Consider the following 56154-nt stretch of genomic DNA (forward strand, 5'->3'; position numbering starts at 1 on the left):
CGCCTACGAGCGCAGCGGCCCCGAGCGGGTGCTGTCGACGTTCCAGCTGCTGGCGGCGGCCGCGCAGGCGATGGACGACGGGCGCCTGCCCACCGACCCCGGGCTCGGGCGCCACGTCGCGCGCGTCGCCGCCCTGCACCACATGTCGTTCGCGGTCTCCACTGCGCTCGAGGCCCACCAGGACGCCGACACCGCGGCCGCCGTCGTCAAGGTGCTCGGCACCACCGAGGAGGGCGACATCGCCGACTACGTCGACACGCTCACCGCCTCGGGCTGGGCCATCCACGACGAGCTCGACACGCTGCTGCACGCCGCGATCCTCCAACGGCCGGGCTTCACGCTGCGCGGTGGCACCAACGAGATCCTGCGCGGCGTCATCGCCCGCGGGCTGGGGATGCGCTGATGACCGACCGCTCCCAGACATCGCAGCCGTCCGAGCCGACCGAGCCGTCCGAGCTCGCCGCCGCCACGACGCCCGACCCCGACCTCGTCGCGGTGCTCGACGATCTCTTCATCGACTACCGCGCGACCCGGGCCACGCCCACCGCCGTCGTCGACCTCGACCGCGACCTGTGGCAGCGGCTCGAGGAGCTCGGCCTGACGCGCCTCACCGGCAGCGAGGCGGCGGGCGGCAGCGGGGGCGGCTGGGTCGACGCCGCAGCGCTGCTCGGTCTCGCCGCTGCCGCGGCCGCGCCCGTGCCCCTCGCGGAGCACGACGTGCTCGGCGGCTGGCTCCTCGAGTCGGCCGGGCTGCCCAACGACGGGGGCATCCGCACCGTATGCCGTCCCGACCCGTCCGGGGTCGCCCTCAACGTCACGTGGGCCCGCGACGCCAGCCGCATCGTGGCCCTGTGGGAGGACCGCGACCAGTGGCGCGTCGCCGACGTGCCGACCTCGCGCGTGGCCGTCGAGGAGCGCCGCAACCTCGCCGGCGAGCCCTGCGACACCGTCGAGTTCGACCTCGACGACCTCGAGGCCGGCACCGTCGTCCCGCACGAGATCGGCGAGCAGTTCCACCTGCGCGGCGCGCTGGCGCGTTGCGCGCAGGTCACCGGTGCGATGGAGCGGATCGTCGAGGTCGTGCTGGCCCACGTGCGGGAGCGGCAGCAGTTCGGCCGCCCGATCGGGCGGTTCCAGGCCGTGCAGCACCTCGTGGCCGACCTCGCCTCCGAGACGGCGCTGGCCCGCACCGCCACCGACGCCGCCGTCGCCCGCGCCGCCGCCTCCGACTGGCACGATCCCGGCATGCTCTTCGCCGTCGGCGTCGCCAAGTCGTGCGTCGGGCACGCCGCCTCGGTCGTCGTCCGTGGCTCCCACCAGGCGCTCGGCGCCATCGGGACCACGCTGGAACACGAGCTGCACACCCTCACCAAGCCGATCCTGGCCCGGCGCAGCGAGTACGGCTCGCTGCAGGACTGGGACGAGACCCTCACCGCGCTGGCCGCCTCGGCCGGCCACGACCGGCTCTGGACGCTCATCACGACCGGCCGCGCCAAACCGGCGAAGGAGACCCACGCATGACCGAGATCCGCTACGAGGTGACCGACGGGGTCGCCGTCGTCACGCTCGATGCGCCCGAGCGCCGAAACGCCCTGTCGGTCGAGATGTCGCGGGAGCTCATCGACGCCGCCCGCACGGCCGAGGCGGACGACGCCGTCGGGGCGGTCGTCGTCACCGGCGGCGCCCACTTCTGCGCCGGGGCGGTGCGCAGTGTCCTGGCCGACACCGGCTGCGACCCGGTCGAGGACGAGGCCTACCGCAACCTCGAGACGGTCTACGCCGCGTTCACCACCATCGGGTCCATCGCCGTGCCCACCGTGGCCGCCGTGCGTGGCGCGGCCGTCGGGGCGGGCCTCAACCTCGCGCTGGCCACCGACCTGCGCATCGTCTCGCGCACGGCCCGGCTGCTGCCCGGCTTCGCCCAGATCGGCATCCACCCGGGTGGCGGCCACTTCACCCTCATCGACCGCGTCGCCGGCCGTGAGGCCGCAGCAGCGCTCGGCCTCTTCGGCGACGAGGTCGACGGGGAGCGGGCGGTCGCGCTCGGACTGGCCTGGGCGGCATACGACGACGGTGACGTCCACGACCGCGCCCTCGAGGTGGCCGGACGGGTCGCGAAGGACCCCGCGCTCGCGCGCCGGATGGTGGCCAGCTTCCGCCGCGAGACGGCCCCCGGCGGCGTCCCGTGGGACGTCGCGGTCGAGCTCGAGCGATCCCCGCAGATGTGGTCGCTGCGGCGCAGGCACGGCGCCTGACTCAACCCGGATCCAGGCCTCGATCCAGGCCTCGATCCAGGCCTCGATCGGGGGCGGAATCGCGAACCCGGCATTTCGTCCGGGTGGGGGGCGGAGTGTAAGGATGGGGAGGTTGCCCGTCCCCGACCGAGAAGGAGCTCCCGTGCTGGCGTCCTACCGACCTCTCTTCGAGGTGCCGGGGGCGCGCGTGTTCATCGCGGGGGGAATGATCGCGCGCACCGCAGGCTCGATGTTCGCCGTCTCGGTGGTCGCCATGGTCGCCGCCCGCACCGGCTCGTACGCCCTGGCCGGCGCAGTCGTGGCCGTCGGCATGGTGTCGCTGGCGCTGTGTGCGCCGTTCCTCGGCCGGCTCGTCGACCGCTACGGCCAGCGCCGCGTCGCGATCCCGTTCTTCCTGTGGTCCGGCTTCTGGGTCGTCATGACCCTGCTCGTCTCGTGGCGAGGGTGGCCGTCCTGGCTGCTCTTCATCACCTTCCCGCTGTGCGGGGCGATCCCGAACCTCGGCACCATGGCCCGCGCCCGGTGGTCGCACATCTTCGCGACCGACCCCAAGAACCTGCACGCGGCGATGTCGTTCGAGCAGGTCATGGAGGAGGTCACCTTCGTCATCGGCCCCGTGCTCGCGATCTGGCTCTCGACGACGCTCTTCCCCGAGGCGGGGTTCCTCTTCGCGGCGCTCGCCTACACCGTCGGCGTGCTCGTCTTCATCTCGGCGCGGTCCACCGAGCCGCCTGTCGTGCCGCACCACGAGCGTCCCACCCAGCACGCCTACACCGTGCCGGGGCTCGTCCCGCTCGCCTTCATCATGGTCATGACCGGCGCCATCTTCGGCGTCAACGAGGTCGTCACCCTGGCTGTCTCCCAGGACTTCGGCGCCCCGAGCGCCGCCGGCGCCATCCTCGCGCTGTATGCCGTCGGGTCCGCCTCCGCGGGGCTCGTCTTCGGGCACGTCTCGCACGGGCGCAGCCTCGTCAAGCTGCTCGTCGCCGGCACGTTCGGCATGGCGGTGCTCGAGATGCCGGTGCTCCTCGCGCCCAACCTCTGGGCCCTCGCCGTGCTCATGCTCGTCGCCGGCATGGCGACCGCGCCGACCCTGATCACGACGATGAACCTCATCGAGCGCATCACGCCCAAGGCCCAGCTCAACGAGGGCATGACGATCGTGCTGACCGGGATCATCGTCGGTGTCGCGGCCGGCTCCGCCGTCTCCGGCGTCGTCGTCGACCACGTCGGTGCCCAGCACGGCTACTGGGTCGCCATCATCGCCGGGGGCTTCGCCTTCGTGATGGCCCTCGGCACCCGCGCCTTCCTCACCCGCCGCGAGCTCCACACCCTCCGCTGACCCCCCACCCCCTCAACCGTCGAGAGGCCACGTGTGGCCGCGCCGGCCACGTCGAGAGGCCACGTGTGGCCGCCCCTCACCGTCGAGAGGCCACGTCTGGCCGCGCCGGCCACGTCGAGAGGCCACGTCTGGCCGCGCCTCACCGTCGAGAGGCCACGTCTGGCCGCGCCGGCCACGTCGAGAGGCGACGCGGGGACCGCACCACACGGCATACGCCCGCGGTTCGAACCCTTGAGAGGCCCGGACCCTGCGGGTCCTGACACGTCGAAAGGCCACTTCTCGTGACGAGAAGTGGCCTTTCGACTGCTCTCACCGGGCCACATGTGGCCTCTCGACGGTGGAGCGGGGTGAAGCGGGGGTGGCGCGGGGCGTCAGTGGCCGGCGGCAACCGCCACGGTCTCGTCCTCCGGCGCGGTCGCCGCACCCGGCTTGGGGCCGAGGTCGACGTGCGGCAGGAAGAGCGAGGCGATGAAGGCCAGCACCAGCACGCCCGCCGCGACGAGGAAGACGACCGACATCGCGTCGGAGAACCCGACGAGGAAGGGCCGGGCCAGGCGCGGGTCGAGCTGGTTGATGAACGAGCTGTCCGACAGTGCCGAGCTGCCCGCCCCACCCGTGCCGCCTGCCTGCTGGGAGGCCTGCAGTGACTGGATGAATCCCTTGTTCGTGGCGGGGTCGCCGCCGCTCGGGTTGCGAACGGCTGCCTGGAAGGCCGGGGTCGGCGCGATGCTCTTGAAGGCCTCGCCGATCTTGGTGCCGGCCTGCGAGAACAGGATCGACAGGAAGACGGCCGTGCCCAGCGTGCCGCCGATCTGGCGGGTGAAGGTCGCCGACGAGGTGGCCACGCCGATGTCGCGCCGGTCGACGGCGTTCTGCACGGCGAGCGTCAGCGGCTGGAAGTTGAAGCCGAGGCCGATGCCGAAGAAGAACATGCCGATCATCGTCTTCCACAGCGGGGTGTCGGCCGTGACGTAGTGGAAGCCGAAGAGGGACAGCACGAGGATCGCGGAACCGATGATCGGGAAGTGCCGGTAGCGACCGGTGCGCGAGATCATCTGGCCCGAGAAGACCGAGCCCGCCATGATGCCGAGGGTCATCGGCAGCAGCTGGAGGCCCGCCTCCGTCGGGGTCGAGCCCTTGACGATCTGCAGGTAGAGCGGGAGGGCCGCGAGGCCACCGAACATGCCCATGCCGATGAAGACCGAGCTCACCGAGGCGGCCGCGATGGTGCGGTTGGTGAACAGGCGCAGCGGGATCAGCGCCTCCTCGCCCATCGCGCGCTCGACGGCGAAGAACGCCACGAGACCGGCGAGGCCGACGGTGTAGCAGAAGATCGAGCGGCCCGAGTCCCAGCCCCAGATGCGGCCCTGCTCGGCCACGATGAGCAGCGGGACGAGGGCGACCGAGAGGCTGAGCGCGCCCCAGTAGTCGACGCGGTGGTCGCGACGGGTGTGGCGCAGGTGCAGCGTGCGGGTGACGACGATCAGGGCCGCGATGGCGATCGGCACGTTGACGAGGAAGACCCAGCGCCAGCCGGTGACACCGAGGAGGGTCGACTGGCCGGCGAAGAAGCCGCCGATGACCGGGCCGAGCACGCTCGAGGTGCCGAAGACGGCGAGGAAGTAGCCCTGGTACTTGGCGCGCTCACGCGGCGGGACGATGTCGCCGATGATCGCCAGGGCCAGCGAGAAGAGACCGCCGGCGCCGATGCCCTGCACCGCGCGGAACGCCGCGAGGGAGGGGATGGACCAGGCGAGCGTGCAGAGCATCGAGCCGATCGTGAAGATCGAGATCGCGAAGATGAACAGCTTCTTGCGGCCGTAGATGTCGCCGAGCTTGCCGTAGAGCGGCGTCGCGATGGTGCTGGTGATCAGGTAGGCCGTCGTGACCCACGCCTGCCCGGCGAGGTCGTTGAGGTCGTCGGCGATGACGCGCATGGCGCTCGCGACGATGGTCTGGTCGAGCGCGGCGAGGAACATCCCCAGCATCAGACCGATGAGGATGGTGATGATCTCCCGGTGCGAGAGCGCCGGCGCGCCCGCCCGGGCGTCGGCTTGCGACGGTTCGGCGGTGGTGTCGGACATGTCAGTCCTCTTTCTGCTTCTGGACCTTGGTGGCGGAATAGGGCATGGGAGGCGTCGTTGCACCCCGGGCCCGGAGGTTGGCGTCGAGCGCGTCGCCGAGCTCACGCAGGCGGGTGACGAACTCCGTGGTGGCGGGCCCGTCCCAGTGGCGGAGCAGCCCCTGGAACCAGGTGGCGCGGCCGTCCTGGATGCGGCCGAGCACCTCGTGGCCGGTGTCGGTGAGCGACACGACCCAGGCACGACCGTCGTTGGGGTCGGCGCTCTTCTCCAGCAGGCCGCTCGTGACGAGCGCGCTGACCTGGCGGCTCACCGTGGAGACGTCGTTGTGCAGCGTCGCCGCGAGCTCGGAGATGCGTACGGTCCCCGCACCGGCGACGACGAACAGCACGGGGTATGCCGTGACGTCGACGCCGTCCTCGAGCCGAGGAGCGCTGTGCTTGGCGGCGACCAGCAGCTTCTGGACGCGCAGCAGCCCGAGGAAGACCTCGTTCGCCTCGTCCTTGCTGACTCCCACGCGCATGCTCCTGTCGGTGTGGTGGTTCTCGGCGAGTTATTTGTTTGCAGCATGCAAGTATTCGGTCCGCCGTGGACGTCTGTCAACTCGTATGTATAACCTTTGTCAAAGGTGTTGTGCAGTCCCCGCCGGCCCGTATGGTTCTCCGTGCTCGCACCATCGGGGAGGTGCGAGGATTGCCGACGTGCCTGACCCGTCCAACAGAGCGCGGAGCCAGGGAGCCAGATCTGCAGGAGTGCCATGACGAGCGACGGTCCGGTCGACCCGACGATCAACGACGCCTTCCGACGGATGTCGGCGCTGATCTATGCCGGTGCCGACTCGGGCTCGATCCACCAGTCGCTCGTCGACTGTGCTGCGCACCTGGTCGAGGGTTGCAACCGCGCCTCGCTGCTCCTGCGCACCCGCGACCGGTTCGTCACGGCCGCGAGCACCGACGAGATCGCCCGCCGCATCGACCAGATCGAGCTCGAGGTCGGAGAGGGGCCCTGTGTCGACGCGATCGTGTCGGAGGCCTACCAGCACGACGCCGACCTCACCACCGCGAGCACGCCCTGGCCCCGCTTCACCCAGCGCATCCTCGCCGAGACGCCAGTCCGGTCGGCCATCGGCTACCGCCTGCTGCTCGAGGGCGACAAGGTCGGCGCCCTCAACCTCTTCTCCGACACCCCTGGCGGGCTGACGTCCAAGTCGGCCGACACCGGTGCGGTGATCGCCTCGTTCGCGTCGGTCGCGCTCATGGCGATCCGCGCCCGCGAGGAGGCGGCCACCCTGCGTCACGGCCTGCAGAGCAACCGCGAGATCGGCAAGGCGGTCGGCCTGCTCATGGCGGCGCACCACATCTCCGGCGAGGAGGCCTTCGAGCTGCTGCGGAGCACCTCCCAGGAGCTCAACATGAAGCTGGCCAAGCTCGCCTCGCAGATCATCGAGGGGCAGGAGTCGCAGTTCGGCCATGCCGAGGGCACCGCGCCGACGAGCATCTCGGCGGGCGGCGCCGGCTCGGCCGGCTAGGTACCTGTGGCGCTCGGGCTGCTCCGCCGTCGGCCGCTCAGCTCGGAGCCATCCCGTCCGTGGAGAGCTGACCGCGGAGCTCGTCGAGCGTCCGGCGCAGCAGCCGGCTGACCTGCATGGCGCTCAGGCCCATCTCCTCGGCGATCTCGGCCTGGGTCAGGTCGCCGGTGAAGCGCAGCTCGACCAGGCGCCGGTCCCGAGGTGAGAGCCGGTCCAGGGCGGTGCGCACGACGATGCCGTCGTCGAGCCCCGGGTCTGACCCCGTCTCTCCGCGCGCGTCGAGCAGGTCGAGCACGGGCCGCGCGCCGTCCGCGGTGGTGGCGTCGAGCGAGGCGGGCCGCAGGTTGCTCGCCGCCACCTGGGCCTCCTTGACGGAGGCCAGGCTGAGGTGGAGCTCCTCGGCGAGCTCGCCGGCGTCCGGGTCGTGCCCCAGCCGCTGCTCGAGGGTCGACCGGGTGTCGGTGACGAGCTGGCGGCGCTCCTGCAGGTCGCGTGGAGGCCGCACGAGCCAGCCGTGGTCGCGGAAGTGGCGGCGCAGCTCACCGGTGATGGTGGGGGTGGCGTAGGCGCCGAACTCGGTCGGCTTGGAGAGGTCGAAACGCTGGATCGCCTTGAGCAGGGCCAGGAAGGCCACCTGCTCGAGGTCCTCACGGTCGAGGCCCTTGCCCGAGTAGCGGTGGGCCAGGGCACGGGCCAAGGGCATGTGCAACAGCGTCACGGTCTCGAGAGCAGTCGCGCGGGCGGAGCTGGAATCCGTGGTGCGCACCAGCTCGATGAGCGCTCTGGTGCGCGCATCCTTGCGCGGACCCGTGGATGGGTCGGTCATGTCTACTCCGATGATTCGGATCTTGCCGAAGCGGCACTGGCTTGACCGACTTCTCATGACGCTAGGCCGTCAGCCCCCAATACACAAGGTGGACGCGTGGATCAAGCATTTCGGGGCGAATGGTGTACGCGTGTGCGTGGGCGCCGGCGCGAGGAGCTCAGTGCGTGACGACGACGAGGGCGTCGAGGAGCTTGCGGGCGATCGCCTCGTCGCCCGTGACGGTGTAGTGGATCTGGTCGGTCGGGCGGCGGCCGGCTGCCCGGCGCGTCAGGGCGTCGGTCGTGAGCTGGATGGAGGTGACGTCGAGCTGCTCCTCGCCCTCCGGTCGGTCCTGCCCGCTGAAGAGGGCCTCGCCGTGCGGCCGGCCGTCCTCACCGATGCAGATGCGCGCGCCACCGCGAGCCGCGACGGGCCCTGTGACGTCGAGGACGACCGCGTGCCCGGTGCCGATGTCGGCGACGCGGGCGGCGATGCGGGGGAGGGCGGCCAGGATGTCGGCGGTGAAGACGGCGGCGCTGGCCGAGTCGAGGTTGCCGGGACGGTCGAGGGCGGCGCGGATGTCCTGCTCGTGCACCCAGGCATCGACGATCCGGCGGTGGAGGTGCTCGCCGAAGGTCGTGTCGGGGCCGAAGAAGCCGCCGATGACCGTGTCGACGTCTGCCTCGGAGGCCCGCAGCTGGGCCATCCGGCCGGGGTGGAACTCGGCGAGCTCGGCCACGACGTCACGGCCGGTGACGCCCCGGCGGGCCTCGACGTCCACCTCGACGAACCGGGCGAAGTCGTTGCGCAGGTGCGGGTAGTCCGGCACCGTGAGCTGCGGCCGGGGCAGGCCCGAGAAGGACTTCTCGGCGCCGACGATGTGGGCGATCTGGTCCTTGACCGTCCAGCCGGGGCACTCGGTCGCAACGTCGAAGTCATCGTCCCGGCAGGAGTAGCCGAGATCGATGATCGACCGGACGGTGGCGTCGAACGCGTCGATCAGTCCGTTGCGGTCGTCTGGGGCGGCCGGGTGCATGGGCATGTCATCACACTACTTACCCTTGAGGCATGCCAACCCTGCAGCGAGAGGACCTCGTCGGTCCGCGAGGGGGGGACCCTGCCGTCGGCTCGTGGCGTGCCGTGCTGGCCGTGGCCGGGGTCGTGGTCACGGCCCTGATCGCGAGCGTCGTCGCCGCGCGCTTCACCGGAGCCGCGGACCCGCTCCCGGCCGGGTTCAGCGACGCCGGGCCGGTCGTGCGCTGGACGCTGCCGCTCGTCCGGGCCGTCCACGACGTGGCAGCCTCGCTGACCGTCGGCTCGCTCCTGCTCGCAGCCACGATGGTGCCCGGCCGCACCCCCGCCGAGAGCGCCGCCCTCGACGAGCCGCGCCGCGGCGCCGCCCTGCGGGTCGCGACCGCGGCCGCGTTCGTGTGGGCCGTCGCCGGAGCCGTGGGGGTCGTCTTCACCTTCGCCGACGCCGCCGGCATGCCGCTGAGCGCCCCCGGCTTCGGCACCCAGCTGACCGGGTCGCTGTGGTCCATCGAGCCGCTGCGCATCGGGCTCATCAGCACGGTCGTGGCCTTCGTCGTCGCCTCGGTCGCCGCCGTCGCCCGCGGACGGCTGGTGGCCTTCTGGCTCACGGCGCTGTCGGCATTCGGCCTCCTCGTGCTCGGTCTCGCCGGCCACGCCGGTGGGTCTGCCGACCACGAGACGGCCGTCAACGCGCTCGCGGTGCACCTGCTGGCCGCGGCCGTCTGGGTGGGCGGCCTGCTCTCGCTCGTCGTCCTGCGACGCCGGCTCGGCGATGCCCTCGGGGTCGTCGCCCGTCGCTTCTCGAGCGTCGCGCTGTGGTGCTTCGTCGCACTGGGCATCTCGGGTGTCATGACCGCCTCGACCCGGCTCGGCTCGTGGTCGGACCTCACGACTCCCTACGGCGTGCTCGTGCTCGTCAAGACGCTGGCCCTGGTCCTGCTCGGCGTCGCCGGTGCCTGGCACCGCCGGTTCACGCTCGACCGCATCGACGACCTGGACCGCGCCAGTGACGCCCCAGCGAGCCGTGCCGACGCCCCCGGCAGCCGTGCCGGCGAGCGCAGCATCACGGACGCAGCCGCCGCCTCGCGCCCCGGCGGGTCCACCCGCGGACGCCTCTTCGTGCGCCTCGCGATCGCCGAGACCCTGGTCATGGGCGTCGCCTTCGGCGTGGCCACCGCCCTGGCGCGCAGCCAGCCGCCGGTCCCCGAGGCCGAGCCCGACCCCACGGCCGCGATGTCGCTCACCGGCTTCCCGGTGCCGCCCGCCCCGACCGCGCTCTCGTGGCTCACGGCCTGGCGGGTCGAGTGGCTCTTCCTCGCGACGGGAGTGCTCGCCGTCGGCCTCTACCTCGCCGGCGTCGTGCGGCTGCACCGCCGCGGCGACCGGTGGCCGGTCCTGCGCACCCTCAGCTGGGTCGTCGGGTGGCTGCTCTTCGTCTACGCCACCAACGGCGTGCTCGGCATCTACGGCCGGGTCGCCTTCTCCTGGCACATGACGCTGCACATGCTCGAGGCCATGGTGCTGCCCATCTTCCTGGTCCTGGGCGCACCGGTCACCCTGGCGCTGCGCGCCCTCCGGCCGCGGCGCGACGGCACGCTCGGACCGCGCGAGCTGCTCCTGACCGCGGTCCACTCGAAGTTCCTCGCGGTCCTCGGCAACCCTGTCGTCGCAGCCGTCCTCTTCTTCACCAGCCTCGTGGCCTTCTACTGGACGGGCCTGTTCCAACTGGCGCTCGAGACGCACACGGGCCACCTGCTCATGACGGCGCACTTCGTGCTCACCGGCTACCTCTTCGTGTGGAGTCTGGTCGGCATCGACCCGGGCCCGAAGAAGTGGAGCCCGCCGCTGCGCCTGGTCGTGCTCTTCGCGACGATCTCCTTCCACGCGTTCTTCGGCATCGCGATGGTGACCGGCGAGGCGCTCCTGGCCGGTGACTTCTTCCGCGCGGTCGCCATCCCGTGGGTCCCCGACCTGCTCGCCGACCAGCGCTACGGCGGCGGCGTCGCGTGGGCCATCGGCGAGCTGCCGAGCCTCGTCCTCGCGCTGACGGTCGCCATCCAGTGGTTCAGCCGCGACCAGGCCGAGTCGGTGCGCCAGGACCGCCGGGCCGACCGGGACGGCGATGCCGAGCTGACCGCCTACAACGAGCGCCTCGCCGCCCTCGCGAAGCGCGACGCCGGCCCGTCCCGCTGACGCGGCGGTACGCGTACTGACGTAGCGGTACGCGTACGCCTCCTGCGCGCCACGGCGCCCGGGCCGTCCGGCACCCTCTACTACGTCGCGTAGTATGAGTGGTGAGGAGGCCAGATGCCGCAGCGACCAGCCGACCCCAGGTGCCCGATCCGGTTGGGCGAGCCGTGCACCCTGTGCGTGCCGGGGGCGACGGGCCCCCACGACTGCGGCCTCGTCTACCTCGTGAGGAGCGACCCCGACCTGCGCGACGAGCTCGCGGAGCGGCGCCGTGAGCGGCACGCCGCCCGCACCGGCTGAAGCCCGAGGCCGACTCACTCCCGCCGCGCAGGTCGTGTGAGAGTTGGCCCATGAAGGTTGCCCTCATCCAGCTGGCCTACGGCGACGGGGAGTCCGTCGCGGACCGCACGGCGCGCGTCGCCGACCTCGTGCGCGCGCAGGCCGGCCACGACCTCGTCGTGCTGCCCGAGCTGTGGCCCGCCGGCGGGTTCGACTACACCGCCTGGGCCGAGCGGGCAGAGCCCGTCGACGGGCCGGTGGCGCAGGCGCTGGCCGCGGCCGCGAAGGACGCCCGGGTCACCCTGCACGGCGGGTCGATCATCGAGCGCGGTGACCCGGTCAGCGCTGAGGACCGCGGGCTGTGGAACACCAGCCTGGTCTTCTCTCCCGACGGCGAGCTCGTCGCGACCTACCGCAAGATCCACCGCTTCGGCTTCGGCGAGGGGGAGCCGAGCCTGCTCGACGCCGGGGAGCACCTCGTCGTCGTGGACGTGCCCGTCGCCGACGGCGGGAGCGTCCCGGTGGGCCTCTCGACCTGCTACGACCTGCGCTTCCCCGAGCTCTACCGGCGCCTGCTCGATCGCGGCGCCGAGGTCTTCGCGATCCCGGCGGCCTGGCCGCGCAAGCGGGTCGCCCACTGGACGCTGCTCGGGCAGGCCCGCGCGGTCGAGGACCAGTGCGTCGTTCTGCAGTGCAACACCGCGGGCACCCACGCCGGCCACGAGATGGGTGGACACTCGCAGGTCGTCGACGCCACCGGGAAGGTTCTGGCCGCCGCGGGCCTTGACGAAGAGGTGCTGAGCATCGACATCGACACCGCCGCGACGCCGCAGTGGCGCCGCACCTTCCCCGTGCTGCCCGACCGGAGGCTGTCGTGAGCGCCGACGCGTCCCTGCGCTCTCGGGTCAGGGTCCGGGCTCCCGAGCTCGTCGGCCGCGGGTGGCTCAACACCGGCGGCCGCTCCCTGTCGCTCGCCGAGCTCCGCGGCCGCGTGACCGTCCTCGACTTCTGGACCTTCTGCTGCGTCAACTGCCTCCACGTCCTCGACGAGCTGCGCCCGGTGGAGGCACAGTTCCCCGACGCGCTCACGATCATCGGGGTGCACTCGCCGAAGTTCGAGCACGAGGCCGACGCCGACGCCCTCGCCGCCGCCGTCGAGCGGTATGCCGTGCACCACCCGGTGCTCGACGACCCGGAGCTCGTGACGTGGAAGGCGTATGCCGCCCGCGCCTGGCCGACCCTCGTCGTCATCGACCCGGAGGGCTACGTCGTCGCCTCGATGTCGGGCGAGGGCCACGGCCCGGGTCTGGCCGCCCTCGTGGCCGAGCTCATCGAGGAGCACCGCGCGAAGGGCACGCTCCAGCCGGGCGACGACCCCTACGTCGCGCCCGCAGCGCCCGACACGGCACTGCGCTTCCCGGGCAAGGCCGTCGCCCTGCCCGACGGGTCGTTCGTCGTCAGCGACACCGCCAACCACCAGGTCGTCCACCTCGAGGACGACCTCGAGACCGAGCGTGCCCGCTGGGGCGGGGCCGACGTCCTCAACGAGCCGCAGGGGGTGCTGCCGGTGGGCCCCGAGCTCGCCGAGCGGCTCGGTGTCGACCTGCTCGTGGCCGACTCGGTCAACCACCAGCTCAAGGGAATCCGCTTCTCGGACGGGTCGGTCCACGTCCTGGCCGGGACCGGGGCACAGCTGCGCGAGCGCACCGGCGGTGGGCCGGCCCTCGAGCAGCCGCTGTCGACGCCGTGGGACCTCGCGTGGCTCGGCGACCGGGTCATCGTCGCCATGGCAGGCACCCACCAGCTCTGGGCCTGGACCCCCGGCGACACCGTCGCGGAAGGCCGGGTGGAGGTCGTGGCCGGCACGTCCAACGAAGGCCTCGTCGACGGACGAGGGCTCGAGGCGTGGTTCGCCCAGCCGTCGGGCCTGACCACCTCGGCCTCCGGCGACCGCGTCTGGGTGGCGGACTCCGAGACCTCGGCGCTGCGCTCCGTGACGGCTGCCCCCGAGGGCACGCTGGCCGTCGAGACCCACGTCGGCACCGGCCTCTTCGACTTCGGCCACCGCGACGGCGACGCCGCCGAGGCCCTGCTCCAGCACCCCCTCGGCGTGACCGAGCTGCCCGACGGCACGGTGGCGGTCAGCGACACCTACAACGGGGCGCTGCGCCGCTTCGACCCGTCCACGGGCCAGGTCTCCACCCTCGCCCAGGGACTGGCCGAGCCCAGTGACGCCGTCGTCGAGACCGACGTGCAGACCGGTGAGGTCCGTCTCGTCGTGGTCGAGTCCGCGGCCCACCGTCTGACCCGGGTGGCGCTGCCCAGCGACGCGCAGCGCGTCGACGGGCCTGCCCACCGCACCCAGCGCCCGGCCACGCCGTTGCCCGCCGGGGAGGTGTCGCTCGAGGTGACCTTCGTGCCGCCGCCCGGACAGAAGCTCGACCACCGTTGGGGCGACCCGACGCGGCTCGACGTGTCGGCAACCCCGGACGCGCTGCTCGTGTCGGGTGCCGGCCGCGCCGAGGGGCTGACCCGGACGCTCGTGCTGCGCGACGACATCGGCTCCGGCACCCTGCACATCTCGGTGCAGGCCGCCGCCTGCGACGGCGACCCGGTCACGGGGGAGGTGCCGGAGCACGCGGCGTGCCACCTCTTCCAGCAGGACTGGGGCATCCCGGTCGTCCTCGACCCAGCCGCCGATGCCACACTGACCCTTGACCTGCGCGGGGTCCACGCCGGGGACTGATCCGAGCCGATCCCGTCGATCTCGAGCGGACAAGGTGACAGACGTGGCGCGACAGGCATCCGGCGGACGATCCCTCCTCTCAGCGCTCTGCGGGCTGCTCGCCGTGCTCTTGCTCCCGGTCGCGCTCGTGGGCTTCTGGGCCTCGGTGATGCTCACCCGCACCGACGTCTTCGTCGACGAGCTGAAGCCGGTGGTCTCCAAGCCACAGGTGCAGCAGGCGCTCGCCGACGGCATCGTGGGCGGGGTCCTCTCGGCGGTGCAGCTGCAGCCCGCCATCGAGAAGGCCCTCGAGGTGCCGATCCGCGCCGAGGCCGCGAAGCTCGTCGCCAGCCCCGCCGTGGCCACCGCCTGGACCTCGGCCGTGCGGGCCGTGCACACCCAGTTCATCGCCGTCATGCAGGGCCGCGGCAGCACCGAGCTCGACGACCAGGGCCGGGTGGCCATGCGCGTCGCCATCCCCGTCCCGGCGCTCACGTCCATCCTGGAGCAGGCAGGGGTGCCCAACGCCGCGGCGATCGCGCCCGTGGTGACGATCCCCCTCGTCAAGGCCAGCGACCTGCAGACCGCGCAACAGGCATACCGGATCGCCGGCGCGTGGGGGCCGTGGGCGCCGCTCGTGGTCGCCGTGCTCGCGCTGCTCTCGATCGCCCTGGCGCGCCGCTGGCGGATGGCCACGACGCTGGTGGCGCTCGGCTGGGTCGCCACGTCGCTGCTGCTCGCCCTCGTCATCATGGTCGCGCGGGAGCCGCTCGTGCGCCGTGCCGGTGCCGAGGTGGCCCGCACGGTCGCCGACGCTGCCTACGGGCTGGCGGCGCGCAACCTCTACTACGAGATCGCGATCGCCCTCGGGGTGGCTGTCGTCATGCTCCTCGTGTCGGCGCTCAGCCTCGCCTTCGGTCGCCGCCGCCGCTGAGCAGGCAGCCGGAGTCGCAGCGGAGCGCACTGCGGGTATGTGCTCCGCAGGCATGCGACGGTGCATGCCCTCACCAAGGAGGCCTCATGGGTATCGGACTCGGGATCTTTCTGCTCGTCGTCGGTGCCATCTTCTTCTTCACCAACATCGACTCCAGCGTGCTCAACATGAGCAGCAGCACCGGCAACACGATCGGCGTCATCCTCATGATCGCGGGCGCCCTGGCGATCATCCTGGCGCTCGTCATGAACGCCCAGCGCACCCGCACTCAGCACACGCACGTCGTCGAGCGCCGTGGGGCACCGGACGTCGTCGAGGAGGACGTGGTGGAGCGCCGCGTCAACCGCCGCGACGACATCGTCTGACGCAGGGGTCGCCGCCGCCCCGTCCCGGCGCGAGCGGCAGGCCCACGGACGGCGGCCTGAGCAGGAGAACTCATCTGCTCCGGTCGCCGTTCGTGCTTCCATCGAGGTGTGAGCCAGACCCGACCGGCCTCGGTGCCGCCGGCGGCACCCCGCACGGCGTCCGCGATCGAGGCCGCGACCCCGGCCGACCGGGACCGCTGGGTCGACACGCTCCGCGTCGGCTCGCTCCTCGTCGTCATCCTCGGGCACTGGCTCATGGTGGCCATCACTGCTGACGGTCGCATCACCAACGCACTGGCCGTGGTCCCCGCCCTCCAACCGCTGACCTGGTTCCTGCAGGTCATGCCGCTCTTCTTCCTCGTGGGCGGCGTCGCGCACGCGCACAGGCTGGAGTCGCTCGAGCGGCGCCCGCCGGCCGCGCGAGGGCGGTATGCCGCGTTCTTCCGCAGGCGCGCCGCCCGCCTCCTGCGCCCGACGCTCGCCTTCCTGGCCGTCTGGGTCGTCCTCGGCGTGGTCGCCGACCTCTCCGGACTCACCTTTCGCCCGGGTGACGCCGGGCGACTGGCCCGCGACGCGCTCGTCATGGTTCCGCAGCTGCTGTGGTTCGTCGGCATCTACCTGGGAGCCTGCGCCTTCGCGCCCCTGATGCGCCGACTGCACCTGCGCTGGGGACTCGGCGTCGCCGCCGTCCTGGTGGCGTTCGCGGTCACCGTCGACGTCGTGCGCTTCGGCGGCGGGCCTGAGCTCGTCGGCAACCTCAACTTCGCCCTCGTGTGGCTCGCCCTGCACCAGCTCGGGTTCGCCTGGCACGACGGGTTGCTCACGACCCGCAGGGGCTGGGTGATGGTGGTCGCCGGCTTCGGTGCCATGGTCCTCGCCGTCACCGTCGGCCCCTACCCGACGTCGATGGTCGGGCTGCCCGGGGAGGCGGTCTCCAACATGGCTCCGCCGACCGCCGCACTGCTCGCCCAGGGCATCGGCATCTGCGGCCTCGCCGTGGTGCTCCGCCCGGTGATGGCGCGGGTGCTGTCCCGGCCACGGGTGTGGCGTGTGGTGGTCGTCGCCGGACCGTTCGCCATGACGGCCTTCCTCTGGCACCTGACGGCGCTCATGACGGTGCTCCTCGCCGTGCGCGGTCTGGGGATCACGCAACCCGCCATCGCCTCGTGGGCCTGGTGGGCGACCCGACCGGTCCTCTTCGCGGTCCTGGCCGCCGTGACCGCCGTCCTGGTCATGGCCTTCGTGCGCTTCGACCGCGCACCGCGTGCGGAAGCCGGGCCGGGCGACGAGCACCGCCGGTGGGTCGACCCGGTGGCAGCGGTCTCCGCCGGGGTGCTGTTCTTCGGCATCCTCATCGTCTCGATCGTCGGGGTCGACATCCTCGGCAACCGCCCCGTCTTCTTCCTCGTCGGCGAGGTGACGCCGATCGTCGGTTTCGCGGTCCTCGCCGCCGGGCTGCTCCTCCTCCGCGTCACGCGCCCCCGCGGCTCGCGCATCGACTGAGTCCCGCCGCACTCGAGTGAGGTCGCGGTCCCACCGGGAACTGCGCCAGGGCGCGGTTGCAGGCACAGTCCGGTCCCGTGCGCGGCAGCAACTGCACCAGGGCGCGGTGGGGCGTCCGCCCGGCCCTGGACCCGGCTGAAACTCGATGGCATCGCAGGCGGGACCGCGCCTACCGTCGAGACATGGAGGTCAGACGCATCGACGTGCGCGACGACGAGGAGTGCGCCCGCGCGTACGACGTCATCGTCGCCAGCAAGGGGCACGAGCGCCCGTGGGTCGAACCGCCCTCTCTGGCGGAGACGCTCGTCGAGTGGCGGCACGTCGACGAGGCGGAGCCCATGGAGATGTGGGGCGCGTACGACGGGCTGGACCTGGTCGGCGTGGCCACCCTCTGGCTGCCGATGACCGACAACACCACCATGACGTGGGCCGACGTCGAGGTGGCACCGGACCGGCGTCGGCGTGGCGCGGGTGGCGCCCTCGTGGACCGCCTCGTCGAGCGAGCGCGCGAGGAGGGACGCGTCACGCTGCTCGTCGAGTTCCACGTGCCGCCGGACTCGGAGAGCCATGGCTACCGGCGCTTCGCCGAACGGCACGGCTTCACGCTGGGCAGCACCGAGATCGTGCGCCACCTGGAGCTGCCCGTGGACGAGTCCCTGCTCGCCCGTCTCGCCGAGCAGGCCCGTCCACGCTGGGAGGATGCCTACCGCCTCGAGACCCACGTCGACGGTGTGCCCGACCACCTGGTCGAGTCGCTGTGCCAGGTGATGAACCAGCTGGCTGTCGACGCGCCGACGGGCGAGATCGAGTTCGAGGAGGAGTCGCTGACGCCCGCCCGCTACCACGAGCACCTCGACGTCGCGAAGGCGCAGGCACGCGTACGCCTGACCACCGTCGCCGTCCAGCAGGACAGTGGACGCGTGGCCGCCTACACCGACCTCGTGCTGCCGTCGGGCGCGCCCGGAATCGCCTGGCAGTGGGGGACGCTCGTTCAGCGGGAGCACCGCGGACACCGGCTCGGGATGGCGCTCAAGGTCGAGAACCTGCGGCGACTCCAGCGCGACCATCCGGAGCGCCGCCGCGTCGTGACGGGCAACTCCGACACCAACTCGTGGATGGTGTCGATCAACGAGGAGCTGGGCTTCCACGTGGTCGAGCTCTGCGCCGCCTACCAGCGGCGCCTGTGAAGGCCCACTGCGACGACGCTCGGCCGTCAGCAGCGTCCGACCTCAGTCGACCCAGCCGCGGCGCACGGCCGTCACGCCGGCCTCGAAGCGGCTCTCCGCGTGGAGCGCCACCAACGACGCTGACACGAGACGTCGGACGGTCCTCACCGAGACCTGCAGGCGGCGTGCGATCGCCTCGTCCTTCTGGCCCTGGGCCAGCAGCGCAACCACCTGCCTGACGCGGGCGCCGGTGATGTCGTCCGACGTGCCCCCGGCCTCCTGGGCGAGCAGGGGTACTGACGTGCGCCACACGGCGTCGAACAACGCGGCGACGGGAGCGACGAGGTCGGGGCCCTTCAACACCAGTGCTCCACAGGACCCGGCCCGAGGCACGATGGCCAGGGTGTCCTCCACGAGGACGAGACGCTGGGGAGGCGCCACGTGGGATCGGACCTGCACTCCCCGAGCAGCCTGCTCCGTGAGGTGCTCGAACCAGTGCCGGGACTCGAGGGACGTCTCCGACACGATGGCGCGCAGCGTCACGCCACGGCTCAACAGCTCCTCGTCGAGCCTGGCGGAAGGTCCGATCGCCGCGGAGGGGACAGCCTCCCCGGGGAGCATGAAGGAGACCCTGCGCGACCCCGACCGAGCGAGCTGGAAGAGCCTCGACGTGACGACGCCCGGGTCGTCGATCTCCTCGACGAGACCACCGGAGTCGCACCGGGTCCGACTGGCGACGAACGCGTCGACCAGCTCCGCGAGGTCCGCCCGAGCCTGCAGCACGCTGCGTCGACGTTCGGACAGCCTCGCCTCCTCCGCCGTAAGCAGGGCCTCGAGGGCCTGCTCCGGAGGGATGGCGAGGAGCTTCCGGCCCTCGGACCGCATCTCGACCAGCATGAGGCCGGCCAGCAGGTCCAGCTCCCGGCCGACATGCTCCGGCTCGAGGCCCACCAGGCCAGCGAGCTGCTCCGCATCCGCATCGGGGCTGTCGAGCATCGCCCGGTAGACCTGTTCCGTCGACGCTGCGACACCAAACACCTCGAGCATCCGGATCCCTCCCCTGAACGAGTCCGTATGCCGCAGAGGCTAGCGACAGTTCTCGGACATGTCAGACATTCCGGCCATCACGTCCAGCGGACCTGACCGAAAGCGGCCACGTCCGCTTCGTGCCCGAGTCGGTCCGTGCGGTGCCTCCGGACACGCACCACGCTCGACCCGGCGGGGGGCCCACCCGTCCACGAACCCCTCACCAGGAGCAAGGATGACCTCTTCACGTCGTTCCACCCCCGTCGTCGCGCCGACCATGACGCCACGTCGTTCGCCTGCCACTCGACCGGCCGAGCGGGCCTCGACCACCCTGCAGTGGGCATGGCCCGACCTGGTCCTGTGGTGGCCCTTTGCGCGGTTGCAGCCCCGAGCCGTGGCGTCCCTCTGACGGACGGGCAGCGAGCTCTGGTGGGCCTCGGGCGGCCCGAGGCCGGAAGAGGACATGACCAGAGGCGGTCAGGCGCATGTCTTGATGCCGCCGAACCGTCCCTCATACGTTCGCCGTGCGTCGCCAGCCGGCTGACGTCATCGCGATTGCTCGCCCGCGAACAGGGAATTGGCGCCAATGACAAGGGGATTCACATGGTGAGAGTCAAGCGGCTCGGAATGGTCGTGGGCGGGGCTGCTGCGGCCGCCGCGATGCTCGTCGGCACCGGCGGGTCGGCGCAGGCTGCGTCGGCCGACAACTACTGGAACGTGCCCTACGGCCAGCTGTACGTGTCGGCCTACGAGTGCAACACCTACCTCACGTCGTGCAGCTGGTACACGAAGGTGCAGCTGCGCAACAACGGGGGACGCATCATGGACAGGATCACGAACACCACGAAGATCTACGCCAACGGCCTCTCGGCGACGGTGACGATCTCCAAGGACCAGGCCAGCGCCACCATCTCCGGGAACCAGACGAGCATCGGCCAGGTCCGCTGGACGAAGTACGTCTCGAACCTCGTGGAGCTCAGTGGTGAGGCCCGCCCGTCGTGGACGGCCGTCGGCATCACGACGGAGGCCTGTCTCACCGGCGACGGCCCCGCTGGCTACGGCTCGGTCAGCGCCAAGTGCGCCAAGATCGGGCTTTGGTGATCCGAGGCTTCTCGCGAGCAGCCTTCCGGGCATCGCTGGTGCCTGTGGTGCTTGCCGCCTCCGCCGCCTGCACACTGCAGGTCGTCGGGGGCGGCAAGCCCTCCGCCCTGGTGCAGTACGTCGGGGTGAACGGCCTGCTCGCCGACCCCGCCGCTACCGAGCACCGCCCGTCGCTGGGGGTGACCCTCGACCGGCTCTGGGCGGCCAAGCTCGTGGGGGTGCCGACGACGCACCTGCCGTCGACGTCGATGGTGCAGGGGCTTCTCGACGAGGCGGACCCGGTGGAGCGCTCGAGCCTGCAGGTGCGCTGGTCGGAGTACCGCCGCAACGGCAGCGGTGCCCGGCAGGCGGTGGAGGAGCTCAGCAGGTCCTGCGCGACCGCGACGTCGTCACAGACCTGCCCCTCGACCATCGCCTCGGTCGGGGCGTTCCTCCGGGTGACCCGGTCACCGGAGCTGCGGTCCTTCCAGCAGGCCTTTCCCGCCGTCAGGTCACCGGCCTGTCCGCCGGGTCGTTCGACGGTCGTCGACCTGTTCGAGACCGTCGTGTGCGGGAAGGCGGTCCAGGGCGAGCAGCTCGAGGCCGTTCTCGCGGGGCGCGGCGACGACCCGCTCGACAGCGGGGAGCTGTGGGCGTCTGCCGCGGTGGCCAGCGCTTCGGGCGCACCGGTGGAGAGGCTTCGGAAAGAGGCCGAGGACGCCCTCGGCAGGAGTCAGGTGCAGGGCGTGTACTTCGACGAGGTGCCTGCGCAGGGCACCCTCCTGACGACCTGGGCCCTGCTCCACCTGGCTCGCGCGGACCGGGCGGGCCTCGACATCGGCCGGGTGACGACGGCCATCCGGCGGGAGGACACGGGCGGCGCGCCGGACCGGGTGATGCTCGCGCGTGCCGGGCTGGCGTTGCTCCAGGCCGACCACACACCGGCCCGCGCCGGCCGTCTCCGGCTGGAGGACCCGGAAGGTCCCTACAACCCCTTCATCGCGCTGGCTGCGCGGGACGCCGGCGACCTCCCACTCGTGGCAATCGCGTTCAGCGAGAGCAGCGCCCGGCGCACGCCGACCACGCTCGCGTCCTGGGCGATCACCCAACGCATCGTCACCGGCCGGCCGGTCGCGCTCACCGCCGCCGACACCGACCGGATCACCGCGTTGGGGAAGGGGGCCCCGGACGACTCCCCGGTGCGCCTGCTGGCCGCCACCGCGCTCGCCGCGGGCGGTGCGCCCGGCACGCCGCCGGACATGCCCTCCGGTTGTGGAGGCGCAGGGTGGCTGGTATCAACGCGAGGCACGTGTGACATCCGCACGTCCCTGCTCCTCGACCTGTACCGCGAGTTCACCACCAGACAAGGAACGTGATGACTGCAACAGCTGCCGTCTCCCTGCGCGGCGTCAGCGCCGCGCACGGTGCCACCCAGGGGCGACCCATCGACCTGGACGTGGATCCCGGGGCTCGTGTCTGGATCAGTGGTCCGTCCGGCGTGGGCAAGACCTCGCTGCTCTACGTCATCGGCGCCCTGACCCGTGCGGTCCGTGGCACGGTGACGATCGGCGGCTCGACCGTCGGGAGCGCGCGCGACGCCGACGTGGTCCGCCGACACCACGTGGGGTTCGTCCTGCAGGACGCCCAGCTCGTCGAGCACTGGTCGGTCCGCCGCAACCTGGCGACGATGGCCGGGGAGGACCGATACCCGGCCGCCGCCGAGCGCCTGAGCTCCTGGGGCGTCGACGTCGAGGGCCGGCAGCCTCGTTCGCTGTCGGGGGGTGAGCGGCAGCGCGTCGTCACGGCCGGCGCCCTGGCGAAGGGGGCCGCTGTCATCGTCGCCGACGAGCCGACGTCGAGTCTCGACGAGTCAGCGCGCGACTCCGTGATCGCGGCCTTTCTCGAGGCGTCGCGTGCAGGCGCCGCCGTGGTCGTCTCGAGTCACGACTCGGCCTGGGCCGGCTGGGCCACCCAGCACGTCCGGCTCGGAGGCCCCGATGCCTGAGCAGACCGTGGGCAACGCGTGGGCGAACGTCGTCGGACGGCGCGTGGCGTCGCTGACGACCGTCGTCATCGTCTCCAGCCTCATGGCGGCGCTGGTCGCGCTCCTCATCCCCCTGCACGACGTACGGGGCAACCTGCGTGCCCAGTACGACGACCCGACCTGGCGGTCGACCTTCCTCGTCGAGGGCGTGGCCGGGGCGTCCGAGCCGATGGGTCCCACCGAGATCGCTGCGCTGGCAAAGGTGCCCGGCGTCACGTCCGTGACGCCGGTTGAGACGGTGGAGGGGCCGGCCGGCGAGGACGTCGTGCAGCTGCGCACCTACGTGCCGGCGCTCGACGTTCCGATCGTCGAAGGCCGCGAGCCCCGGTCGGGCGCCTGTGAAGCGGTGGTCACCCGGGACGTGGTCGGCGCTCGCCTCAACGCTCCCGTGAAGGTCGGCCTGGAAGGGGGCGGCCAAGCCGTGGCCGCCTCGCTGGAACCAGTCGTGGTCGGGGTGATCGACCGCAGCTACCCACTGGTGAACGGCGCGACGATGCTGACCACCTGCGGGCTACCGCACCAGGACGCGGCCAGCCAGCTCGTGGTCACGACGCGGTCGGGACAGCTGCCGGAGACCTATGTCGCGCAGTCGCTCTCCTCGGCGGCCGCCCAGGCCATGGAGGCCTCGCAGAGCACCGGCATCCTGGGACTCATCGCGCTGCTGATCGCGGTGGTGGCGCTCTTCGTCGTCGCGTCCGTCGCCCGCTGGAGCGTCCGCTCGCGACTGGGCGAGTTCGTGACCCTGCGGGTGTGGGGCCGCTCGCGGCGCACCGTGGTCGCCATGGTCGGCATCGAGCAGTCGATCCTGGCCGTCATCGCGGCGCCGATCGGGGTGGGGCTCGGCACGGTGCTCGCCTGGCTGCTGGTGCGTGCGGGGGGACCGTCGAGCCTCGTCGACCCCGCGGCCGGCATCGCGCTGGCGGCTCCGTCGGCCTGGACCGTGGCCATCGCCTGCGGCGGTTTCCTCCTGGCCCTCGTCGTGCTGACCGCCCTGCCGGTCGTCCGGGTCCTCAACCCGGACGTCGCCGCCCTGCTGCGACGTCGCGGCGAGTGACGCAGACACCACCGAGGACCACCGACGCGTCGAACGGCAGCGGGCCCCGGACGGTTGCATCCGTCAGGAGCCCGCTGCTCGACGCAGTGTCGGAAGGTGGCGTCAGAAGGCGGACTCGGGCACGTCCATGAGGTCGTTGTCGGTGGCCTCGGCGATCGCGCGCTCGGCGGCCAGCCGCGGCAGGACGTTCTTGGCGTAGAACGACGCCGCCGCGACCTTGCCGCGGTAGAAGTCGGCGTCCTTGCCGGCGGCGCCGGCGTCGAGGGCCTTCTGGGCGACCTCGGCCTGGCGCAGCAGCAGCCAGCCGACGACGAGGTCACCGGCCGCGAGGAGCAGGCGCGTCGTGTTCTGGCCGACCTTGTAGAGGTTGGCCGGGTCGCCGCCCGCGCGCGGGTCGCTCTTCATGAGGTCGCCGATCATGTGGCCGACGATGCCCTGGACGTCCTCGAGCGCCTTGCCCAGAAGCTCTCGCTCCCGGTCGAGCGAGCCGCCGAGGTCCTTGGCGAACTCCTGCATCTGGGCGGCGACGAGCTGCAGCGCCTGGCCCTTGTCGCGGACGATCTTGCGGAAGAAGAAGTCCAGGCCCTGGATCGCGGTCGTGCCCTCGTAGAGGGTGTCGATCTTGGCGTCGCGGACGTACTGCTCGACGGGGTAGTCCTGCAGGAACCCCGACCCGCCGTAGGTCTGGAGGGACTCGGTGCCGAGCAGCACCCAGGCGCGCTCGGAGCCCAGGCCCTTGACGAGGGGGAGCAGCAGGTCGCTGACCCGGTTGGCCAGCTCTGCGGGTGAGCCCTTCTCGAGCGGCGCCGCGGGGTTGCCCGCCTGCGCCTGGTTGACGGCGTCCTGCTGGCTGGCGGCGTAGATGACGAGCGCGCGCAGTCCCTCGGCGTACGCCTTCTGCAGCATGAGCGAGCGGCGCACGTCGGGGTGGTGCGTGATGGTCACGCGGGGTGCCGACTTGTCGGTCATCTGGGTCAGGTCGGCGCCCTGGACACGCTCCTTGGCGTACTCGAGGGCGTTGAGGTAGCCGGTCGACAGCGTGGCAATCGCCTTGGTGCCCACGAACATCCGCGCGTTCTCGATGACCTTGAACATCTGCGCGATGCCGTCGTGGACGTCGCCCAGGAGGGTGCCGACCGCGGGCTCGTGCTCCCCGAAGGTGACCTCGCAGGTCGTGGAGACCTTGAGGCCCATCTTGTGCTCCACGTTGGTGACGTGGGCGCCGTTGCGCGCGCCCAGCTCACCGGTCTCGAGGTCGACGTGGTACTTCGGGACGATGAAGAGGGACAGGCCCTTCGTGCCGGGGCCGGCGCCCTCAGGTCGCGCGAGCACGAAGTGCACGACGTTGTCGACCAGGTCGCTCTCGGCGGAGGTGATGAAGCGCTTGACTCCGGTGATGTGCCACGTGCCGTCGGGCTGCTGGACGGCCTTGGTGCGGCCGGCGCCGACGTCGGAGCCCGCGTCGGGCTCGGTGAGGACCATCGTCGTGTGCCAGGCCTTGTCGACGATGTGCTTGGCCAGCTTCTTCTGGTCGTCGTTGCCGAGGTGCCAGAGCAGGTTGGCGAAGGAGTAACTCGCCGTGAACATGTGGACGGCCGGGTTGGCGCCGCAGACCATCTCGGCGACGGACCAGCGCAGCGACGCGGGGACGACCATGCCCCCGAGCTCGGCGGGCACGTCGAGGTTGCCCCAGTCGCCGTCGACGTAGGCCTTGAACGAGCGCTTGAACGACTCGGGCATCGTCACGGTCTGGGTGGCCGCGTCGTAGACGGGTGGGTGGCGGTCGCTGTCGAGGAGGCTGTCGGCCAGCTCGTTCTCGGCGAGGCGCGAGACCTCGTGCAGGATGTCCTTCGCGGCGTCGACGTCGACGTCGGCGTAGATGCCCTGCCCCAGGACCTCCTGGCGGTCGAAGACCTCGAAGAGGTTGAACTCGAGGTCGCGCACGTTGCTCTTGTAGTGGCCCATTCGGGGGACCCTCCGCGTTCTGTCGCTCGTCGTGCGTCCGCGCCGTCGCCGGCGGGCGCGCGAAGTTACTGGCCGGTTACCTTCATGATGCTACCCACCAGTAACGAACGCAAGGGGTCTCAGACACGGCACAGGCGAGCGCGTGCAAGCGAAAGGGCCCGGTCGGTGACCGGGCCCTTCGACTGGAGCAGGCGGCACGAATTGCACGTACGTCTTCCTTCTGGAAGAAGGCTGTTCTGCTACTGAACTACGCCTGCGAGGCGTCGCCTACCGTAGCAACAGCCGGGCCGCCCGCCAAACCCGACCCGCCCGCAGGCCAGCGCCTACGACCCGTCGCGGACCCGGCGGGCGAAGGCCGACGAGCGGGCCCGCAGCTCCTCGACCCGGCGCTCCACGAGCGCCACCGGGTCGAGGCCGCCCTCCATGCTGCTCGGCAGCCGCCGGGCGTGCGCGGAGCAGCTGAAGTCGGTGTGCACGAGCGTGCCGAGGCTGTTGCCCTCCCGACCCGCCGCGCCGGCGCGCCGGGCCGTGAAGAGGGCGACGTCGCTCGTCGCCACGACGTCCTCGCACCAGGCGCACATGGCGCTGGCCTTCCGAGTCCGCTCGGAGGCCCGCAGGAGGAAGCCGACGGGCTCGTCGTCGACGGGCACGACGGCATACGCACGTTGTGCGTTGCTCCGGTCGGTCCAGCCGAGGTAGTCGAGCGTCTCCCAGCGGTCACCGAGCCGCTCGAGGTCGGGCAGGCTCGCGTGCTTCGCCTCACGCCGGCTGGCGTTCACGAAGGACGCGCGGATCTCTTGCTCTGTCAGGGGTTTCACGGTCGTGCTCCTCATCGGTTCAGGGCATGACCGGATGGCCGGTCAGCCGGGGTGGTGGTGGGTCGCGCTGCCTGTCGCTCTGCGGGCCATGGCGGCCACCACCCTCTCCGGACCCGTTCCCGGGCCCACCACGCTGACGAGCTCGCCGCGCCCTGCGCGCGGCGGCGTCCATCCTGCGGGCTGCGGAGGGGTCGGGTCCACCCCTTTTTCGGTGCGTCTGTCGGCTACGCGTATGCCGTTCGCGACGCAAGCGGCCGAGGGCTGCCCGGGTTGGGCACTGTTTGTCCCGGCAACATCTGCCGATATCTGACGACGATCTATGGATCGGGCGCCGGCTCTGCCACCGTCGAAGTGCTCATCGGCCGGGGTCCTCCCCGGCCGGCCCGCGGCACGCCGAGTCCTGTCCGCCGTCGGGGCAGTCGTGCATCACGTGGACAGGATCGGGAGACCCACTTCCGGGCCGGCAAGGACCGGTCCTCGGGGTGAAGCCGCCATGCGCGGCCGGGCTACCTCCGCCCGAACCCGACAGCTCATCTCGAAGGCGTGGGAAGGAACCCGACCATGTCCGCCACTACCCCTGCACGCCCTGAACGCAGTCCCCGACGACTCCGATCGCTCGCCCTGACACCCCTGCTCGCCGCCGCCCTGCTCCTCGGACTGGGCGGCGCTCCTGTGTCCGGCACCGCCGCCTCGACGAGCCCGACCAGCTCGACCGGCTCGACCGGCTCGACCGGCTCCAAGGGCTCCCCGCCGGGAGCCGGCTCCGCATCCGCCGTCACGCTGGGCACCAGGCCGGTCTACGCGGCTCCCGTGCGCCTCCAGGGCCTCTGGCTGACGGCCGCGCAGGTCGGCAAGTGGTACCGCTGGGGCTCTGCCGGGCCCACGTACTTCGACTGCTCCGGCCTCGTCTACTACGTCTACAGCACGCGGCTGCACCGCTACCTGCCGCGAACCGCCAACGCCCAGCGCCTCGCGACCATCCCGATCTCCAAGTCCTACGTCCTCCCCGGTGACCTGATCTTCTTCATGTCGAACGGGTGGGCCTACCACGTCGGCGTCTACGCCGGCTACGGCAAGGTCTGGCACGCGCCGCGTCCCGGCCAGCGGGTCCAGCTCTCGACGCTCTGGACCAGCGCCTGGGTCGCCGGTCGCGTCCGCTGACGACGCACACCCACGTCGCTCACGAACGACGAAGCCGCAGACCCTGCTGAGGGCCTGCGGCTTCGTGTTCCACCAGGTGTGATGTGAGCGAGCGACGGGAATCGAACCCGCGTATCCAGCTTGGGAAGCTGGCGCTCTACCATTGAGCTACGCTCGCCGGGCCGCCGACCGGACCCCCATGAGGGGTACGTGCAAGGCGGCACGCGGCGTCAGTGTAGCCGACGCCGCGACCGTGCAATGACCGCGACCCCGGGGGCCTCCGACCGTCATGGATCTCGCCAAGCAGACCGCCTTGATCGACCACGTCCGCGAACGCGGGGGAGCCAGGGCCCAGGTGGCTGTGACCCTCGAGCAGTTCTTCGACGGCAACGACTGCGAGTGGTGCATCGCCCCCAACCGGCCGGACGACCTGACCCTCGAGACGGTGCGCACGGTCCTCTTCGAGCTGCGTGACCACCCCGAGGTCGACGACGTGCGGGTCGAGCTGGACGTGCTGGAGTTCGCCGAGTTCCCCGATGACGAATGGCCCTACGCCAGTGGGGTCGCCGTCATCACGACGCTCCAGCCGGAGGAGGTCGACGCGCTCACGGCCGCCGCCGACACCGAGCCGAGCGGCGGGCCGGCGGCCGGTGCGGAGTGGCTGGTCGACGCGCCGGCCGTGCCGGACGGCCACCACTACGTCGGGGTCTGGTGGGACTGATGAGACAGGTGCCCGGCATCGTCACCGGAGAGCTCGAGCAGGTCACCGATGCCCTCTGCTACCACGGCGAGGGGCCGGTGTGGTCGCCGTCGTGGGGCGGCCTGCGCTGGGTCGACATGCTCGCCGGTGACGTGATGTCCCTGCGCCCCGACGGGTCCGTCGACCGCATGCACGTCGGCGACGTCGCGGCGTTCGTGCGGCCGCGCACCAACGGCGGCTGGGTGGTCGCGACCGAGCGCGGGCTGGCGCGCGCCGACGAGCCGGACGGCATACCCACGCCGTGGTTCGACCTCTGGGACGACCCGTCGGTCCGGATGAACGAGGGCGGTGTCGACAGCGAGGGCCGCCTCTGGGCGGGGACGATGGGCTACGACCGCGTCCCGGGCAGCGCCACGCTCTACCGCGTCGACTCCGCCGGCGAGGTCACCGTGGTCCTGCCCGACGTGACGATCTCCAACGGCATCGACCTCTCGCCGGACCACCGCCTGGCGTACTACGACGACACCCCCACGGGCCGCACCGACGTCTTCGACGTGGTCGGCGGCGAGCTGGCGAACCGGCGTCCCTTCGTCGGTCACGCCGTCGGCAGTCCCGACGGGCTGACCGTCGACAGCGCAGGCAACGTGTGGGTCGCCCTCAACGGCGCGAGCCGGGTCCGCTGCTACTCCCCTTGGGGTGACGTGCTCGCCGAGGTCGTGCTGCCGGTGCGGCTCGTCACGGCGTGCACCTTCGGCGGCGAGGACCTGCGCGACCTCTACGTCACGACCTCGCGCGAGAACCTCGACGACCCGGAGCCCCAGGCCGGTGCGCTCTTCCGGGTGCGCGTCTCCGTGCCCGGGCAGCAGGTGCGCGCCTTCGCCGGCTGACCCGGCCACCACTCCGGCCGGCCTCCGACACTGTTGCGCGGGACGCGACAGTGGAACGCAACGGTGTCGTCGCAGCCGCGCCGGCGACCGGGCCCGTATGCCGGCCGGCGCGCTTACGCGTCACACCGGCCCGGGGTGCCCCTCGCCGGGGGAGTCGCCGAACATCGCGACGGCGCGACCGGGCCGGTGCGGGAAGCCGCGGGGACCGCTCGCCCGACCGTCGTGGCCGCCGCGTCCGTCGGCCTCCACGCCGAGCAGGCTGCGCGTGAGCCGCTGGGCGTCGGAGAGCAGCTCGTCGAGGGCCAGGCCCAGGTGGTCGTCGGACGGCGGCTCGTCGGCGAGCGCGGCGGCGAGCACCGCCCGGCGCACGAGCTCCTTGGCGAACGACGCCGTCGTCCCCTCGGTCCGGGCCGCCGCGGCCGACATGGCCTCCGCGCCGAAGAGGTGACCGCCGTAGAGCCGGAGCAGCGAGAGCCGTCCCTCCAGGTCCGGGAGCGGGATCTCGGCGGCGAGGTCGACGCGTCCCGGCCGCTGCGCCAGCGCCACCTCGAGGTCCTCGACGCGGTTCGTGGTGAGGACGAACGCGACGTCCGCGTGGGCGTCGAGCCCGTCGAGGGCGTCGAGGACCTCGAACAGCAGGGGCGTGGCGCCCATCGAGAAGGAACGGTCCTCGGCGACCAGGTCGCAGTCCTCGAGCACGACGATCGCGGGCTGGTGCGCCCTGGCGACCTTCGCCGCGTCGTGGATGAACCGCAGGGAGCCGCCGCTCAGCAGCACGGCCGTCGCGCCCGGCGTCGCCGAGAGCAGGTGGCGGACCGTGTGGGTCTTGCCGGTGCCGGGCGGACCGTAGAGGAGGACGCCTCGCTTCAGGTGCTGCCCCTGCGCCCGCAGGCGCTCGCGCTGGACGCCCATGCCGACGACGTGGTCGGCCACGCGCGCCAGCAGGCCGTCGGGCAGCACGACCGCACCGGCGTCGACCGCGGGACGCTCGACGAAGGTGACGCCGGCCATCCCCGGGCCGTAGGGGTCGCCGCCGAACGTCACGACCTGCCCGCGGAGGATGCTCCGCTCGTCCATGAGCGCCTGGACCCGCGCCATGAGCGCGTCCGAGAGGTCGCGTTCGGCCGACATCACCTCGATGCTTCCCGACTCGCGCCCGAACTGGCGGTTCATGCCCTGCTGGCGCACCACCACGGGTCGCCCCCCGAACCGGAAGAGGCGGATGCCCGAGGTCACGACCTGCCGGCGGTCGTCCTTGCCCGGACCGGTCGGCATGCGGTCGTAGTCGACCTGTCCGACCGGAACGCCCACGCCGTACATGCCGCCGGGCCCCTGCACGAGGTCACCGAGCGACATGTGGTGGCGGGCGTCCCCGGCGATGCCGACGAGCGATCGATCCGGGTCGTCCCCGGCCACCTCGGCCAGGGCGATGTCGGCGTCGACCAGTCGGTGCGGCGGCACCTGCGCCGCGACCACCGCCAGCGTGTGCGGCTCGAGGCCGAGGTGCGCGGCCAGCACGTCCACGAGGCGCGGCCCTCCGGTGTCACGGGGCAGCTGCTCCAGCACCGCCCGCACGACACGGTGGAAGTCGTCGAGGAGCGAGTCCATCCCGGCCGCCCCCGCACCACCCGAACCGTTCGTCCCAGGCTCCATGCACAGACCATAGGGCGGCGTCGCCCCGCTCGGAGGGCAAGCGTCCGAGGTGCTTCCCGCGAACGCGTTATAGCCTCGTCCCCGTGCTGCTCTCCGACAAGGACATCCGGGCCGAGATCGCTGCCGAGCGCGTCGTCCTCGACCCGTGGGACCCGCAGATGGTCCAGCCCTCGAGCGTCGACGTCCGGCTCGACAAGTTCTTCCGGCTCTTCGACAACCACAAGTACCCCTACATCGACCCCGCCGCGGAGCAGCCCGACCTGACCAGGCTGGTCGAGGTCGGTCCGGAGGAGGACAGCTTCGTGCTCCACCCGGGGGAGTTCGTCCTCGGTTCCACCCTCGAGACCGTGACGCTGCCCGACGACCTGGCCGCGCGTGTCGAGGGCAAGAGCTCGCTCGGACGCCTGGGCCTGCTGACCCACGCGACCGCCGGCTTCGTCGACCCCGGCTTCTCCGGGCACGTGACGCTCGAGCTGTCCAACGTGGCGACCCTGCCGATCATGCTCTACCCCGGGATGAAGATCGGGCAGCTGTGCTTCTTCCGCCTCAGCTCACCGGCCGAGAACCCTTACGGCTCAGCCACGTACGGCTCGCACTACCAGGGTCAGCGCGGCCCCACTGCGAGCCGCTCCTTCGCGAACTTCCACCGCACCCGGGTGTGAGCGCCGACCCCGCCGCGACCACCCGGCCCGCCGACCCGACGCCCGTGGAGCCGGGGAGCGGCTCTGCCGGCGAGCCGGCGAGCGTCGGTGGCGATCATTCCGGAGTGCCGCTGCCCACCCTGTCGTGGGACGCGCGGCCGGCGGGTGCCACCGTCGTCGCCCTCGTCATGCACGGCGGTGCCGTCGAGGGTCTCGAGGTCAACCGCGCCTGGTCGCACAACGTCGCCCGGCTCGTGCCCTTCGCCCGCGCGCTCAAGCGGGTGCCCGGGCCGATGGCCGTCGCCCGCCTCCGCTTCCGGGTCCGCGGCTGGAACGGGGACGCGATGCCCGTCGAGGACGCGAGATGGGCGCTCGACCAGGTGCGGACGGCATACCCGGGAGTCCCGATCGCGCTCGTCGGCCACTCGATGGGCGGCCGCGTCGCCCTCTTCGTCGGCGCCGACCCGGACGTGCGGCTCGTGGTGGGGCTCGCCCCGTGGGTCGAGCCCGACGACCCGCACCCGGGAGCCGGCACGCGGACGGTCCTGATCCACGGCGACCGCGACGTCATCTGCTCCCTGGCCCGGACCCGAGAGGCCGTCGAGCGGATGCAGGCCGAGGGCCTCGACGCCTCGCTGGTGCGCGTTGCCCGTGCCGACCACGCGATGCTCGTCCGGTCCCGGCTGTGGACAGCACTCGTCACCGAGGTCGTGGCGGCGACCTTCGCCCCGGAGCTCGGTGGGACAGGGGAGCCGCGCTCGGGCCTGATAGGCGCCGTCGTCGCACGTGTCGCGCACTCCGGCGGAGCCACGGTCGACATCTGACGGAGCGCACGGCCGGCGCCGAGGTTGGACGAGCACCGAGGCCGTATCGGTGCTGGCGGGTACCTTGAGCACCATGATCCGCTTCGAGCGTGTGACCAAGCGCTACGAGGGAGCCCCCGGCTCCGAGGGCGACGGGGCGACCGCGGCGGTCGACGACCTCAGCCTCGAGGCTCCCACCGGCAAGATCACCGTCCTCGTCGGGCCGTCCGGCTGCGGCAAGACGACGACCCTGCGCATGGTCAACCGGATGATCACCCCGACGTCCGGCACCATCTCGATCGACGGCCGCGACACCGCCTCCCTCGACGTCGCCGAGCTGCGTCGGGGCATCGGCTACGTGATCCAGGCCGCCGGTCTCTTCCCGCACCGCACCGTCCTCGACAACGTCACGACCGTGCCGCGGCTGCTCGGCACCGACAAGAAGGCGGCCCGCGCGCGCGCCATGGAGCTCATCGAGCGCGTCGGTCTCGACCCGGCCATGGCCGGGCGCTACCCCGCACAGCTCTCGGGTGGCCAGCAGCAGCGGGTCGGCGTGGCCCGGGCGCTCGCGGCCGACCCGCCGGTGATGCTCATGGACGAGCCCTTCTCCGCGGTCGACCCGGTCGTGCGCGAGCAGCTCCAGAACGAGTTCCTGCGCCTGCAGTCCGAGCTGGGCAAGACGATCCTCTTCGTCACCCACGACATCGACGAGGCGGTCAAGCTCGGCGACCAGGTGGCGGTGCTGCGCGTCGGCGGCGTTCTGGCACAGCTGGACTCGCCGGCCAAGCTCCTCGCCGACCCCGTCGACGACTTCGTCGCCGGCTTCGTCGGACGAGACCGCGGCTACCGCGCCCTGTCGTTCGCGGCGGCCCCCGAGCTGTCGCTCACGGAGGAGCCGACGGTGCGGCTGGGCGCGAGCGCGGCCGAGGTGCGGGCCGTCGGTACGCCGTGGGTCCTGTGCGTGGGGGACGCCGGCGAGCCCGTCGGCTGGGTCCGCGCGGCGGCGGTCGAGTCCGAGGTGACGCGCACGCTGCTCCACCGCGGCGGCACTGTCGCCTCGACCTCCGGTTCGCTGCGCGCCCTGCTCGACGCCGCCCTGTCGTCACCCAGCGGTCGCGGCGTCGTGGCCGACGACGACGGCCGGCTCGTGGGGACCATCCGGGCCGCGGAGGTCGTCCCCGCCATCGAGGCCCGCCGCGACGCGGGCGCGCCGGAGGGGGCGACCGCCCGGTGACCTGGGCCCTCGACCACCTCGACCAGATCGCCACGCGGGCGGTCCAGCACGCGTGGCTCGCCGGGCTCCCGCTCGTCATCGGCCTCGTCGTCGCCCTGCCGCTCGGCTGGTTCGCGGTGCGGCGCCCCCGGCTGCGGGCGGTCGTCCTGACGACCACCGGGCTGCTCTACACGATCCCCTCGCTCGCGCTCTTCATCCTGCTGCCGCCGCTGCTCGGCACCAAGATCCTCGACCCGGTCAACGTCATCGTCGCGATGTCGGTCTACACGGTGGCCCTGCTCACCCGCACGGTCGCCGACGGGCTCTCGTCCGTCGACCCGTCCACGCGGCAGGCGGCCATCGCCATGGGCTACGGCTCCTTCGCCCGCTTCCGTGCCGTCGACCTGCCGCTCGCCGTCCCCGTCATCGCCGCGGGACTACGTGTCGCGGCCGTCAGCAACGTCAGCATCGTCAGTGTCGCCTCGCTCATCGGCATCTCGCAGCTCGGCTACTTCCTCACCGACGGCTACGCCCGTTCGTTCCCGACCGAGGTGTGGGTCGGCATCGTCGCCTGCCTCTTGCTCGCGCTCGCCTTCGACGTCGTCATCCAAGTGGTGTCACGAGTACTGACCCCGTGGACGAGGGCGGTGCCGGCATGATCTTCAGCGACGTCGTCGCCTGGTTCACCGACCCGGCCAACTGGCAGGGCACCGACGGGGTGCCCAACCGGGTGCTGCAGCACCTCGTCTACACCGTGATCACCCTGCTCTTCGCCCTCGTCGTCGCCATCCCGCTGGGAGCCTTCGTCGGGCACACCGGCCGGATGCGCTGGCTCGTCACCGGGGCCAACGCCGCACGTGCCGTGCCGAGCCTGGGACTGCTCTTCGCGGTGTCGATGTTCGTGGGCCCGCTCATCCAGAGCGACCTCGCGTTCGTCATCCCGAGCATCGCTGTGCTGGTGCTGCTCGCCATCCCGCCGCTGCTGTCGGGAACGTATGCCGGCATCGACAGCGTCGAGCCCGCCGCCCGTGACGCGGCTCGCGGCATGGGCATGACCGGGTGGCAGGTCTTCGCCCGGGTGGAGGCGCCGTGTGCGCTGCCGCTCTTCCTCAGCGGCCTGCGCAGCGCCACCCTGCAGGTCGTCGCCACCGCCACCATCGCGGCCTCGGTCAGCCTCGGCGGCCTGGGCCGCTACCTCATCGACGGGCTCGCCTCGCAGGACTACACCCAGATGGTCTGCGGCTCGATCCTCGTGGCGCTCCTGGCGCTCGCGGCCGACGGCATCCTCGCCCTCGTGGAGAGGTATGCCGTCTCGCCGGGAATCTCCGGACGTGCCCCACGTGTTGCTCGTTCACGCGCCACCTCCGATCCCATCACCCATCCCGACTCCACCGGCGCCAACCGCCTGGACCCCGACCCGCGGCAGGCCGCGCTCTGGGTCTCCGACAGCACCGGACCCGCGGAGGCGACCGCCGCCACGGGGACCCCATCCGAAAGGGACCGAACATGACACGCACGCGCTTCTTCGCCGCGGGCCTCCTGCTCGCCGCCGTCGTGCCGCTGGCCGCCTGCGGTGGCGGCGGCAACCCGCTCGACACCTCGTCGCCGGCCGCCGGTGGCTCCACCGGCGGCGGCTCGACGGCCGCCGCAGGCTCGGTCAAGGTCGGCTCCGCCGACTTCCCCGAGGCGGCCCTGCTCGGCGAGATCTACGCGCAGGCACTCGAGGCCAAGGGCATGAAGGTCGCCCGGCAGTTCAACATCGGCAGCCGTGAGACCTACCTCAAGGCCATCACCGGCGGCGAGGTCGACGTGCTGCCCGAGTACACCGGCTCGCTGCTCAACTTCTACGACAAGAGCGCCAGCGTCACGAAGCCCGACGAGGTCTACGCCGAGCTGCAGAAGAAGCTGCCGCAGGGCCTGACCGTCCTCGACAAGTCGGCCGCCGAGGACAAGAACTCCCTCGTCGTCACCAAGGACACCGCGGGCCAGTGGTCGCTGAAGGCCATCCCCGACCTGGCCGCGCACCAGGCCGACCTCACCATCGGCGCCCCGCCGGAGTTCAAGACCCGCCAGCAGGGCCTCGTCGGCCTCAAGTCGGTCTACAACATCACGCCCAAGGACTTCCGCCCGCTGCAGAGCCAGGCGACGGTCGAGGCGCTGAAGAACGGCCAGGTCAAGGCCGCCAACATCTTCAGCACCGACCCGTCCATCGCGGCCAACGGCTTCGTCGTCCTCGAGGACCCCAAGAGCCTCTTCGGGTCCGACAACGTCGTGCCGCTCGTCCGCTCGGACAAGGCCGACAGCCTCAAGTCGGTCCTCAACGCCGTGTCGGCGAAACTCGACACGAAGTCCCTCGCCGACATGGTCAAGCAGGTCGTCGTCGACAAGAAGGACGCGAGCGAGGTCGCCAAGGCGTGGCTCGCCAGCGCCGGCGTCTCCTGACCCGCGCTCGTCGCACCGCCTCGTAGCGGTCGGCGGCAACCGTCACGTGCAGAGGCCCCCGCGTCGGATGCGGGGGCCTCTGCCGTGCGCCGACCGCGTCGTCGTGGGTCCCGCTTCCGTCGAGCGGAGGGCACCAGCCGGGCTGACTCGGCTATGGAGGGAATGTAACACTTCCGAGAATGGTTCTCATGTCAGTCGCGAGAATCCGCGACCACGAGACCCGAGGAGCCCTCATGGCCAAGAACACCGAGCTGCGTCCCGTCGTCACCCTGCGCTCGACGGCGGGCACGGGCTACAGCTACGTGACGCGCAAGAACCGGCGCACCAACCCCGACCGGCTGGTGCTGCGCAAGTTCGACCCGGTCGCCCGGGAGCACGTCGACTTCCGCGAGACCCGCTGACGGCCGAGGCCGTCACGGCGCACACAGCAGGTGGCCACGTCCCGTCGGGGACGTGGCCACCGGCATACCCGGGGTCCGGCAGAGGAGCGTGCGTATGCCGTCGGGCTCAGCCGGCGTAGCTGCGGGCCTTGCGCGTGGGCGTCGTCTCGCGAACCGCGGGGTCGCGCACCGGCCACGACACCACGACCGGGTCGGGGACCAGTGGCGAGAAGGCCGCCATGACGTCGATGCCGTCGCGCAGGAGCTTGACCAGGCGCTCCTCCGGGTCGTCGATGCAGGCCCGGGCGATGCCGTCCACCGCCAGGGCCGCCACCTTGGCTGCGTTGGACGGGCGAACCGCCGCGGGGTTGAAGCCCATGCGGGCCAGGTGGACCCGGGCCCAGCGCTCCGCCGCGGGCGAGCTCGTCAGGGCCGCGCGAGAGGCGGCGGAGAGGTGGCCGGGGGAGCGGCCGTCCTGCTCGGCGAGCACGCGCTCGGCGTTGAGGATGGCCAGGGCCATGAGGTTCTGCCGCTCCTGTGCGGCGACCGGCAGGGCGGCTCGCGCGGCGGTCAGCAGCAGGGCCGTCGTCGCGCGCGGGTCGTCCGGGTTGAGGCCGACGACCTCGGGGATCATCGTCACGAGGCGCTGGCGGTGGGCGTCGTCGAGCATGTCGTTGACGCAGCGGGCCAGGGTGGCCAGCACCGGATGGGTGCAGGTCGGGTGGTCGCTCCAGCGCTCGCCGGCGAGGAACGAGGCCATCTCCATGAAGCACGCACCCTTGCGGGGGCTGCGGTGGCGGCCGCGTGACAGCACCGGCACGCCGTCGGGAACGAAGGGGGCTCGTCGTGACATCGTCGCTCCTCGGGCTCTTCCTCACGGATCCTGCGGACGGATCTCTTCATGGTGCGCCTCGATCGGCGAGTTGACCACCCTTTTGGCACACGTTGCAGCGGTCGTATACCCGCCGCCTCCCGGCTCATGCAGTGCGGGCGTCCCGTGCCCTCATCCGCAGTCCGGCCGGTGGGGCATCAGGTGTGGGGGTGGGACGCCGACAGGTCCGGAAATTCGTCACCGCCTACCCCGCCATGCGGACGGTCGAGGGGTGGAGAGTGTCCGCATGTCATCTCGCAACCTCGCCGCGACCGTCGCCGTCGCGGCCACCCTCACCATCGCGGCCACGGCCACGGCCACGGCCACGGCCGCGCCGGCGGCCGGCTCCTCGAGCCCCTGGGACCACACGGCAGCGGGCACGGTCTTCCTGCCCAACCCCGTCCAGGAGCTCGGGAACGAGTCGCTCACCGACGCCAAGGACGCCGACTACGCGGCCCTCGCGCCCGCGTACCACCGCTTCACGCTGGACCACCTCGACGGCTCGGGCACGCTCACCGGGCAGTACGTGCGGGTCAAGAGCTCGACCGGAGCCGCAGCACAGCTGGTGGGCGGCGCATTCCCGGCCTGGCACCGTGACGTCGACCAGTTCGAGCAGGTCATGGGCTACTTCTGGGTGACGACGGCGCAGGAGTACCTCCAGCACCTCGGCTTCGGTGGTGCCCTACGTCCGGTCAACCAGCGCCAGATCGAGCTGCGGGTCGACCAGTACGGCGGGGACAACTCGTTCTTCCGGGACGACAAGGCGAACATCACCGTCGGCAAGGGCGGCGTCGACGACGCCGAGGACGCCGAGGTGGTCGTCCACGAGTACGGCCACTCGGTGCAGGACGGGCAGGTCCCGGGCTTCGGGACGACGCTCGAGTCCGGGGCGATCGGTGAGGCGTTCGGCGACTACCTCGCCGTCGTCGTCACGAGCTGGCGGGCGGGCACGCCCACGAGGACTCCCGAGGCGTGCGTGGCCGACTGGGACTCCACCTCCTACACGACCGACGTCCCGCACTGCCTGCGGCGGCTCGACCGCACGAAGACCTATCCCGCGGACGTCGTCGGTGAGGTGCACGCCGACGGCGAGATCTGGTCGCGCGCCCTGTGGGACATCCGTGGTGCCCTGGGCGACACGAAGGCGTCCACGCTGATCGTCGAGGCGCAGTTCGACTTCGCGCCCGACACGACGTTCCGTGCCGCGGCGCTCGACACCGTCGCTGCAGCGCAGCGGCTCTACGGCTCCTCTGCGGCCAAGGCGGTCACGGCCGCGTTCCACGCGCGCGGCATCCTGTAGGCCGCGGCGCACGGCCGGCTTGCGTGGAGGTTCGCACCCCGCCCGCGGGGTGCGAACCTCCACGACCACGTATGCCGTCGGGTCGGGTCGCTGCGCCCGCTCACGGGTAGTCGACGACCGTCACCGGCACGTCCGGGTTGGCGGCCGTCGAGGAGCCGCCGACGCCGTTGACGACGTGGCGGATGCCGCCCTTGCCGGTGGACGGGTCGAGGAAGATCGTCAGCAGGTCGTGCAGCCGCACTCCCGGCGTCCGGGGAACCTCGAACGCGTTGGCCGCGAAGACGTCGACACCCTGGTTGAAGAAGCTGTACGAGCCCATGCCGGACCCGGCGAAGCGCTTGACTCCGGGGGAGACGAGCAGCGCCGGATAGCCCTCGTGGTCGGGGGCGGACATCCAGGCGGCCTGGCTCGGCGGGTCGTAGGGCAGCTCGTTCTGGAAGAAGGTCACTGCGCCGTCCTCGCCGTTCCAGATGACCTCGCTCTTCTGGTAGTGCTCGACGAAGAGCCCTGTGGCCGTGACGTGGTCGCCGTTGACGACGACTCCGGTGTCGGCGGTGTTGAGGTTCCAGCCGACGCCGTTGCCGTGGTCGGCCCGCCAGGCCCAGATGTCGTCGAGCACGACGTGGTCGCTGTTGACCTCGAGGCTCACCGCGGCCTTGCCGACGTGCGGTCCGCCGATGCGGAAGAACACGTCCTGCAGCCCGGTCGGGTCTGCCGGGTCGCTCCAGCCGGCGCGCTGCGGGCCCTGACCGGCGGACGCGTGCCGCGTACCCACCTGCAGCAGCACCGGCGAGCTGACGGATCCTGCGTCGAAGGTCAGGCCGGCGATGTCGACGCCGGGCACGTCGGCGACGCTCATCGCGACCTGCCCCGTGGTGGGGGTGAGGCTCGCCAGACCGAGGCCGAGCACGACGGTGCCGGCACGCTTGACCTCGATCGTCCGGTCGAGGTCGTAGACGCCCGGGGTCAGCAGCAGGTGCCGGCCGCGGGCGAGCTCTCGGTTGACCGTCTGCGCCGAGTCCGAGGGCCTGGCGACGAAGAAGTCGGTGAGCGGGATCGAGCGGCCCGGCGTGGGACCGGACGCCCAGCTCACGCCCCTGCTTCCGGTCGCCGCGGAGGGCACGAAGACGCGGTAGGCGCCGGAGTCGTCGCGGTAGAGGTAGGGCTTCTCCCGGCTCACCGACGTCTTGTCGACGGTCGTGTAGGGGCCGCCGCACGCGCCCGCGGGGAAGCACTCGGCCGGAGCGCCCTCGACGCCCGAGAAGACCTGGTTCCAGACGCCGTTGGTCCAGCTGCCCACCGTGCTGTTGCGGGTGAAGAACTGCTGCTGCGACCCGTTGATGACGGTTCCGTCGAAGTGGGAGTCGGCGATGAACCCGCCGCTGGCGAAGGAGGGGCCGGTGCAGTAGTCCATCAGCGTCGTCTGGCCCTTGACGTGGACCCGGCGCAGCGGGGCGGCCTGGGAGACGGCCCAGAACTGGCCGCTGTAGCAGCCGAAGCCGGGGGTCGTCACGTTGACCGTGAGGTTGGACATCGAGCGCCAGAAGTTGTTGAGGGCGATGCACCCGGAGGAGCTGCACTGGTTGCGCACGTAGGCCGAGCCGTTGAGGACGACGTCACCGGGGTTCTGCCCCAGGCCCGCCACCTCGGTGTAGTAGCCGACCTGGAAGTTGAGGGGGTGCTCGGCGCTGCCGTAGGTGCCGGGCGCGAAGAGGAGCGCGTAGCGGGCGCTGCCCATCTCGTTGCCCACCTGCCGGGCCGCGACGGCGTCGACCTTCGCCTGGATCTCCGCCTGCGGCATCGAGGGGTCGAAGACGAGCACGTTGGGCCCGAGGTCGGGTGCGGTCGCGTCGGTGGCCGCGGGGCCGGTGGCTGCCGTCTGGGCCGCCGGCGCCGCAGCGGCGCCGGGTCCGGTGAGCGCGACGCCGGGAACGGCGGCGAGGGTGGCCGAGAGGGCCACGAGGGCGAGCCGGCGGAGCACTCGACCGGGCGGATTGTCACGTTCTCTTCGTTGAGTCATGGGGTGACCTTGGTGGCTGCGGAGGCCCCGGTCAAGGGTTTGTGAGAGCGTTCCCACGGATTGGTTCGCCGGTAGCCCTCCAGCCCACCCCGCACGTGGCGGACGCCCCGGCACAGAGCAGAGCCCACGGCATACGTCGCGGTTGGGTATGCCGTGGGCTGCGTCGGAGCGACGCGCTCAGGAGACGGGCGCGGGCTCCGGGTCGGGCTGGGGCTCGGGCTGCTCGGCCTCGGCCGTCCCGCCACCGCCGTCGCTGCGGCGCACGGCGGCGAGCAGCATCTGGGCGACGTCGACGACCTCGACCTCGTCGGTGGCCTTGCCGTCCTGGATGGCGGCGTTGAGGCCGTCGGAGAGCATCACCTTGCAGAACGGGCAGCCGATGGCGATGCGGTCGGCGCCCGTGGCGAGGGCCTCCTCGGTGCGGTTGGTGTTGATCCGCGTGCCGAGCTTCTCCTCCATCCACATGCGCGCACCGCCGGCGCCGCAGCAGAAGGACTTCTCCTTCGACCGCTCCATCTCGGCGTACTCGACGCCGGGCAGGATCTGCAGGAGCTCGCGCGGCGGGGCGTAGACCTGGTTGTGGCGGCCGAGGTAGCAGGGGTCGTGGTAGGTCACCTTGGCCCCGGTGGAGGCCGCGCCGGTCTGGGCGCTCTCGCCCGGGCGGGCGACGGGCGTCAGGCGCTTCTCGCGGACGAGGCGGTTGAGCAGCTGCGTGTGGTGCAGCACCTCGTACTGCCCGCCGAGCTGCGGGTACTCGTTCTTGATCGTGTTGAAGCAGTGCGCGCAGGTGACGACGATCTTCGTCGCGCCGACCTCGTTGAGGGTCTCGACGTTCTGCTGCGCGAGCATCTGGAAGAGGAACTCGTTGCCGGCGCGGCGGGCCGAGTCGCCGGTGCAGGCCTCTCCGTCGCCGAGGACGGCGAAGCTGACGCCGGCGGTGTGCAGCAGCTCGGCGACCGCGCGGGTCGTCTTCTTGGCGCGGTCCTCGTAGGCGCCGGCGCAGCCGACCCAGAAGAGGTAGTCGACCTCGTCCAGGTCCTCGACGTCCTGGCCGACCTGCTTGACCTCGAAGGGCAGGTCCTTGGCCCAGTCCATCCGCAGCCGCGGCGCGAGGCCCCACGGGTTCGAGTTCTTCTCGAGGTTCTTGAACAGGCCGTTGAGCTCGGCCGGGAAGGCGGACTCGATGAGGTTCTTGTAGCGGCGCATGTCGACGATCGCGTCGACGTGCTCGATGTCGACCGGGCACTGCTCGACGCAGGCGCCGCAGGTCGTGCACGACCACAGGACGTCCTCGTCGATCACAGCGTCGGGCCCGTGCGGGTTGTAGGCCTGCAGCGGGTGGCGGATGTCGTAGCCGGTCTCGCCGACGAGCTGCTCGGTCGCGACGGCGGCCTTCGTCTCGTCGCTGACGTCGCCGTCGGCCGCCTCGATGCCCTTGGCGCGGACCTCCTCCGAGGCGAGCAGCCACGGCGCCTTGGCGTGCGCGTGGTCGCGCAGCGTCATGACGAGGAGCTTGGGGGACAGGGGCTTGTCGGTGTTCCATGCCGGGCACTGGCTCTGGCAGCGGCCGCACTCGGTGCAGGTGGTGAAGTCGAGCAGCCCCTTCCACGTGAAGTCCTCGACCTTGCCGACGCCGAGTGCGGCGTCCTCGTCGAGCTCGTCGACGTTCTCGAAGTCCAGCGGCTTGCCGTCGACCTTGATTGGCTGCAGCTCGCCGAGGCTCGTGCGGCCGTCGGCGTGGCGCTTGAAGAAGATGTTGAAGAAGGCGAGGAAGCGGTGCCAGGCGACGCCCATGGTCGGCTGCAGGGCGATGGTGATCATCCACGCGAAGCTGATGAGGATCTTGACCGCCGCGATGACGACGATGAGGTTCTCGATGGCGCCGACCGACAGGCCCGTGAAGAAGTTGCCGATCCAGCCGGTCAGCGGGAAGTGCAGCGCCGTGTCCATGCCGGTGCCGGTCTTGCGGGCGAGGGTCCACTCCAGGGCGCGGAGCAGGCCGATGCACAGGGTGACGCCGAGGATCGTCAGCTCGACGTAGTAGGCCTGCCACCAGGTGGATCCGAAGAACCGGCTGCGGCGGCCGTCCTCGCCGGGGGCCGAGCGCGGGTGGTTCTTCTGCCGGATCACCATCAGGGCGAGGATCGAGATGAAGCCCGCGAAGGCGAAGAAGTCGGTGACCCACTCGTAGAGGAAGAAGTGGCCGATGAGCGGCAGCACGAAGTCGGGCTCGAAGAGCTGGCCGAAGGCGTTGACCAGCGTGAAGAAGAGGATCCCGAAGCTGATCATCGTGAACCAGTGGGCGACCGCCACGACCGGCAGCCGCGACATGCGGGTGTGGCCGAGGAACTCGCGCACCAGGGTGCGGGTGCGGGCGCCCTTGTCGTCGCCACGGTCCTCGGGCTGTCCCAGCCGGAAGGTCGCGAGGAAGTGGTTCACCGCCTTGACGAACAGGGCGACGGCGACGGCGGTGACGCCGAGGCAGACGACGACGGCGACGATCTGGAGGGCACTCATGGCGGCGAGTCTACTGACGGGTTAACAAGCGCCCGGCGAATGTGACGGCCGTCGCGCCGTGACGCTCGTCCCCTTCGTCCCCGGCCGGACGGCATACGCCCTCTGCCGGGTATGCGGCGAACGCGTCGGCGCGACCGCATGGCGGGCGCATGGTTGGCAACCGATAACAGCGTGTTGGAATATGCATAAGCAGGCTCCGGTTGTCGTAGGCGACCGAGTCCATCGACGGTTCGCCGAACCCAAGCCGAAAGGGCATCCGCAATGCCGATTTACGACGACGTGACCAAGCTGGTCGGCAACACGCCGCTCGTGCGCCTCAACAAGGTGACCGACGGGGCGCAGGCGACCGTTGCGGCCAAGCTCGAGTTCTACAACCCCGCCAACTCCGTCAAGGACCGCATCGGTGTCGCGATCGTCGACGCCGCGGAGGCCAGTGGCGAGCTGAAGCCGGGCGGCACCATCGTCGAGGCGACCTCCGGCAACACCGGCATCGCCCTGGCCATGGTCGGCGCGGCCCGTGGCTACGACGTCGTGCTGACGATGCCCGAGTCGATGAGCAAGGAGCGCCGCGCGCTGCTGCGCGCCTTCGGCGCCGAGCTCGTCCTCACCGACCCGTCCACCGGCATGAAGGGCGCCGTCGCCAAGGCCGAGGAGATCGCCGCGGAGCGGGGCGGCGTGCTGGCCCGCCAGTTCGCCAACGCCGCCAACCCCGAGATCCACCGCAAGACCACCGCCGAGGAGATCTGGAAGGACACCGACGGCGAGGTCGACATCGTCGTCGCCGGCATCGGCACCGGCGGCACCATCACCGGTGTCGGCCAGGTGCTCAAGTCCCGCAAGCCCGACGTGAAGATCATCGCCGTCGAGCCTGCCGAGTCGCCGATCCTCAACGGCGGGCAGCCCGGTCCGCACAAGATCCAGGGCCTTGGCGCCAACTTCGTCCCCGAGATCCTCGACACCGAGATCTACGACGAGGTCATCGACATCGACGCCGAGACGTCCGTGAAGTGGGCGCGCCGCGCCGCCACGGAGGAGGGGCTGCTCGTCGGCATCAGCTCCGGCGCCGCGATCGCCGCCGCGGTCCAGGTCGCCCAGCGCGAGGAGAACCAGGGCAAGACGATCGTCGTGATCATCCCCTCCTTCGGCGAGCGCTACCTGTCCACCATCCTCTTCGAGGGCCTCGTCGACTGAGATGAGCACCGCACCGAAGTTCGAGCGCGAACGCCGCCCGGCGGAGAAGCCGCTGACCCTCGTGCGCGGCGACGGCGGCGCCGGGGCCGTGCACGAGGCGGAGCGTTCCGAAGGCCCCGAGCGCACGTATGCCGGCCCGCTCGGCCTCGTGCGCAAGCTGGCCGACCGCGCGCTCGAGGACGTCGACGGCGCGATCGCGCGCGACCCGGCGGCGAGCTCCCGGCTCGAGGTCGTGCTGACCTCGCCCGGGCTGCACGCCATCTGGGCGCACCGCGGGCTGCACGAGCTGTGGAAGCGGCCTGGCGGCCGGCTCCCGGCGCGCGTGCTCGCCACGGTCGCCCGGTCGGTGACCGGGGTGGAGATCCACCCCGCGGCCCGGATCGGGCGCCGCTTCTTCATCGACCACGGCATGGGCGTGGTCATCGGTGAGACGGCGGAGGTCGGCGACGACGTCATGCTCTACCACGGGGTCACGCTCGGCGGTCGGTCGCTCCAGCACGTCATGCGCCACCCCACCGTCGGCAACCGCGTCACCATCGGCGCCGGCGCCCGCGTGCTCGGTGCGATCCAGGTCGGTGACGACGTGCAGATCGGCGCGAACTCCGTTGTCGTCAAAGACGTTCCGTCGGGAGCCGTGGCGACCGGCATACCGGCCGTCGTGCGCTTCCCGAAGCGCGACGCGACCAACCAGTGGCTCGACCCCGCGATGTACATCTGAGCGCTCCCTGAAGAAGGGCCCCGACCGCGATCCGGCCGGGGCCCTTCGCCGTCCGGGCCGACCCGTGCGCCGGTGGGACAGACCGGCCGATCCGGGGACAGCACCCTGCGGCGCGCCCACAATGAGCGGAGAGCGACCGTTCCCCTCACCGGTCGACGTGCCTTCGAGGCGCCGGTCCGGAGCGATCCGCCAACCCCGGTCTGCTCGGAGGTGAGTCATGGACCGACTGCCGGTCGTCTACGTCCGCGGCTATGCCGGCTCGACCTCCGGGATCGATGCCCAGGTCGACGACCCCTTCTACGGGTTCAACGAGGGCGCCACCCACATCCGCGTGGACGGCGACGGGGACCCGGCGTACTACCAGTTCGAGGGGCCGATGCTGCGGCTCATGACCGACGAGAACTACCGGCTGCTGGTGCGCGGCGACCAGCAGCACTACCTCGAGGCGGCCGACGACGGGTCGCTGCCGCAGGAGTCGCTGTGGGTCTACCGCTTCTACGACCAGGCCGCCACGACGTTCGCCGAACCTCCCCAGGAGGGGGTGCTGGCGCGGCTCTGGAGTCGGCTCCACCAGAGCGTCACGGCCGACGGGTTCGACATCGAGGCGGCTGCTGCGGGCCTCTACGACCTGGTGATGCTGGTGCGCGCCAAGACCGGCGCCCCGCAGGTCTTCCTCGTCGCGCACTCGATGGGCGGCCTGGTCTGCCGCAGCATGATCCAGAAGGTCTGCGCCGGACCGGGGCGGCTGCCCGCGAAGGACATCGTGGCCCGCCTCTTCACCTACGGCACGCCGCACGGTGGGATCGCCTTCGACATCGGCGCCCTCGACTGGGTCCAGGAGACGTTCGGCCCGGCCGGCGCCGACATCTTCTCGCCCGCGAAGATGTACGGCTACCTCACGCCCGGGAAGCGGTTCGGCGACCGGCCGCGATCCCGGGACGACTGGGACCCGCAGGCGCTGGACCCTAGGGTCCTGCCTCCCTCACGGGTCTTCTGCCTCATCGGCACCGACCCGAAGGACTACGGGCCCTCCCAGGTGGTGGTCGGGCCCAAGAGCGATGGCCTGGTCACCATCGAGCGCGCCTACGTGCGCGGCGCCCACCGCGCCTACGTCCACCGGTCGCACTCCGGTCGCTACGGCGAGGTCAACTCGGAGGAGGGCTACCAGAGCCTGCGCCGGTTCCTCTTCGGCCGCTGGGGCGCGACGGTCGCGCTCCGCGGCCTGCCGGCATACCCCTCCGACATGGACAGGCGGCCGGAGGCCGACCGGTGGCCCGTGTGGCAGGCCGACATGCGCCTGACGATCCGCGGGCTCCCCGTCGTGCTGAGTGAGCAGCTGGCCGAGCACTGGTGCCCGATCCAGCTCAACGAGGAGCTGGCGCGGCACGTCGACACCGCGGACACCCCGGTGCCGCTGGCCAGCACCTTCCTCATGGACCCTGGGCACGAGGCCGAGCTGGCGGCGGAGCGGAAGGAGGCGGCGCACCCCGCGGCGCACGGTGGCCGGCTGCGCTACGTCCTCACGCTGAAGGTCTTCAAGCTCGTCGTCACGACGAGCGGCTTCCTCTTCAAGGACCACCTCGAGCAGGTCCCGGAGTGGGCCGACACCCTCATCGTCGACGTGGGGCCGAACCCGGACGGCGGTGGCCTGACGGCCTGGGCCGCGTGGAACAGCGAGGTCAGCGGCCCCAACGACCTCAGCGACCCGATCACGGAGGGACTGCCACCCGAACGCCGGGCGGCGCTCAGTTTCGAGCGGGACGCGGACGGCCAGTCGTGCCGGGTGGCGCTGCCTGACGTCGCGAAGACCCTCCAGGTCCTGGGGGAGCAGGCCTACCTCAGGCTCACCGTCACCGACCGGCTGGACGAGACGACGCCGAGGTGAGTGGTGAGGGCGTCGGTGGCGGTGGTGACCGATGCAGATATGACGAGCGGGGTGCCTGTCGCTAGCGTGTCCTCTGACACCCGGGCTCGTGCCGGAGGTCTGGAGGGCTCGCATAGTGGCCGAGTGCGGCGGTCTTGAAAACCGCTATGGGTTCATAGCCCATCGTGGGTTCGAATCCCACGCCCTCCGCCATTGCCGTTCTCGCCGCTTGTCCTCGCGCTGCGACGATGCGCCGTGGCGCGCTTTCCGCCGGTCTGGCGGTGGGATTCCGGCCGCGACTGCGCCGTGGCGCACTTTCCGGCCGGCCGCCTGGAACCGCGGGCATGAAAAAAGGGGCTCCGGAGATCCGGAGTCCCTTTCGCTTTCGAGCGCCGGCCCGACGTGGCGCCAGCGGTCGCACGCGCTCAGAAGAGGCCGAGCCTCTCCTCATACGTCGTGCTGGAGTTGTACTGACCGACCGGCAGTGACCTGGACGGACGGTTCATGGCCGCGAAGAACGACACGATGTACGACATCTCTGTATTCAGTTTCCTTGTGCCAGAGCCTCGGTCGCTGCCGACCGGTGCTCGGTGGTCGACCGTCATTGCGGGACGGTCAGGACCGGCGGACCATCCGCGACCCCGCCGGGAGCGTGGCCGGGTCGCGGATGACGTCTGCAGGGCAATGGTAACAGTTCGGCAACCATGCCCCATACCACCGTTGACCTTTGAGTGGCCGCGTGAGATACGAGGGTGTGAGTAGACGCGGAGGCCACGAGCCGACCCCGGAGACCGCCGAAATCCTGGCTCGGATCGCCCCGGTGGACCTGCCCTCCGCGAGCCCCCTGGTCCTGCGCGGCCGCAGGTTCGACGCCTCGTCCCCTGCCGTCATGGCCATCGTCAACCGCACCCGCGACTCCTTCTTCAGCGGCAATCGCCACGCCGACCTCGAGTCGGCCAAGGCGGCCTTCCTGGTCGCGGTCGAGCAGGGCGCCGACCTCGTCGACGTCGGCGGGGTCCGCGCCGGCCAGGAGGGCGAGGTGGTCGACGCCGACGAGGAGATCCGACGGGTCGTGCCCTTTCTCCAGTGGGCCCGGAGCGAGCACCCCGACGTCGTCCTCAGTCTCGACACGTGGCGCTCGGAGGTGGCCCGCGAGGCGGGTGGCGCGGTCGACCTCGTCAACGACACCTGGGCCGGTCACGACCGCGACCTCGTCCACGTCGCGTCGGCCATCAGCGCCGGCTACGTCATCTCGCACACCGGCGGTCTGCCTCCGCGCACCGACCCGGTCGACGTCAGCTACGGCGACGACCCGCTCGACGTGGTGCGCGACGTCGTGGAGGCCCTCTGGCACGGTGCCCGCGCAGCCGAGCGTGCCGGCATACCGAAGGAGAGGGTCCTCGTCGATCCCACTCTCGACTTCGGCAAGACGACGGCCCACTCGCTCGAGGTCCTACGCCACACGGCTGACGTGGTCGCGCTCGGATACCCTGTGCTGCAAGCGATCTCGCGCAAGGACTTCGTCGGTGAGTCGCTCGCGCTGCCTGCCGAGGAACGGCTCGAGGGATCGCTCGCCGCGACCGCCGTGGCCGCGTGGCTGGGCGCCACGGTGTTCCGGACGCACGACGTGCGAGCCACCCGCCGTGCCCTCGACATGGTCGCCACGATCCGCGGCGACCGCCCCCCTCGGCTCGCCGTTCGGGGTGTGCCACGTGGCCATCGGGCGAACGGATCCTGAACGACGAAACTGTGCTTGCGATCCATCGGGCCGACCGGTCGGTAGTCTGCTAGGTTCGTCGCGGTTGCAGTTGCAGTTCCTCGCAGTCGAGCAGGCGCCCGTCATCCGCAACGATGACGGGATTTTGTTATCGACATCGGTGGGTTCGCCCGTCGAGTGGAGTCAAAGCGGCGACTTGGGATGCGCGAGGTGCGTCGTTCCACACGCTAAAGAAGGAAGAGTTACCCGTATGGCACAGGGCACCGTCAAGTGGTTCAACGCTGAGAAGGGCTTTGGTTTCATCGCCCAGGACGGCGGCGGCCCCGACGTTTTCGTCCACTACTCGGCCATCCAGTCGAACGGCTACCGTTCGCTGGACGAGGCGCAGCGAGTCGAGTTCGAGGTCACGCAGGGCCCCAAGGGCCCGCAGGCCGACGCAGTTCGCCCGCTCTGATCAACTCGAGATCAACGCAACGAGCGACACCCAACCTCAGTCGTTTGTGACAGGACCCCCCGGCTCGTGCCGGGGGGTCCTGTTGTTGTCGGGACGGGTCGTTCCCGGGCCCTGAGGTCGGGGAGGCGCCGACCGAACCGGGAGCAGAAGCCGGAGCGGCGGCCACCCCACCGGGCGGCCGCCGCTTCGACGTCAGCTCAGGCGCACTCGTCGGTGGCGGTTGCCGTGGTGGCGGGGGCGGACGGCGTACGCGTCGGGCTGGGCGTGGGCGTGGGTGTCGAGGGTGCCGGCGTGCTGGTGCCCGTGGGCTTGGGGGCCGGTGCGGGCGGCGGCGTGATGGCCGCCTTGACCAGGGCGCGGATCTTGTCGTAGTTGGGACGTCCCGTGTTGATCCCGTTCTCGGGGGTCAGCGGCACGCTCGTGATGGTGGACTTCTGCACGCGCTCCATGAGGTCGACGAAGGCCATCAGGCTGTCGGACGGGATGTCGGTGTAGATGTTGTCCTTGGCGATCGCGGCCAGCTGGGCGTACTTCCCGAGCATCGCCGCGGGGTTGACCTGGCTGACCACGGCGCGGATGACGCACCGCTGGCGCTGCATCCGGTAGTAGTCGCTGTCGGTGGCCCGGGCCCGGGCGTACCACAGCGCCAGGTGCCCGTTCAGGGGCTGGACGCCGGCCTTGAACCAGCCCTCGTTGCCGACCACCTTCGAGGGGTCGACGTGGCTCTGGTAGCCGCCGATGGGCAGCCGACCGCTCGGACCGAGCTTCACGTTCATGGTGATGCCGCCCATGGCGTCGATGAGCTGCTCGAACCCGTGCAGGTCGACGACGACGGTGTGGTCGATCTTGAGGCCGAGGACCTCGCTGATGACCTCTCGCGTCTCGAAGCGGCCGGGGCTCGGCTGTCCCGGGTACGCGGTGGGGTGGTTCGCCTTGTAGGTGTCGGCCTCGGTCCAGATGGCGTTGAGCATGCACTCGTCGTTGGAGGCCTGGTGCAGGCACGTCGGGCGGCCGTACGCGCCGCTCGGGTAGACGTTGCGCAGCGGGCTGTCCGCCGGCAGCGGGACGCGCTCGAGGTTGCGGGGGAGCGAGATGAGGACGGTCCGCCCCGTCTTGGTGTCGATGCTCGCCACGATCATGGAGTCGGTGCGCGTGCCGGTGCGCCCGACCCCCGAGTCGGAGCCCAGGAGCAGCACGTTGACCCGAGGCGTCTCGGCCCAGGGGTCGTCGCCCGAGACGATCTTGGCGCCCTGTCCGGGCTGGACCGGGCCCGCCTGGAAGACGTCCTTGACGGTGTCCTTGGTGATGGTGGCGAGCTCGGCGACCTTGAAGGAGGAGCCCGCGACGAGGAACACCATGAGCGTCGTGAAGCCCGCGAGGACGCGGCTGCGGCCTCTGTCGAGACGGTTGGGCCGCGCCTGAACGGCTGTCAGGACGATGGAGCCGCACCAGAGGATGCCGCCGACGACGAGGACGACGGCTATCGCCTGCAGCAGGCCGGGTCGCGCGACGACGGACAGAGCGGTGGCGGTCAGACCGGTACGCCAGACGTACATGCCGCCGAGTGCCAGGGCCACCACCGAGAGCGCCACCAGGACCCACCCGACGACGCGGCTGCGGGTCTGGGTGAGCCCGGCCCCCGGGACGACGGTGCCGAGGGCTGTGAGACCGAGCGCGCGCCGGAAACCTGACTTGCGCGCGCGCCGTAACGCGTCGCGGGTCTGTGGCGAGGTGGTACCTCGCGTGCTCGGGTAGCTCATGGAGTCCTCTCTCGCGGTTCGCGCAGGAGCTGTCGGCACATTGTGCCCTGCGAACCTGAAGCGGACCTCATCGTGTCGTGGGTGGATCCTCCCTTAAGTCCGACCCCGGTTTGGGACGATCGCCGACATCCCGGTAGCCTGTGCTGGCCCGTGCATCCGAAGCCGCCTCGGCGGCCCGGTCCAGGGCACGGAGGCGTCGCATAGTGGCCTAGTGCGCCCGCCTGCTAAGCGGGTTGAGGATAAAACCTCTCGCGGGTTCAAATCCCGCCGCCTCCGCACCGTGGAAGTGTCGAACGCCCCCGAGCTCGCTCGGGGGCGTTCAGCATCTCTTCCGTCCAACGCGACTCGCGAAACGTGGCCTCTCGACGGTGGGGAGGCGGCCGGTCGTGGCCTCTCGACGGTGGGGAGGCGGCCGGTCGTGGCCTCTCGACGGTGTCAGGCGGGGGAGGCGCCGCCGGCCTTCTCGCCGGCCTTCTCGACGGCGTCCTCGCGGCGACCCCGGCGGCGCTGCGACAGGGGCAGCAGGACCCACAGGGCGATCCCGAGCAGCGCCAGCACGCCACCGATCCAGAAGGCCGTCGCGCTGTGGAGCAGCACGTCGAGCACCAGGACGACGCCGCCGATCATGCCGGAGCCGAGGAAGAACAGGCCCGTGCCGATGAGCGTGTCCGTGTGGCGCACCACGAAGTCCTTGAGCCCCTCGCGGAACAGCATGCGGTGCATGGCCACCGGGGTCATGAACAGCAGCGTGGCGATGGTCATGCACAGCAGCGTGACGACGTAGATGCTCCGCTGCAGCTGCGAGAGGCTCGTGAACCGTTGCTGGAACGGGATGGTCAGCAGGAAGGCGAAGAGGATCTGCACGCCCGTCTGGACGATGCGCAGCTCCTGCAGCTGCTCGTTGAAGTTGCGGTCGAGCCGCTGCGCCTCGCTCTCGTCGCGGGTGTATCCCTGCTCGTCCTCGCTCATGCCCCTCCTGTACCCGCTGCGTCTGTCCCGCTGCGCCACGCCCCACTGCACGTATGCGGCGTGCCGGGCGACACGGCATACGTCCTCGGGCCGGGGGCGGGGCCCTCGGACCGCCGGGACATGACGGAGGGCCCGGCACCGTGAGGTGCCGGGCCCTGCATCACGTCGTCCCCCGCCCGCGGGCCAGCAGGCCGGGGACCGACCTCTCAGCTGCCGCTGACGCGGGCCTTGAGACCGTCGAACTCGGCCCACAGCTCGGCCGGGAGCTGCTCGCCGAACTTGTCGAACCACTCCTGGATCAGGGGCAGCTCCTTCTCCCAGTCGGCGGCGTCGACCTTGAGGGCCTTGGCCACCTGCTCGCGCGTCATGCCGAGCCCGTCGACGTCGAGCGAGTCCCCGGTCGGCACGAACCCGATCGGGGTCTCGACGGCGTCGGCCTCGCCCTCGAGGCGCTCGACGACCCACTTGAGGACGCGGCTGTTCTCGCCGAATCCCGGCCAGAGGAACGAGCCGTCCTCCTCGTCGCGGCGGAACCAGTTGACCCCGAAGATGCGGGGCAGCTTGGTCGCGTCCGCGCTCTTGCCGATCTCGAGCCAGTGGTTCATGTAGTCGCCGGCGTGGTAGCCGATGAAGGGCAGCATCGCCATCGGGTCGCGCCGCACGACGCCGACCGCGCCGGTCGCCGCCGCCGTCGTCTCGGACGAGAGCGTCGCACCGATGAAGGTGCCGTGCGTCCAGTCCCGCGACTCGTAGACGAGCGGCACGGTCGTCTTGCGGCGGCCGCCGAAGAGGATCGCGTCGATCGGGACGCCGTCGGGGTTGTCGTACTCGGGCGCGATCATCGGGCACTGCTTGGCCGGGGTGCAGAAGCGGCTGTTGGGGTGAGCCGCCTTGGTGCCCGCCTCGCCGTCGGCGGGCGTCCAGTCGTTGCCCAGCCAGTCGGTCAGGTGCGCGGGCGGCTCGTCGGTCATGCCCTCCCACCACACGTCGCCGTCGTCGGTCAGGGCCACGTTGGTGAAGACCGAGTTGCCCCGCTCGATGGTGGCCATCGCGTTGGGGTTGGTGGACTCACCGGTGCCGGGAGCCACCCCGAAGAGGCCGAACTCGGGGTTGACGGCGTAGAGGCGGCCGTCCTCACCGAAGCGCATCCAGGCGATGTCGTCGCCGACCATCTCGGCCTTCCAGCCGGGGATCGTGGGCGTGATCATGGCGAGGTTCGTCTTGCCGCACGCGGAGGGGAACGCCGCAGCGACGTAGTGGACCCGGCCCTTCGGCGACGTCAGCTTGAGGATGAGCATGTGCTCGGCCATCCAGCCCTCGTCGCGAGCCACCGCCGAGGCGATGCGCAGGGCGTAGCACTTCTTGCCCAGCAGAGCGTTGCCGCCGTAGCCGGAGCCGTAGCTCCAGATCGTGCGCTCCTCGGGGAAGTGCACGATGTACTTGGTATCGGAGCACGGCCACGGGACGTCCGCCTGGCCCTCGGCGAGCGGTGCGCCGACCGAGTGGAGCGCCGGCACGAAGGCGGCGTTCGTCGCCTCGATCTTGTGGAGCACCTCGTCGCCGCAGCGGGCCATCACCAGCATGGAGACGACGACGTATGCGGAGTCCGTGATCTCGACTCCGAACATCGGCGCCTTGGCGTCGAGGTGGCCCATGACGAAGGGGATGACGTACATCGTCCGTCCCTGCATGGAGCCCCGGTAGAGCTCGGTCATCCGAGCCTTCATCTCGTCGGGCGCCATCCAGTTGTTGGTGGGGCCCGCGTCCTTCTCGTCGACGGAGCAGATGAAGGTGCGGTCCTCGACGCGCGCGACGTCGGTGGGGTCGCTGGCGCAGTAGAACGAGTTCGGCTTCTTGCTCTCGTCGAGCCGGACGAACGTGCCGGCGTCGACGAGCTGGTCGGTGAGCTCGGTCCACTCCTCACCGGAGCCGGTGATCCAGCGGATGTCGCGCGGCTGCGTCAGCTCGGCGACCTGCTCGACCCACGCGGCCAGGCCCGCGTGCGTCGTGTGTGTCTGTTTCTCGTGGGTCGTGGTCAACTCGGGGCCCATCCCTTCGCGCGCGGTGCCGCCCGGCACCACGTCGTGCCGGTGTGAAGCTGCTCGGCAGGAGGCTTCGAGGATGCCCAGGTCGGGCTCCACGTGTCCACATGCTGAGCAGATGACGTGATGGCTTCAAGGTACGCGTCGCCGCCACGGCCCATCCGCGTCAAGCGGAGGCGAACCGGTGAGACGGCTCACACCGGGGGCGGACCGCAAGGATTTCGACAACGGGCTGTCGGTTTCTTGCGGCCACTTGCAAGTCGCCTCATCGACCGCGCGTCCGGCGCTGCCGGCGAGGGGCCGATTTCGTGGTTGCCGACCCGAGCCGCTAAGGTAACTTTTCGTTCCTCCCGGTGACGGAACGAGCACCCGTAGCTCAACGGATAGAGCATCTGACTACGGATCAGAAGGTTAGGGGTTCGAATCCCTTCGGGTGCACTCTGTGTTGAGACAGAGAAGCAGGAAACAGCCCCGCGCCGCCTCGAGCGGCCGGGGCTGTCTGCGTTCCGGGCCGGATCTCCCCCGCAGGAGGTGATGAGGCCTCCGTCGCGCCCGCCGCATCGTGAAGGGGACGGAGGTCGGGCGCGAGCGGGCTCCCCGACGTGGCGAGGCCTCCCCGGCGGAAGGATCGACGCGATGGCAGACGTCAAGCTGGAGCGCAAGGAGGCCCTCTCCCGGCAGGAGGCGGCCCAGTGGCTCTCGGTGCTCTCGAAGGCGTTCGCCCGAGGTGGAGAGGTGACCCTGCCACTCGGCACGGGCACGGTCGAGCTGCGCCTGCCCGAACGGGTGCGGGCCGAGTTCGAGGTCGAGGTCAGCGGTGACGAGGTCGAGATCGAGCTCGAGTTCAAATGGTCCACGGCTCGGGCGGAAGACGACGGGGCGTCGTCGGTGACGGGCGCCGCCCCTGCACGCGAATGAACGGCAGCGCGCGCCAGGCGTGGTGGGCACGGCTGGCGCTCCTCCTCGTGGCGCTCGGAGTGCTCGGGCTCGCCGTGGCTGCGGCCTCCCGCGACTTCCGGCTGTTCCTCGTGGTGGCCGTGGCCGCCGTAGCGTTCGTGGTCGCCGGCTACTCGTTCCTGGCCTTCCGCGGCTGGCGACGCACCCTCAGCGCCGTGCTGCTCGTGGTGCTACCACTCGGGCTCGTGGTGCTCGTCGCGCTCAACCGCCTCGTGCTCCCGGTGCTGCTGTGCGTCGGCGTGTTCGCCCTCGCCGTGGCTGCGAGCCGCGTCGCCCTGACGCCCGAGGACGCCGATGACGGCATGCCCGAACGGGTCGTCCCCCCGCCGCGCCACCCCTTCGTCATCATGAACCCGCGCTCGGGCGGCGGGAAGGTCGCCCGCTTCGACCTGCGTGCCAAGGCCGAGGCCCTCGGCGCCGAGGTGGCCATGCTCGAGGGCCCCGAGATCATCGACGTCGCCGAGCTGGCGCGCCAGGCCGTGGCCCGGGGGGCCGACCTGCTCGGGGTGGCCGGGGGCGACGGCACGCAGGCCCTCGTCGCCGGCGTCGCCGCAGACCTCGACGTGCCCCTGATGGTCATCAGCGCCGGCACGCGGAACCACTTCGCCCTCGACCTCGGGCTCGACCGGGAGGACCCGTCGACGTGCCTCGCCGCGCTGGGCGAGGACGCCGTCGAGCTCCGCGTCGACCTCGGTGTCATCGCGGGCCGGACCTTCGTCAACAACGCCTCCTTCGGCGCCTATGCCGCGGCGGTGCAGAGCCCCGGCTACCGCGAGGACAAGGCCCGCACCACGCTGGAGGTGCTGCCCGACCTGCTCAGCGGGGCGAAGGGGCCGCAGCTGCGCCTCGACGTCGACGGCGTCGTGGTCGACCACCCGCAGGCGGTGCTCGTCAGCGACAACCCGTACGGCATGGGTGACCTGGCCGGCCTGGGTCGCCGCGCGCGGCTCGACTCCGGGCAGCTCGGCGTCGTGTCCGTCAGTGCCGCGAGCGCGCGCCAGGCGGTCGGCCTGCTGCGCGGCGCCACGCAGCACGGCCTCGTGTCCGTCACGGCCCCCGAGGCCGTCATCTCCTCGGAGGCCCCGGAGATCCCGGTCGGGATCGACGGCGAGTCGGTCATGGTCCCCACGCCGGTCCGCTGCAGCGTCCGACCCAGGGCCCTGCGCGTCCGCGTCCCGCGCGACCGTCCCGGGGTGCCGCCCCGTCGCCCGACTTGGAACTGGGCGCAGCTGTGGCGTCTCGCCTCGTTCTCGCGGCGAAGGGCACGCCGGTGATCTCGGTCCCGCCGCGGCTCCGACAAGCCGGCCGCGAGCTCGTCGAGCTCGACCGCGCCGTCTACGCTGCGGTCCACGCCACTCCCACGCCCCAGATCGACCACGCGCTGGCCCGCGTCTCACGCGCTGCCGACCGCTCCGTGCTCTGGATGGGGGTGGCGGCCGCCATGGCGGCGTCCGGAGGCCGTCGACGCCGGGCCGCGGTGCTCGGCATGATGGCCATCGGCGCCACCTCGGCCACCGTCAACCTGCTGGTCAAGCAGGGCCCGAAGCGCCGTCGCCCCTCCCTCGAGGGCTCGGTCCGCACGCATGGCGTGCGGATGCCGGGCTCGCACTCGTGGCCGTCGGGCCACACCGCCTCGGCGTTCGCGTTCTCCACTGCCGCCGGCGCTACGGCCCCCGAGCTGGAGACGGCGCTTCGCCTCGCGGCAACGGTCGTCGCCTACTCC

General features: G+C 71.4%; 50 protein-coding genes, 5 tRNA genes and 1 riboswitch (2 of these 56 only partly in view). Of the genes, 39 read left to right on the forward strand and 16 right to left on the reverse strand.

Translation table 11 applies throughout. From position 1 onward, the window contains the following. The 4 genes from ABD241_RS17970 to ABD241_RS17985 all read left to right on the forward strand — a co-directional run. Positions 1–403, forward strand: the 3' end of a protein-coding gene (locus ABD241_RS17970; protein ID WP_344065935.1) for an acyl-CoA dehydrogenase family protein. The gene continues 746 nt to the left of window position 1, outside the view; 403 of the gene's 1149 nt are visible here — the last part of the coding sequence; its start codon lies off the left edge, out of view; the stop codon is at positions 401–403. After that, the gene (locus ABD241_RS17975; protein WP_344065938.1) at positions 403–1521 is read left to right on the forward strand and encodes an acyl-CoA dehydrogenase family protein; all 1119 of its coding nucleotides are present in this window, start codon (positions 403–405) and stop codon (positions 1519–1521) included. The genes ABD241_RS17970 and ABD241_RS17975 overlap by 1 nt, the downstream gene beginning before the upstream one ends. Then, the gene (locus ABD241_RS17980) at positions 1518–2255 is read left to right on the forward strand and encodes an enoyl-CoA hydratase-related protein (protein ID WP_344065941.1); all 738 of its coding nucleotides are present in this window, start codon (positions 1518–1520) and stop codon (positions 2253–2255) included. The genes ABD241_RS17975 and ABD241_RS17980 overlap by 4 nt, the downstream gene beginning before the upstream one ends. A gap of 142 nt (positions 2256–2397) precedes the next feature. Next, the gene (locus ABD241_RS17985; protein ID WP_344065944.1) at positions 2398–3597 is read left to right on the forward strand and encodes an MFS transporter; all 1200 of its coding nucleotides are present in this window, start codon (positions 2398–2400) and stop codon (positions 3595–3597) included. A gap of 371 nt (positions 3598–3968) precedes the next feature. On the opposite strand, the gene ABD241_RS17990 is transcribed toward ABD241_RS17985, so the two are convergent. Together ABD241_RS17990 and ABD241_RS17995 are read right to left on the reverse strand one after the other, a co-directional pair. Further along, positions 3969–5681, reverse strand: coding sequence for an MDR family MFS transporter (locus ABD241_RS17990; RefSeq protein WP_344065946.1), 1713 nt, complete (start codon positions 5679–5681; stop codon positions 3969–3971). Between the two features lies 1 nt (position 5682). Continuing rightward, a complete protein-coding gene (locus tag ABD241_RS17995) occupies positions 5683–6195 on the reverse strand; it encodes a MarR family winged helix-turn-helix transcriptional regulator (protein WP_344065949.1) in 513 nt (170 codons plus the stop codon). A 240-nt stretch (positions 6196–6435) separates the two neighbouring features. Between ABD241_RS17995 and ABD241_RS18000 the strand changes: the two genes are divergently transcribed. Continuing rightward, positions 6436–7206 carry an ANTAR domain-containing protein gene (locus tag ABD241_RS18000; RefSeq protein ID WP_344065952.1) on the forward strand — a complete coding sequence of 257 codons (771 nt, stop codon included), beginning with the start codon at positions 6436–6438 and terminating at the stop codon, positions 7204–7206. 37 nt (positions 7207–7243) lie between these two features. On the opposite strand, the gene ABD241_RS18005 is transcribed toward ABD241_RS18000, so the two are convergent. After that, positions 7244–8032, reverse strand: coding sequence for a sigma-70 family RNA polymerase sigma factor (locus tag ABD241_RS18005; protein WP_344065955.1), 789 nt, complete (start codon positions 8030–8032; stop codon positions 7244–7246). 157 nt (positions 8033–8189) lie between these two features. Next, on the reverse strand, positions 8190–9053 hold the full coding sequence (locus ABD241_RS18010) for a maleylpyruvate isomerase family mycothiol-dependent enzyme (RefSeq protein WP_344065958.1): 864 nt from the start codon (positions 9051–9053) through the stop codon (positions 8190–8192). A gap of 26 nt (positions 9054–9079) precedes the next feature. Here ABD241_RS18010 and ABD241_RS18015 point away from each other — a divergent pair, with 26 nt between their 5' ends. The 8 genes from ABD241_RS18015 (at position 9080) to ABD241_RS18050 (ending at position 18226) form a co-directional block, all read left to right on the forward strand. Then, positions 9080–11236 carry a bifunctional copper resistance protein CopD/cytochrome c oxidase assembly protein gene (locus ABD241_RS18015; RefSeq protein ID WP_344065961.1) on the forward strand — a complete coding sequence of 719 codons (2157 nt, stop codon included), beginning with the start codon at positions 9080–9082 and terminating at the stop codon, positions 11234–11236. Positions 11237–11350: 114 nt separating this feature from the next. Beyond that, positions 11351–11533 (forward strand): DUF6767 domain-containing protein, encoded by a 183-nt coding sequence (locus ABD241_RS18020; RefSeq protein WP_344065964.1) that lies wholly within the window; start codon positions 11351–11353, stop codon positions 11531–11533. 50 nt (positions 11534–11583) lie between these two features. Then, a complete protein-coding gene (locus tag ABD241_RS18025; protein WP_344065967.1) occupies positions 11584–12390 on the forward strand; it encodes a carbon-nitrogen family hydrolase in 807 nt (268 codons plus the stop codon). Then, the gene (locus ABD241_RS18030; protein ID WP_344065969.1) at positions 12387–14258 is read left to right on the forward strand and encodes an NHL domain-containing thioredoxin family protein; all 1872 of its coding nucleotides are present in this window, start codon (positions 12387–12389) and stop codon (positions 14256–14258) included. The genes ABD241_RS18025 and ABD241_RS18030 overlap by 4 nt, the downstream gene beginning before the upstream one ends. 43 nt (positions 14259–14301) lie before the next feature. After that, entirely contained in the window at positions 14302–15171 is an 870-nt protein-coding gene (locus tag ABD241_RS18035) for a hypothetical protein (protein WP_344065972.1), read from the forward strand. Positions 15172–15257: 86 nt separating this feature from the next. After that, positions 15258–15536, forward strand: coding sequence for a DUF6458 family protein (locus ABD241_RS18040; protein WP_142181959.1), 279 nt, complete (start codon positions 15258–15260; stop codon positions 15534–15536). Between the two features lie 108 nt (positions 15537–15644). Beyond that, positions 15645–17039, forward strand: coding sequence for an acyltransferase family protein (locus tag ABD241_RS18045; protein WP_344065976.1), 1395 nt, complete (start codon positions 15645–15647; stop codon positions 17037–17039). A 182-nt stretch (positions 17040–17221) separates the two neighbouring features. Continuing rightward, positions 17222–18226 carry a GNAT family N-acetyltransferase gene (locus ABD241_RS18050; RefSeq protein WP_344065978.1) on the forward strand — a complete coding sequence of 335 codons (1005 nt, stop codon included), beginning with the start codon at positions 17222–17224 and terminating at the stop codon, positions 18224–18226. Positions 18227–18268: 42 nt separating this feature from the next. Here the strand turns inward: ABD241_RS18050 and ABD241_RS18055 are convergent, their stop codons facing one another. Further along, positions 18269–19252 (reverse strand): helix-turn-helix transcriptional regulator, encoded by a 984-nt coding sequence (locus ABD241_RS18055; RefSeq protein WP_344065981.1) that lies wholly within the window; start codon positions 19250–19252, stop codon positions 18269–18271. Positions 19253–19834: 582 nt separating this feature from the next. Between ABD241_RS18055 and ABD241_RS18060 the strand changes: the two genes are divergently transcribed. Genes ABD241_RS18060 through ABD241_RS18075 form a run of 4 tightly spaced genes read left to right on the forward strand, consistent with a single transcriptional unit; the run spans position 19835 to position 23409 of the window. Beyond that, positions 19835–20332 (forward strand): hypothetical protein, encoded by a 498-nt coding sequence (locus ABD241_RS18060; RefSeq protein ID WP_344065984.1) that lies wholly within the window; start codon positions 19835–19837, stop codon positions 20330–20332. A 38-nt stretch (positions 20333–20370) separates the two neighbouring features. Further along, positions 20371–21687, forward strand: a complete 1317-nt coding sequence (locus ABD241_RS18065) for a hypothetical protein (RefSeq protein WP_344065987.1) — start codon at positions 20371–20373, stop codon at positions 21685–21687. Then, the gene (locus ABD241_RS18070; RefSeq protein WP_344065990.1) at positions 21687–22316 is read left to right on the forward strand and encodes an ATP-binding cassette domain-containing protein; all 630 of its coding nucleotides are present in this window, start codon (positions 21687–21689) and stop codon (positions 22314–22316) included. The genes ABD241_RS18065 and ABD241_RS18070 overlap by 1 nt, the downstream gene beginning before the upstream one ends. Then, positions 22309–23409: an ABC transporter permease gene (locus tag ABD241_RS18075; RefSeq protein ID WP_344065993.1), complete on the forward strand. Its 1101-nt coding sequence runs from the start codon at positions 22309–22311 to the stop codon at positions 23407–23409. The genes ABD241_RS18070 and ABD241_RS18075 overlap by 8 nt, the downstream gene beginning before the upstream one ends. A gap of 102 nt (positions 23410–23511) precedes the next feature. Here ABD241_RS18075 and ABD241_RS18080 read toward each other — a convergent pair whose 3' ends face one another. The 3 genes from ABD241_RS18080 to ABD241_RS18090 all read right to left on the reverse strand — a co-directional run bounded on the left by ABD241_RS18080 (position 23512) and on the right by ABD241_RS18090 (position 26192). After that, positions 23512–25374: an acyl-CoA dehydrogenase gene (locus tag ABD241_RS18080; protein WP_344065996.1), complete on the reverse strand. Its 1863-nt coding sequence runs from the start codon at positions 25372–25374 to the stop codon at positions 23512–23514. A 183-nt stretch (positions 25375–25557) separates the two neighbouring features. Further along, positions 25558–25631, reverse strand: a tRNA-Gly gene (locus ABD241_RS18085). 66 nt (positions 25632–25697) lie between these two features. Next, on the reverse strand, positions 25698–26192 hold the full coding sequence (locus tag ABD241_RS18090; protein ID WP_344065999.1) for an FBP domain-containing protein: 495 nt from the start codon (positions 26190–26192) through the stop codon (positions 25698–25700). Between the two features lie 391 nt (positions 26193–26583). Further along, positions 26584–26746: riboswitch (cyclic di-AMP (ydaO/yuaA leader) on the forward strand. Between the two features lie 7 nt (positions 26747–26753). On the opposite strand from ABD241_RS18090, the gene ABD241_RS18095 reads away from it, so the two are divergent. Further along, the gene (locus ABD241_RS18095; RefSeq protein ID WP_344066001.1) at positions 26754–27353 is read left to right on the forward strand and encodes a C40 family peptidase; all 600 of its coding nucleotides are present in this window, start codon (positions 26754–26756) and stop codon (positions 27351–27353) included. Between the two features lie 86 nt (positions 27354–27439). Here the strand turns inward: ABD241_RS18095 and ABD241_RS18100 are convergent. Beyond that, positions 27440–27510: transfer RNA gene (locus tag ABD241_RS18100), tRNA-Gly, on the reverse strand. A 135-nt stretch (positions 27511–27645) separates the two neighbouring features. Here ABD241_RS18100 and ABD241_RS18105 point away from each other — a divergent pair. Together ABD241_RS18105 and ABD241_RS18110 are read left to right on the forward strand one after the other, a co-directional pair. Beyond that, positions 27646–28053: a hypothetical protein gene (locus tag ABD241_RS18105; RefSeq protein ID WP_344066004.1), complete on the forward strand. Its 408-nt coding sequence runs from the start codon at positions 27646–27648 to the stop codon at positions 28051–28053. Continuing rightward, a complete protein-coding gene (locus ABD241_RS18110) occupies positions 28053–28919 on the forward strand; it encodes an SMP-30/gluconolactonase/LRE family protein (protein WP_344066007.1) in 867 nt (288 codons plus the stop codon). The genes ABD241_RS18105 and ABD241_RS18110 overlap by 1 nt, the downstream gene beginning before the upstream one ends. A gap of 120 nt (positions 28920–29039) precedes the next feature. Here the strand turns inward: ABD241_RS18110 and ABD241_RS18115 are convergent, their stop codons facing one another. Beyond that, positions 29040–30572 carry an AAA family ATPase gene (locus ABD241_RS18115; protein ID WP_344066010.1) on the reverse strand — a complete coding sequence of 511 codons (1533 nt, stop codon included), beginning with the start codon at positions 30570–30572 and terminating at the stop codon, positions 29040–29042. Between the two features lie 83 nt (positions 30573–30655). Here ABD241_RS18115 and dcd point away from each other — a divergent pair, with 83 nt between their 5' ends. The 7 genes from dcd (at position 30656) to rpmG (ending at position 36072) form a co-directional block, all read left to right on the forward strand. Continuing rightward, positions 30656–31234, forward strand: a complete 579-nt coding sequence (gene dcd, locus ABD241_RS18120) for a dCTP deaminase (RefSeq protein ID WP_142220821.1) — start codon at positions 30656–30658, stop codon at positions 31232–31234. Further along, positions 31231–32037 carry an alpha/beta hydrolase gene (locus tag ABD241_RS18125; RefSeq protein WP_344066017.1) on the forward strand — a complete coding sequence of 269 codons (807 nt, stop codon included), beginning with the start codon at positions 31231–31233 and terminating at the stop codon, positions 32035–32037. The genes dcd and ABD241_RS18125 overlap by 4 nt, the downstream gene beginning before the upstream one ends. 73 nt (positions 32038–32110) lie before the next feature. Next, positions 32111–33250 carry an ABC transporter ATP-binding protein gene (locus ABD241_RS18130; RefSeq protein ID WP_344066020.1) on the forward strand — a complete coding sequence of 380 codons (1140 nt, stop codon included), beginning with the start codon at positions 32111–32113 and terminating at the stop codon, positions 33248–33250. Next, the gene (locus ABD241_RS18135; RefSeq protein ID WP_344066023.1) at positions 33247–33888 is read left to right on the forward strand and encodes an ABC transporter permease; all 642 of its coding nucleotides are present in this window, start codon (positions 33247–33249) and stop codon (positions 33886–33888) included. The genes ABD241_RS18130 and ABD241_RS18135 overlap by 4 nt, the downstream gene beginning before the upstream one ends. Continuing rightward, positions 33885–34739: an ABC transporter permease gene (locus ABD241_RS18140; RefSeq protein WP_344066026.1), complete on the forward strand. Its 855-nt coding sequence runs from the start codon at positions 33885–33887 to the stop codon at positions 34737–34739. Before ABD241_RS18135 ends, ABD241_RS18140 begins: the two co-directional genes overlap by 4 nt. Next, positions 34736–35671: an ABC transporter substrate-binding protein gene (locus tag ABD241_RS18145; RefSeq protein WP_344066028.1), complete on the forward strand. Its 936-nt coding sequence runs from the start codon at positions 34736–34738 to the stop codon at positions 35669–35671. Before ABD241_RS18140 ends, ABD241_RS18145 begins: the two co-directional genes overlap by 4 nt. 233 nt (positions 35672–35904) lie before the next feature. Next, complete coding sequence (rpmG, locus tag ABD241_RS18150; RefSeq protein WP_344066965.1) at positions 35905–36072, forward strand: 50S ribosomal protein L33; 168 nt, start codon at positions 35905–35907, stop codon at positions 36070–36072. A gap of 106 nt (positions 36073–36178) precedes the next feature. On the opposite strand, the gene ABD241_RS18155 is transcribed toward rpmG, so the two are convergent. Continuing rightward, on the reverse strand, positions 36179–36904 hold the full coding sequence (locus ABD241_RS18155) for a hypothetical protein (RefSeq protein ID WP_344066032.1): 726 nt from the start codon (positions 36902–36904) through the stop codon (positions 36179–36181). A gap of 265 nt (positions 36905–37169) precedes the next feature. On the opposite strand from ABD241_RS18155, the gene ABD241_RS18160 reads away from it, so the two are divergent. After that, complete coding sequence (locus ABD241_RS18160) at positions 37170–38222, forward strand: M4 family metallopeptidase (RefSeq protein WP_344066035.1); 1053 nt, start codon at positions 37170–37172, stop codon at positions 38220–38222. Positions 38223–38322: 100 nt separating this feature from the next. Here ABD241_RS18160 and ABD241_RS18165 read toward each other — a convergent pair whose 3' ends face one another. Then, positions 38323–40242 (reverse strand): glycosyl hydrolase family 28-related protein, encoded by a 1920-nt coding sequence (locus ABD241_RS18165; protein WP_344066039.1) that lies wholly within the window; start codon positions 40240–40242, stop codon positions 38323–38325. 177 nt (positions 40243–40419) lie between these two features. Next, the gene (locus tag ABD241_RS18170) at positions 40420–42759 is read right to left on the reverse strand and encodes a heterodisulfide reductase-related iron-sulfur binding cluster (RefSeq protein WP_344066042.1); all 2340 of its coding nucleotides are present in this window, start codon (positions 42757–42759) and stop codon (positions 40420–40422) included. A gap of 261 nt (positions 42760–43020) precedes the next feature. Between ABD241_RS18170 and cysK the strand changes: the two genes are divergently transcribed. The 6 genes from cysK to ABD241_RS18200 all read left to right on the forward strand — a co-directional run bounded on the left by cysK (position 43021) and on the right by ABD241_RS18200 (position 48703). Next, the gene (gene cysK, locus ABD241_RS18175; protein WP_142181997.1) at positions 43021–43950 is read left to right on the forward strand and encodes a cysteine synthase A; all 930 of its coding nucleotides are present in this window, start codon (positions 43021–43023) and stop codon (positions 43948–43950) included. A gap of 1 nt (position 43951) precedes the next feature. Further along, complete coding sequence (cysE, locus tag ABD241_RS18180) at positions 43952–44668, forward strand: serine O-acetyltransferase (protein WP_344066049.1); 717 nt, start codon at positions 43952–43954, stop codon at positions 44666–44668. Positions 44669–44885: 217 nt separating this feature from the next. Beyond that, positions 44886–46553 carry an esterase/lipase family protein gene (locus tag ABD241_RS18185; protein WP_344066052.1) on the forward strand — a complete coding sequence of 556 codons (1668 nt, stop codon included), beginning with the start codon at positions 44886–44888 and terminating at the stop codon, positions 46551–46553. 101 nt (positions 46554–46654) lie between these two features. Further along, a tRNA-Ser gene (locus tag ABD241_RS18190) sits at positions 46655–46745 on the forward strand. Between the two features lie 607 nt (positions 46746–47352). Continuing rightward, complete coding sequence (folP, locus tag ABD241_RS18195) at positions 47353–48270, forward strand: dihydropteroate synthase (RefSeq protein ID WP_425580825.1); 918 nt, start codon at positions 47353–47355, stop codon at positions 48268–48270. A gap of 229 nt (positions 48271–48499) precedes the next feature. After that, on the forward strand, positions 48500–48703 hold the full coding sequence (locus ABD241_RS18200) for a cold-shock protein (protein WP_013491183.1): 204 nt from the start codon (positions 48500–48502) through the stop codon (positions 48701–48703). Between the two features lie 197 nt (positions 48704–48900). Here ABD241_RS18200 and ABD241_RS18205 read toward each other — a convergent pair whose 3' ends face one another. Then, entirely contained in the window at positions 48901–50463 is a 1563-nt protein-coding gene (locus ABD241_RS18205) for an LCP family protein (protein ID WP_344066070.1), read from the reverse strand. A 189-nt stretch (positions 50464–50652) separates the two neighbouring features. Between ABD241_RS18205 and ABD241_RS18210 the strand changes: the two genes are divergently transcribed. Further along, a tRNA-Ser gene (locus ABD241_RS18210) sits at positions 50653–50739 on the forward strand. Between the two features lie 159 nt (positions 50740–50898). On the opposite strand, the gene ABD241_RS18215 is transcribed toward ABD241_RS18210, so the two are convergent. Together ABD241_RS18215 and ABD241_RS18220 are read right to left on the reverse strand one after the other, a co-directional pair. Continuing rightward, positions 50899–51432 (reverse strand): DUF6328 family protein, encoded by a 534-nt coding sequence (locus ABD241_RS18215; RefSeq protein WP_344066073.1) that lies wholly within the window; start codon positions 51430–51432, stop codon positions 50899–50901. A gap of 206 nt (positions 51433–51638) precedes the next feature. After that, positions 51639–53483, reverse strand: coding sequence for a phosphoenolpyruvate carboxykinase (GTP) (locus tag ABD241_RS18220; RefSeq protein ID WP_344066974.1), 1845 nt, complete (start codon positions 53481–53483; stop codon positions 51639–51641). Between the two features lie 356 nt (positions 53484–53839). On the opposite strand from ABD241_RS18220, the gene ABD241_RS18225 reads away from it, so the two are divergent. The 4 genes from ABD241_RS18225 to ABD241_RS18240 form a co-directional block, all read left to right on the forward strand. Then, positions 53840–53912, forward strand: a tRNA-Arg gene (locus tag ABD241_RS18225). 198 nt (positions 53913–54110) lie between these two features. After that, positions 54111–54392 (forward strand): amphi-Trp domain-containing protein, encoded by a 282-nt coding sequence (locus ABD241_RS18230; RefSeq protein WP_344066076.1) that lies wholly within the window; start codon positions 54111–54113, stop codon positions 54390–54392. Further along, positions 54389–55705 (forward strand): diacylglycerol/lipid kinase family protein, encoded by a 1317-nt coding sequence (locus ABD241_RS18235; RefSeq protein WP_344066079.1) that lies wholly within the window; start codon positions 54389–54391, stop codon positions 55703–55705. Before ABD241_RS18230 ends, ABD241_RS18235 begins: the two co-directional genes overlap by 4 nt. Continuing rightward, on the forward strand, positions 55702–56154 hold the 5' portion of the coding sequence (locus ABD241_RS18240; protein ID WP_344066082.1) for a phosphatase PAP2 family protein. The gene runs 144 nt beyond the window's last position; 453 of the gene's 597 nt are visible here — the first part of the coding sequence; the start codon lies at positions 55702–55704; the stop codon falls past the right edge of the window. Before ABD241_RS18235 ends, ABD241_RS18240 begins: the two co-directional genes overlap by 4 nt.

It is taken from the genome of Terrabacter lapilli, assembly GCF_039531305.1.
GTDB classification, from domain to species: domain Bacteria; phylum Actinomycetota; class Actinomycetes; order Actinomycetales; family Dermatophilaceae; genus Terrabacter; species Terrabacter lapilli.

What these genes read in the sequence shown, in the direction of transcription:
- ABD241_RS17975 (WP_344065938.1), top strand. Translation starts at nt 403, where the DNA reads ATGACCGACCGCTCCCAGACATCGCAGCCGTCCGAGCCGACCGAGCCG.
- ABD241_RS17980 (WP_344065941.1), top strand. Translation starts at nt 1,518, where the DNA reads ATGACCGAGATCCGCTACGAGGTGACCGACGGGGTCGCCGTCGTCACG.
- ABD241_RS17990 (WP_344065946.1), bottom strand. Translation starts at nt 5,681, where the DNA reads ATGTCCGACACCACCGCCGAACCGTCGCAAGCCGACGCCCGGGCGGGC.
- ABD241_RS18000 (WP_344065952.1), top strand. Translation starts at nt 6,436, where the DNA reads ATGACGAGCGACGGTCCGGTCGACCCGACGATCAACGACGCCTTCCGA.
- ABD241_RS18005 (WP_344065955.1), bottom strand. Translation starts at nt 8,032, where the DNA reads ATGACCGACCCATCCACGGGTCCGCGCAAGGATGCGCGCACCAGAGCG.
- ABD241_RS18010 (WP_344065958.1), bottom strand. Translation starts at nt 9,053, where the DNA reads ATGCCCATGCACCCGGCCGCCCCAGACGACCGCAACGGACTGATCGAC.
- ABD241_RS18015 (WP_344065961.1), top strand. Translation starts at nt 9,080, where the DNA reads ATGCCAACCCTGCAGCGAGAGGACCTCGTCGGTCCGCGAGGGGGGGAC.
- ABD241_RS18020 (WP_344065964.1), top strand. Translation starts at nt 11,351, where the DNA reads ATGCCGCAGCGACCAGCCGACCCCAGGTGCCCGATCCGGTTGGGCGAG.
- ABD241_RS18025 (WP_344065967.1), top strand. Translation starts at nt 11,584, where the DNA reads ATGAAGGTTGCCCTCATCCAGCTGGCCTACGGCGACGGGGAGTCCGTC.
- ABD241_RS18040 (WP_142181959.1), top strand. Translation starts at nt 15,258, where the DNA reads ATGGGTATCGGACTCGGGATCTTTCTGCTCGTCGTCGGTGCCATCTTC.
- ABD241_RS18050 (WP_344065978.1), top strand. Translation starts at nt 17,222, where the DNA reads ATGGAGGTCAGACGCATCGACGTGCGCGACGACGAGGAGTGCGCCCGC.
- ABD241_RS18055 (WP_344065981.1), bottom strand. Translation starts at nt 19,252, where the DNA reads ATGCTCGAGGTGTTTGGTGTCGCAGCGTCGACGGAACAGGTCTACCGG.
- ABD241_RS18060 (WP_344065984.1), top strand. Translation starts at nt 19,835, where the DNA reads ATGGTGAGAGTCAAGCGGCTCGGAATGGTCGTGGGCGGGGCTGCTGCG.
- ABD241_RS18070 (WP_344065990.1), top strand. Translation starts at nt 21,687, where the DNA reads ATGACTGCAACAGCTGCCGTCTCCCTGCGCGGCGTCAGCGCCGCGCAC.
- ABD241_RS18075 (WP_344065993.1), top strand. Translation starts at nt 22,309, where the DNA reads ATGCCTGAGCAGACCGTGGGCAACGCGTGGGCGAACGTCGTCGGACGG.
- ABD241_RS18080 (WP_344065996.1), bottom strand. Translation starts at nt 25,374, where the DNA reads ATGGGCCACTACAAGAGCAACGTGCGCGACCTCGAGTTCAACCTCTTC.
- ABD241_RS18095 (WP_344066001.1), top strand. Translation starts at nt 26,754, where the DNA reads ATGTCCGCCACTACCCCTGCACGCCCTGAACGCAGTCCCCGACGACTC.
- ABD241_RS18110 (WP_344066007.1), top strand. Translation starts at nt 28,053, where the DNA reads ATGAGACAGGTGCCCGGCATCGTCACCGGAGAGCTCGAGCAGGTCACC.
- ABD241_RS18115 (WP_344066010.1), bottom strand. Translation starts at nt 30,572, where the DNA reads ATGGAGCCTGGGACGAACGGTTCGGGTGGTGCGGGGGCGGCCGGGATG.
- ABD241_RS18130 (WP_344066020.1), top strand. Translation starts at nt 32,111, where the DNA reads ATGATCCGCTTCGAGCGTGTGACCAAGCGCTACGAGGGAGCCCCCGGC.
- ABD241_RS18140 (WP_344066026.1), top strand. Translation starts at nt 33,885, where the DNA reads ATGATCTTCAGCGACGTCGTCGCCTGGTTCACCGACCCGGCCAACTGG.
- ABD241_RS18145 (WP_344066028.1), top strand. Translation starts at nt 34,736, where the DNA reads ATGACACGCACGCGCTTCTTCGCCGCGGGCCTCCTGCTCGCCGCCGTC.
- rpmG (WP_344066965.1), top strand. Translation starts at nt 35,905, where the DNA reads ATGGCCAAGAACACCGAGCTGCGTCCCGTCGTCACCCTGCGCTCGACG.
- ABD241_RS18155 (WP_344066032.1), bottom strand. Translation starts at nt 36,904, where the DNA reads ATGTCACGACGAGCCCCCTTCGTTCCCGACGGCGTGCCGGTGCTGTCA.
- ABD241_RS18160 (WP_344066035.1), top strand. Translation starts at nt 37,170, where the DNA reads ATGTCATCTCGCAACCTCGCCGCGACCGTCGCCGTCGCGGCCACCCTC.
- ABD241_RS18165 (WP_344066039.1), bottom strand. Translation starts at nt 40,242, where the DNA reads ATGACTCAACGAAGAGAACGTGACAATCCGCCCGGTCGAGTGCTCCGC.
- ABD241_RS18170 (WP_344066042.1), bottom strand. Translation starts at nt 42,759, where the DNA reads ATGAGTGCCCTCCAGATCGTCGCCGTCGTCGTCTGCCTCGGCGTCACC.
- cysK (WP_142181997.1), top strand. Translation starts at nt 43,021, where the DNA reads ATGCCGATTTACGACGACGTGACCAAGCTGGTCGGCAACACGCCGCTC.
- cysE (WP_344066049.1), top strand. Translation starts at nt 43,952, where the DNA reads ATGAGCACCGCACCGAAGTTCGAGCGCGAACGCCGCCCGGCGGAGAAG.
- ABD241_RS18185 (WP_344066052.1), top strand. Translation starts at nt 44,886, where the DNA reads ATGGACCGACTGCCGGTCGTCTACGTCCGCGGCTATGCCGGCTCGACC.
- ABD241_RS18200 (WP_013491183.1), top strand. Translation starts at nt 48,500, where the DNA reads ATGGCACAGGGCACCGTCAAGTGGTTCAACGCTGAGAAGGGCTTTGGT.
- ABD241_RS18205 (WP_344066070.1), bottom strand. Translation starts at nt 50,463, where the DNA reads ATGAGCTACCCGAGCACGCGAGGTACCACCTCGCCACAGACCCGCGAC.
- ABD241_RS18215 (WP_344066073.1), bottom strand. Translation starts at nt 51,432, where the DNA reads ATGAGCGAGGACGAGCAGGGATACACCCGCGACGAGAGCGAGGCGCAG.
- ABD241_RS18220 (WP_344066974.1), bottom strand. Translation starts at nt 53,483, where the DNA reads ATGGGCCCCGAGTTGACCACGACCCACGAGAAACAGACACACACGACG.
- ABD241_RS18230 (WP_344066076.1), top strand. Translation starts at nt 54,111, where the DNA reads ATGGCAGACGTCAAGCTGGAGCGCAAGGAGGCCCTCTCCCGGCAGGAG.
- ABD241_RS18235 (WP_344066079.1), top strand. Translation starts at nt 54,389, where the DNA reads ATGAACGGCAGCGCGCGCCAGGCGTGGTGGGCACGGCTGGCGCTCCTC.